We start from the raw sequence: 56,676 nt of genomic DNA, 5'->3' as shown, positions 1-56,676 counted from the left end.
GACTTCCACTTCCAGTTCGTGGATGCCGGGGCCGATATCATCGGACAGCCCGGCCGAACTGGAATCGTCATCGTCCATGTGTGGCATCAGGTCGTCGGTTTCCTCGACGTGCTCGATGCCCTCCAGGCCGAGCAGCAGATCGCTGATGGCGCGGGCGTCGTCTTCGGTTCCGGTGATGCGCAGTCGCAGCAGGCTCATGTCAGGGGCACGTGGAAGGGTTCGACTGCAGCCTAGCCAGCGCGAAGCAAAGAACGGGTGAGGGCGCAGTCAGCCGCGCGTGGCCGGGCGCCCCAACAGGCTGTCCGGCAGCGCGGGAATCGGCGTGCGCTCGTCCTGGGCCTGCTCCAGCAACCAGTCGATGAACAGGCGTGCTGCCGGGCTGGGTGGCTGTGCTTCGGCATGCACCACGTAATAGGCATAGCGCGCCTTCAACGCAGGTCCTGGCAGGCGCACCACTTCGTAGCGCTGCAGGTAGGGCTGGGCGATGTGGGTGCGTGCCAGTACCGCCCCCATGCCATATACCGCTGCACGCATCGCATCGGTGCTGTCGGCGAAGGTGTGCATCGGCGGCAAGGGTGAGGGCGGGCGCACGCCGGCATGGCGGAACCAGTCGCGCCAGCCTTGCGGCGACAGGTCGGTCAGCAGCGGCAGGTCGGCGATGCGGGCCGGATCGTCCAGCGATTCGACCCCGGCCAGCGCAGGCGAGGCGACCGGGAACAGGTAGTCGTCCATCAGGTGCTGCGCATGCAGGCCCGGCCACTGTCCCAGACCGTAGCGGATGCCGACCTCCGGCCCATTGTCGTCGTAGCGATCGAGCCCGCTGCCGGTGTGCAGCTCGATGCGGATGTGCGGATGTGCCTGGGTGAAGCGCGGCAGCCGCGGCAGCAGCCAGCAGTAGGAGAGCGAGCGCAGCGTGGTGATCCGCAGCGGCACGCTGTCTGCATCCGGATGCAGGTGATGGGCCACGGCCGCGACATCGCTGAAGGCCGCGCTGGCGGCATCGGCCAGCTGCCGGCCTTCGGCGGTCAGGCGCACGCCGCGGGCATGGCGCAGGAACAGGCGCGTTTCCAGCACTTCTTCCAGGCGCCGCACGTGGTGGCTGACGGCGCTGGCGGTCAGGTGCAGTTCCTGCGCGGCCTGGGCAAGGTTCTGGTGGCGGGCGGCGACCGCGAACACGGCCAGCGCGGGGAGCAGGGAGGGGCGTAGCTGCATGTCGAGCCTCAAGCCAGATTTGTGGCTGGCAGCGATACTACGCGCTTGTACGGCGGGCGTCCCCGCACGATCCTGTGTGCCTTGACGAGGATTCGACGATGGACGGAGGCAGGGCATGAATGCGGTCCCACAGGCGGCCGAGCGCGACTGGCGCACACCGCTGGAACTGACCCTGCTGGGCGCCATCTGGGGCTGCTCGTTCCTGTTCATGCGGGTGGCGGTGCCGTCGTTCGGCCCGTTCGCGCTGGTTGAACTCCGTTTGGTACTGGGCGCGCTGGTGCTGCTGCCGTTCCTGTGGCGCGCGCGCGCGCAGTTCCTGCCGCGGCGATGGCTGTGGCTGGCACCGATCGGCCTGATCAACTCGGCGCTGCCGTTCGTGCTGTTTGCCTATGCGGCGGAGCAGGCACCGGCGGCGATCGGCGCGATCTGCAATGCGATGACCGTGCTGTTCGCCGCGCTGATCGCCTTCCTGTTTTTCGGCGAGAAGATCGGCATGCGCCGCGCCGGCGCTTTGCTGGTCGGCTTCGCTGGCGTGGTGGTGCTGGCTACGGCCAAGGTTTCCGGCTTGAGCATCGGTACTGCCGTGATCGCGGGTGCAGCGGCGTCGCTGCTGTACGGGCTGGGCGTGAACCTGGTGAAGCGCCATATGACCGGCCTGCCCTCGGCAGCGGCGGCGGCGGCCACGCTGTCGTGCGCCTCGCTGTGGATGCTGCCGATGGCGGTGACGCACTGGCCGCAGGCGGCGATTCCGCTGAAGGCGTGGGGCGCGGCGATCGCACTGGGCGTGGCCTGCACCGGCCTGGCGTTCCTGATGTTCTACCGGCTGATCGGCCGTATCGGCCCATCGCGCGCCTCGACGGTGACCTACTTGATTCCGCTGTTCGGCGCGGCGTTTGCGTGGTTGTTCCTGGGCGAGGCGGTGACGGTGCAGATGTTGATTGCCGGTGCGTTGATCCTGGGTAGCGTGGCGGTGAGCCAGAAGGGCTGAGGGTGCCGAAGCGCTGGTAGTGCCGGGCGCTGCCCGGCAGGTCTTTTCCGCGCCTGCGGAGAGGTGTCACTTTCTTTGCTCGTGCAAAGAAAGTAACCAAAGAAACACGCCGCCAGGTCGCGAGCCGGTGCTGCGCACCGGTACCCTGCGCTCCTCGGCACGTCGAGGGACGGCGCGGGAACTCGCTGCGCTCAAACACCCGCGCCTCTTCGCCCTCGCCGGACCTGCTGTGCTCGGCTCGCTCAAGGCGGATCCAGGATCAAGGGCAGAAGCGGTCGCTTCGCTCGCCGGGCTCGGCCCGGCACTACCAAACATCGTCGTGCAGCTGTGGCTCTTGATCTTGGATCCGCCTTGAGCGGGCCGAGCATCGCAGGGGAATCAGGGGCGAAGAGGTGCCGATGTCTGAGCGCAGCGAGTTCGGCACCGTCCCCTGATTCGCCGAGAAGCGCAGGGGACCGACGTGCGAAGCACGGCGGTTCGCGACCTGGCGGCGCGTTTCTTTTGGTTACTTTTCTTTTCGCGCGAAAAGAAAAGTGACGCCCATGAACGATGAAACGCCTTGAGCACGCGCCACGCGCAGAAGCCGCGACGGCGTTACTTCACCGGCACCGGAATATTGCAGAGATCGATATGCCCCGCCGGGCGCTTGTAGAAATCATCCACGCGATTGCGCCGCGCCTCCACCGTATCGGCGAAGGTCTTCGAATCGGTACGCAGCACCTGGATCGGCGTGCGCTCGGCCGCCGGCACGTCACTGGCGCGGCGGATGGACACGATCGGCGTGCGCAGCTTCGCATCGGCGTAGAAGCCCATCGGCGCCGGCCCCCGCGGGATCGCACTGAGCAGCTCCATGCCCTTCAGCACGCGGCCGACCAGGGTGATGTTGCGGTCCAGCTGGCGCGGTGACTGCCCGGTCACCACGTACAGTTCGGCACCGATGCTGCTGTCTTCCTCGTTGTTGCGGCCCGCCCCCAGCATGCCGTAGCAGTGCGCCAGCCAGGCCTTGCCGGCCTGCGGGTCCTGGCCGACCGGGAAGCCGTCGACGAACCCGGTCTGTGCCGCCCAGCCATCACGATCGGGCAGCACGCTCACCTTCAGGACGGTGCTGGCGCGTTCGAACTCGGCCGGCAGCTTGCGTGCGGCGCTGCCGAACGGCCTGGCCTTGGCCGCGTCATCGGCGTCAGCGTCGCCGAACTGCACCACGAAATTGTCCTGCGAGCGGTAGATGCTGGTGCCGTCCCAGAAATGCTCGTGGGCGAAGGTCTGGATGTTGGCCACATGGCGCGGGGCGAACTGCGGTGCCAGCTCGATGATCACCCGCCCGGCCGGCAGGTCCATGTACAGCAGGTTGGCCGGGTCCGGCGTACGCCAGTCACTGGCCGCCGACGCATCGAGGATCTGTTGCGGGCTGCGGTAGGGCGTGGCCGCGTTGGCCAACGAGGGCAGCAGGCAGGCCAGGGCGAGGGCGGTCAGGGCAAGGCAACGGCGGTGCGGCATGGGAACCCCGGAACATGAACAAGGGTTCGATTCTGCGCGAGCGCAGCGGTCTCGCCAACTGGCAGAGTGACTAACGACACATTCGCTATACCGAACTTCGCACTACTGTGCACTTCAACGTAGTGGAGGGCCGGCCATGTCCGAGGACGATGTCCACCTGAAGAAGTTCCAGAAGGAGCTCAGCGCCGGAACGGTGTCGCTGGCCCTGCTGGCGGTGCTGGCCCGGGCCGGCGAGCCGCTGTACGGCTACCTGATCGCCAAGGAGCTGGAGCGGGTGGGCGAGGGCGTGCTGAGCGGCAAGCAGAGCGCGCTGTACCCGGTGCTGCGCAACCTGGAAGGGGCCGGGCTGCTGGAAAGCCATGTGGAGCCGTCCAGCAGCGGGCCACCGCGGCGCTACTACCGCATCAATGATCGTGGCCTTCAGGTGCTGGCGCAGTGGCGCCAGGCCTGGCAGGCCACCCGCGATTCCGTCGATTCCGTGTTGGAGGGGGTATCACAATGAACGACCCGAGCCTGGCAGGCCGCGCCCTGCCCACGACCATCCCACAGTACCTGGCGCAGCTGCGCGCGGCGCTGGAAGGTGCCGATCCGGCGATGGTGCAGGACGCGCTGTACGACGCCGAGGAATACCTGCGCTCGGAGCTGGCGGCGCAGCCCGGCCGCAGCGAGGCCGAGGTGATCGCCGACGTTGCCGGCAGCTATGGCGCGCCCGATGAAGTGGCCGAGATCTACCGCGAGACCGAGGTGACGGTGAACCGCGCGCTGCGTACGCCGCGTGCGGATACCGGGCCGGTGCTGCGTGCGGCCGCCGAAGCCAGCGGCGTCGAGCCGGCCGCGCCGCCGCCGGCACCGGTGCAGCGCTCGCTGCTGGCGCGCTTCTTCGGCGTGGTGACCGATCCGCATACCTACGGTGCGCTGTTCTACATGCTGCTGTCGCTGGCCACCGGCATCTTCTTCTTCACCTGGGTGGTGACCGGCCTGTCACTGTCGATGGGCCTGCTGATCCTGATCATCGGCATTCCGTTGACGGTGCTGTTCTTCGGCTCGGTGCGCGGGCTGGCGCTGCTGGAAGGGCGGCTGGTGGAAGCGCTGCTGGGCGAGCGCATGCCGCGCCGTCCGCGTTACACCGACCGCAGCCGCACCTGGCTGCAGCGCATCGGCGACATGTTCACCGATGGCCGCACCTGGCTGACCCTGCTGTACTTCGTGCTGATGCTGCCGTTGGGCATCATCTACTTCACCATCGCGGTGACGCTGCTGTCGCTGTCGCTGAGCCTGATCTGGGCGCCGGTCGCGGCGATCTTCAGTGGCGATATCCCGGGCGTGTACATCAACGACGTGAATGTACTGCCGATGGCGGCCTCGCCGCTGGTGGCAACCGCGGTGGCGGCGGTGGGCGCGCTGCTGCTGGTGCTGACGATGCACCTGGCGCGCGGCATCGGCAGGCTGCACGGGCTGATCGCCAAGAACCTGCTGGTGCGGCTGTAAGCAGGAGCCGGTGCTCTGATAGGTGCCAACCTTGGTTGGCACAATCCTTCAGATACCGGGATTCGTGGAAGAGCGCCAACCAAGGTTGGCTTCTACCAGGGCGTACCGACCAAGGTCGGCCCCCACCGAGGGCGGTTTACCCGGCCTTGCGCCGCAGCGGAGTGACGTTGCTCTTCTTCTTCGTGGCCTTGGCGGCCGGGGCTTCGGCGTGCGCGGCGAAGAAGTCGCGCACCTTCGGGTACACCACTTCGCGCCAGCGACGGCCGCTGAAGATGCCGTAGTGGCCGGCGCCTTCGACGATGAAATGCTCGCGGCGGTCAGCAGCAATGCCGGTGCACAGGGCCTGCGCCGCTTCGGTCTGGCCGAGCCCGGCGATGTCGTCCAGCTCGCCTTCGATGCTCAGCAGCGCGGTATCGCAGATTGCCGACGGATCGACCTTCTCGCCATTGACCACCCACTCGCCACGCGGCAGCAGGAAGTCCTGGAACACCACGCGGATGGTGTCCAGGTAGTACTTGGCCGGCATGTCCAGCACCGCGTTGTATTCGTCGTAGAAGCGGCGATGCGCGGCGGCGTCTTCCAGGTCGCCCTTGACCAGGTCGGTGTAGAAATCCCAGTGCGAACTGAAGTGGCGGCTGGGGTTCATCGACAGGAAGCCGGCATGCTGCAGGAAGCCGGGATACACGCGGCGACCGGCGCCGGGATAGCTCGGTGGCACGGTGTGGATGACGTTGTTCTCGAACCACGACAGCGGGTTCTGCGTGGCCAGGTTGTTCACTGCGGTCGGGCTGCAGCGCGCATCGATCGGGCCACCCATCATCACCAGCGTGCGCGGCGTCGGTTCGCCACGGCTGGCCATCAGCGAAACCGCAGCCAGCACCGGTACGGTCGGCTGGCACACGCTGACCACGTGCAGGCGTTCGACGCCCAGATGGCGGATGAATTCCTGGATGTAGGCGATGTAGTCGTCCAGGCCGAACTCGCCTTCGCTGGCCGGCACCATACGCGCGTCCACCCAGTCGGTCACGTACACACGGTGGTCGCGCAGCAGCGTGCGCACGGTATCGCGCAGCAGGGTGGCGTGGTGGCCGGACAGCGGCGCCACCACCAGCACGAACGGCTGGTTGAGCATGGTGTGCAGCTGGTCGGCTTCATTGCTGTGGCGCTTGAAGCGCAGCAGCTTGCAGAACGGCTTGCTCACCTCTTCGTGCACGACAATCGGCACGCGCTCGCCGTCGACATCGATTTCGTTGATGCCCCACTCGGGCTTCTCGTAATCCTTGCCGATGCGATGGAACAACTCGTTGACCGCGGCCAGGCGATCGGCACCCGGCATCTGCGACCACCAGTGGCCCGGGTTGGCGAAGAACTTGGCGTTGGCCTGGGCCTGGTGCACCCAAGGGGCGAGCAGGTTGCGGGTCAGTTCGTGCAGTTGGTAGAGCATGACGACCGAATATGTATGGTCATATGTTGCCGTGCAGCATATCCCATCCGGGTGTCCCGCAGGTTAAGTTGGCTGAAAATAATGAATCCGGATTCACATCCGTTCCAGCGCGGCCGCATCACCTGCCAGGGCGGGGCCCAGCCAGCAGTGCGACCCTACCGGCTGCAGGCCCTGCCGGGCCAGCGTCCGGCGATACCAGCGCGCCGGGCGCGCCTGGAAGCCCTCATGGTCGCCGTCGAACTCGTCTTCGGCGGCGAAGGTCTCCAGGAAGGCCACACCGCCGGTCAGCTCGGCCACGCCGGCCAGGCCCGCGCGCAGCTCGCGATCAGTCACGTAGTGCATCACGTCCGAGCACACCAGCAGGTCGACCGGGGCGCAGGGCCGCAGCCAGGCGAAGTCGCCGAAGCCGGCCAGGTGCAGGTTGCGGGTGCGGCCGTAGCGGCGCACAGCGTACTCGCTGCTGTCGAAGCCGAGGTATTCGACCTTTGGACGCAGTTTCAGCAGTGGTGCGCGCCAGGCGCCTTCACCGCAGCCGATGTCCAGCACGCTGCGGATCGGCCGCTCCAGGTAGTACTCGGCGCTGGCCACGGCCAACGCGACCTTGCGCGCCAAGCGGGCGCTGCCGCCGATGTCGGCACGGCGGTACCAGCGTTGGAAGTAGGCGGCGTCGTAGGTCTTGTCCATGGGGCGGTGCGCGATCGGGGAAAACGGTGCCTATCGTACGGTGTTGCGGCGCGCCATGCGTCGATGTGTCGCGGCGTGCGTGCCTGCGGTGGCTTTGCCACGGCATGCGAGAATGGCCGCCAACCTACGCCAGCCGCCGGAGCGAGCGCATGCAGAGCTACTACTGGGTGAAGACCTTCCACATCGTGTTCGTGGTGGCGTGGATGGCCACGGTGTTCTACCTGCCGCGCATCCTGGTCAACCTGGCCGAGACCGCAGGCCAGCCGGCCGTGACCGAGCGCCTGCAGCTGATGGGGCTGCGCCTGTACCGTTTCGGCCATTCGATGTTCGGCCTGGCCTTCCTGCTCGGCCTGGTGCTGTGGCTGGGCTACAGGGTCATTCCGGATTTCCCGACCATGGTCGCGCCGGGCGGTGCCGGCTGGCTGCATGCCAAGCTGGGCCTGGTGGTGCTGCTGCTGGTGTACTTTGGCTGGGTAGGTCGCCTGCTCAAGGGCGTGGCCAAGGGCAGGGCGCTGCCGTCCTCGCGCGCGCTGCGCTGGATCAACGAGATCCCGCTGCTCGCGTTCATCCCGATCGTGTGGCTTGTGCTGGCCAAGCCGTTCTGAGGGCCAGTCGAGCAAGCTCGGCGCTACGGAACCGCGGTAGATCCACGCCATTGGTGCACATGCCCGGTAGATCCACGCCATGCGTGGATGCGGTGAGGGTACAAACAAAAAGAGCCGGGCATCTGCCCGGCTCTTTCGTTTCTGCAATTACCCGGATGTTGCCGGCCAGCGGCCGGCACGACCTCAGGCGGCTTCGTAGGTGCCGTAGCTGCGCAGGCGCGTGTAGCGCTGTTCCAGCAGCTGCTCGGTGGACAGCGCGTCCAGCGCGTCCAGTTCGTTCAGCAGCACGGCCTTCAGGCGCTTGGCCATCTGGGTCGGGTTGCGGTGGGCGCCACCGGTCGGCTCGCGCACGACCTTGTCGACCAGGCCCAGGCTCTTCAGGCGCGGCGCGGTCAGGCCCAGCTGCTCGGCGGCATCCTTGGCCTTGCCCGCGTCCTTCCACAGGATCGAGGCGCAGCCTTCCGGGGTAATGGTCGAATACACCGCGTATTCCAGCATCACGGTGCGGTCGCCCACGCCCAGCGCCAGTGCGCCGCCGGAGCCGCCTTCACCGATCACGGTGCAGATGATCGGCACCTTCAGTTCGGCCATCTCGATCAGGTTGCGTGCGATCGCTTCGGACTGGCCGCGCGATTCGGCGTCGATGCCTGGCCAAGCGCCGGCCGTGTCGATCAGGGTCAGCACCGGCAGGCCGAAGCGCTCGGCCATCTTCATCAGGCGCAGCGCCTTGCGGTAGCCCTCCGGCTTGGGCATGCCGAAGTTGCGCTTGATCTTTTCCTTGGTGTCACGGCCCTTCTGGTGGCCGATCACCATCACCGCGCGGCCGTTGATGCGGGCCAGGCCGCCCATGATGGCCTTGTCGTCGGCGAAGGCGCGGTCGCCGGCCAGCTCCTGGAACTCATCGCAGATGATGCGGATGTAGTCGGCGGTGTAGGGGCGCGACGGGTGACGGGCCAGCTGCAGTACCTGCCATGAGGTCAGGTTGCGGAAGATCTGTGCGGTGCGCACGCGCAGCTTGTCCTGCAGCGCGTGTACTTCCGCCTCGACATTGACCGCCGGCCCGGCGCTGGCGTTGCGCAGCTCCTGGATCTTGGCTTCCAGGTCGGCGATGGGTTGCTCGAAGTCGAGGTAGTTCGGATTCATCGGAAGCCGTCGAGTAAAGAAGGGGGAAAGTGTAGCCGAACACAGGTGGATTCCCCGTACGCCCCTGTCTGGAGCGTACGGGGCGCGGGCTCAGCCCTTGCTGGCCGGGCGCACTGCCGCCGACATACCGGTGGCCTGGCCCAGCGCCGACTGGAACGCATTGCGCTGCTCGTGGTCGGCCGGGCGCAGGTCGCGGCCGGCGGCCGCGCTGGCCTGCACGAAGTCCACGCTGACCTTGAAGCTCTCCTTCTTCAGGCGCGTCTGTTCGGACGGATCGACCGCGGCCAGGTAGCGCGCGTGCCACTGCCGCGCGGCGGCGGCATGCGCCTCGAACTGCGGGTGCAGCGCCGGCAGCACGGTCGGGGTGAACGGTGCCGGGTCCTCCGGAGTGCGGTAGCCGGCCGGGTTGGCGGCCAGGTAGCTGCCCGGTTCCTCGTTCTCCTTTTCCAGGTAGGCGATGAAATCAACAGCGCTGAACAGCTTGTTGCGGCGCTCGATGCCGGCCTGCTGCTGGGTGGTGATCACGCTGTCCGGGAAGTTCTCGTGGGCGCCGTAGCGCCAGTCCTTTTCGATGAACAGGCCGTGGACCTTGGTGAACGGACCTTCGATGGCGACCCCGTCAAGGTCGATCTCGTTGTTGGCCTCTCCGTACTGCTGCCCGGCATCGGCGTAGACCTGGCTGACCACCACGTACTCGGACAGGGTCGGGTTGATCAGCCCGCCCTGGCCGTCGGCGTAGACCACCAGCTGCACGTCGCCCAGCGCCTGGGTATGCAGGCGGTGTTCGCCCGGCGCCAGCGACACCGACACCGAGGCGTGCGGCCCGATGGCATGGGGCTTGCCGTCCAGGGTCAGTTGCAGCGGGCTGTCGGTGGGGTTGTCGATCTCGAAGCTCACGCTGGACAGCGAGCAGCCAGCCAGCGCGAGGCCGGCCACAAGGGAAAGCAGCAGGGATTTCATCAGCGGTATCGTCCTTGAAGTGGTACGGGGAAAAGGTGAGCCCAGCGTCAGCTGGCCCATGGCGGGCTGTAGCGCACCTTCAGCGTCCGCACGGCCGGGTCGGCGCGCAGCGCCTCCATCAGCTTCGAATCGATGCGTACCGCGCTCTGCCCGGACACATCGAGCATACCGGCCACGCCGCCCTGCGGGCCCTTCAGCAGCAGGTCCAGGCGCAGTGGCGTTCGCCCTGGGCGGTGGCGGTCGAGCAGGGCATCGATGCGTTCCCAGACAGGGCGCTGCTGGCGCAGGTCCAGGCGCAGCGACAGCCGCGTGGCGTAGTTGGCGCAGACTTCATCGAAGTCCCAGCACTGGCGGATGCGCAGTGCGAAGCCGCCATTGAACTCGTCCTCGCGCAGCCCGCCCTTGACCACCAGGATGCGGTCCTTGGTCATCAGGTGGCCGAACTCGGCCATCGCGTCGGAGAACGCGCTGCACTCGACGCGGCCACGACCGTCTTCGAGCTGGATGAAGATCTGGCTTTCGCCCTTGCGGCGCACGCCGACCACCTGGCCGGCCAGCACGGTCTGCACTTCCGGGCGCCAGCGTTTCTCGCCACCACCACCACCGCCACTGTTGGCGCTCCAGATCTTCTCCACCGCGCCCAGATCGTTGCCGACCAGGTCGCGCACATCGTCGCGCCACGGATCGAACGGATGGCCGCTGAGGTAGAAGCCGAGCGTGTCACGCTCGCCGTTCAGGCGCTGCAGCAGCGGCCATTCTTCGGCCTCGGGCAGGTCCAGCTGGATCGACACCGTACTTGGGTCGGGCCCGCCGAACAGCGAGTTCTGACCGGAAGCACGCTCGCGCGCCATCTGGTCGGTGGCCTTGATCACTTCCGGCAGCTGCAGCATCAGCGAGGCGCGGTTGCGGCCGAGCTCATCGAGCGCGCCGCAGTTGATCATCGCCTCCAGCGTGCGCCGGTTGAGCTTGGCCGAGCCGACGCGGGTGCAGAAGTCGAGCAGGTCCTTGAACTCGCCGCCCTTCAGGCGCTCGTCCACCACCGCTTCGCAGGCACCCTGGCCCACGCCCTTGATCGCGCCCAGGCCGTACTGGATGGTGTCCGGGGTGACCGCTTCGAACATGAAGGCCGACTGGTTCACCTTCGGCGGCAGCACGGTCAGGCCGAGGTTGCGCACTTCGTCGAGGAAGCCGACCACCTTGTCGGTGTTGTCCAGATCGGACGACAGCGTGGCCGCCATGAACTCGGCCGGATAATGGCGCTTCAGCCACGCGGTCTGGTAGCTCACCAGCGCATAGGCGGCGGCGTGCGATTTGTTGAAACCGTAGCCGGCGAACTTCTCCATCAGGTCGAAGATCGCATCGGCCTTGGCTTCGTCGACGCCGTCCTTGGCCGCACCTTCGCGGAAGATCTCGCGGTGCTTGGCCATTTCCGCCGGCACCTTCTTGCCCATCGCGCGGCGCAGCAGGTCGGCGCCGCCCAGCGAGTAGCCGCCGACGATCTGCGCCATCTGCATCACCTGCTCCTGGTACACCATGATGCCGTAGGTGTCCTTCAGGATCGCTTCGGTGCGCGGATCGGGATAGATGATTTCTTCCTGGCCGTGCTTACGCGCGTTGAAAGAGGGAATCAGGTCCATCGGGCCGGGGCGGTACAGCGACACCAGCGCGATCAGGTCTTCGAAACGGTCGGGGCGCGCGTCTTTCAGCAGGCGGCGCATGCCCGAGGATTCGAACTGGAACACCGCGCCGGTGTTGCCGTTGGCGAAGATGTCCTTGTAGGTGGGCGTGTCGTCCAGCGGAATCGCGGCGATGTCCACCGGCGGGATGCCGGCGCGCTCATGGCGCTTGTTGATCGCCTTCACCGCCCAGTCGATGATGGTCAGCGTGCGCAGGCCGAGGAAGTCGAACTTCACCAGGCCCACTTCTTCCACGTCGTTCTTGTCGAACTGGGTGACCGGGTTCTTGCCCAGGCCGTTCTCATCGTGTTCGGCGTACAGCGGGCAGAACTCGCTCAGCGGCTCGGGGCCGATCACCACGCCACCGGCATGCTTGCCGGCGTTGCGGGTCAGGTCTTCCAGCTGCAGTGCCAGATCGATCAGGTCGCGGACATCGTCCTCGGTCTCGTAGCGCTGGATCAGTTCCGGCGATGCCATTTCCGAGCTGGGGCCTTCCTTGCCCTTGCCCAGTGCATCCTTCAGGTGGATACCCAGGATGTTGGGAATCAGCTTGGAAACACCGTCGACCAGGCCGTACGGGAAACCGAGCACGCGGCCGGAGTCGCGCACCACCGCCTTGGCGGCCATGGTGCCGTAGGTGATGATCTGGCTGACGCGCTCGCGCCCGTACTTGCGCGCGACGTAGTCGATCACCTCGTCGCGGCGGTCCATGCAGAAGTCGATGTCGAAGTCGGGCATCGACACGCGTTCCGGGTTGAGGAAGCGCTCGAACAGCAGGTTGTACGGCAGCGGGTCCAGATCGGTGATCTTCAGCGCCCACGCCACCAGCGAACCGGCACCGGAACCACGGCCGGGGCCGATCGGAATGCCCTGGTTCTTGCCCCACTGGATGAAGTCGGCCACGATCAGGAAGTAGCCGGGGAAACCCATCTTGATGATGGTGTTGAGCTCGAACTCCAGGCGCTCGAAATATTCTTCGCGGGTCTTGCCCGGCGCCAGCGGATTCTTCTCCAGGCGCTCTTCCAGGCCGTCGCGCGACATTTTCTGGATCCAGGTGTCCAGGGTCTCGTCGTCCGGTACCGGGTAGTTGGGCAGGAAGTAGGTGCCCAGCCGCATCTCGATGTTGCAGCGCTCGGCCAGTGCCAGCGTGTTGTCGATCGCATCGGGAATGTCGGCGAACAGCGCGCACATTTCCTCGGCCGACTTCAGGTACTGCTGGTCGCTGTATTCGCGCGGCCGCTTGGGGTCGTCCAGCACGCGGCCAGTGGAGATGCACACGCGCGCTTCGTGTGCGCTGAAATCCGACGGCGACAGGAAGCGCACGTCATTGCTGGCCACCACCGGCAGGCCGCGCTGGCCGGCGGCCATCAGCGCGAACTGGTTGAAGGTTTCCTCGCCCTCGCGGCCGGTACGGGTCAGTTCCAGGTGCAGGCCATCGCCGAACACGCGCTGCCAGTCGGCCAGCTGCTGCTCGGCCAGTTCATGCTTGCCGTCCAGCGCCAGGCGCCCGGCCAGGCTCTGCCGCCCGGCCAGCGCGAACAGGTTGGCGTTGCCGGCCTTCAGCCAGTCCGGGTGGATGGCCACCCCGCCTTCCGGGCGATGGCCCTCCATCCAGGCGCGGGTCAGCAGCCGCGACAGGCTCAGGTAGCCCTCACGGTCGCGGCACAGCAGGGTCATCCGCCACGGATCCTGGCCTTCCTCGGCAATCAGCACGTCGGCGCCGGCGATCGGCTTGATGCCCACGCCTTCGGCCGCCTTGTAGAACTTGACGAGGGCGAACAGGTTGTTGAGGTCGGTCACCGCCAGCGCGGGCAGGCCCAGTTCCACCGAGCGCGACAGCAGGTTGGCCTGCTTGGCCTTTTTCGGGTCGGCCTGGTCGGGTTTGGCCGGCACACGGATGGTCGAGTCCGCCAGCGAGAACTCGGTGTGGACGTGGAGATGTACGAAGCGGGAGTTGGACATGCCGGACCAGGTTGGAGCGCGCAGGCCCCGGATGCCGACGGAGGTTCGTCGCCGGGGTCGGGAAGCGCTGGAGTGCCTGGTCAGGGTACCGAGGGCAGGGGGTGGCGACAAGGACTTGACGGGGGGGATATCGCGCATTCCGCCGGGCATGGCCCGGCGGGTGCGTTCAGGCAATCGCGGCGCTGGCCAGCGATGCGGATTCCAGGCACTCCCGCACCGGCGCGAAGCTGCGGCGGTGTTCGGCGCACGGCCCGTGGGCCCGCAGCGCGGCCAGATGGGCCGGGGTGCCATAGCCCTTGTGCTGCTCGAAGCCATACTCAGGGTGGCGCACGTGCACCTCCTGCATGTAGCGGTCGCGCGAGACCTTGGCCAGGATGGAGGCGGCCATGATGGCCCGGTCGATGCCATCGCCGCCGACCAGGGCCTGTGCCGGCAGGACCAGCCCCTTGGGCACCACGTTGCCGTCGATGCGCGCGAAGCCCGCCACGTGGGCCACAGCGGCCACCACATCGCGCATGCCCTGCAGGGTGGCCTGGTAGATGTTGAGGCGGTCGATGGCCTCCACCTCCACCAGTACCACATGCCAGGCCAATGCCCGTTCGACGATGCGGTCATACAGCTGCTGGCGGCGCGCGGCGGTCAGCTGCTTGGAATCATCCAGGCCGTTGATGCGCGGCCTGGACGGGTCGAACACCACGGCGGCCACGGCCACCGGGCCGGCCAGCGGGCCGCGCCCGGCTTCGTCGACACCGGCGATCAGGCGTTCCGGCTCGACCACCGCGCTGGCATCGAACAGCGCCAGGCTGGCTGCAGCGGCGTGGCGGCGGCTCATGCCTGGGCCTGGTTGCGCACCAGCAGCTCGCCCACGGCGTCGGCGGCACGTGCCGATGCGTTGCGGCGCAGGCGCTCGTGCAGGCGCGCGTAGGTGTCCTGCAGGTCGCTCACCCGCTGCGGGTGGTCGAACCACTGCTGGATGGCCGCCGCCAGCTTGTCCGGTGTGCAGTCATGCTGCATCAGCTCCGGGGCCAGGTCCTGGCCGGCCAGGATGTTGGGCAGGGCGAAGCGGTCCACCTTGATCAGGCCCAGCGCCTTGACCAGGCGGTAGGTCAGCTCGTTGACGCGGTAACCGACCACCATCGGCCGCTTCACCAGCATGGCCTCCAGCGTGGCGGTACCGGAGGCCAGCACCACCACGTCGGCGGCGATCATCGCATCGCGCGCCTGGCCGTCGAGCACGTGCGAATAGGCCACCGGCAGCGCCGAGCGTGACAGCTGCTCTTCAATCAGCCGCTTGCACGCCGCGTTGGCGGCAGGCACCACCACATGCAGCCCGGGAATGCGTTCGGAGACCTGCCAGGCGGCTTCGAAGAACGGCTCGCCCAGGCGCGAGATCTCACCCAGGCGGCTGCCCGGCAGCACCGCCAGCACCTTGGCCGAGGTCGGCAGGCCCAGCGTGGCGCGTGCGGCCTCGCGGTCGCCCTGCAGGGGAATGTCGTCGGCCATTGGATGCCCGACAAAGCGCGCGTCGATGCCGTGCTTGGCATAGATCGGCGGTTCCATCGGGAACAGGCACAGCACCAGGTCGGCGCTGCTGCCGATCTTCTCGGCGCGCTTCTCGCGCCAGGCCCAGACCGACGGGCTGACGTAGTGCACGGTGCATACGCCCCGCTGCTTCAACCAGCGCTCGATGCCCAGGTTGAAGTCGGGCGCATCGATGCCGATGAACACGTCCGGCTGCCATTCCAGCGCACGCTGGCGGAAGGCCGAGCGCAGCTTCAGCAGGCGCGGCAGATGGCGCAGCACCTCGGTCAGGCCCATCACCGCCAGCTCGCTGGCATCGTGCCAGGTCTGGCAGCCGGCGCTGCGCATGGCATCACCGCCGATGCCGGCGAATTCGGCATTCGGGAAGCGCGCCTTGAGCTCGCGTACCAGTCCCGCACCGAGCAGATCGCCGGAGGCTTCACCGGCCACCAGCGCGATCCGCAACGGGCGCTCGCTGAGCACCCGCTGCGCAGGGACACTGCCGGCCATCGAGGCCAGCGGGATCACGGCGGCGCCGGCGGGCGCCTGGCCGGCGGTGCTGTTCATCGCAGCAAGGGCCGCTCGGCGTGCTCGATGAAGTCCAGCATGGCCTTCACGTCATCGCTGTCACGCGCCTGCTCGGTCAGCTGCACCTTGGCCTCGGCCAGCGGCAGCCCGGCCACATACAGCGTGCGGTAGGCGCGCTTGATTGCCGAAATGCGCTCGGCATCGAAGCCGCGGCGCTTCAGGCCTTCGCTGTTGATGCCTCGCGGGCGGCCGAGCGAGTCGGTGCCGACCATGGTGAACGGCGGCACGTCGCCATTGGTCAGCGCACCCATGCCGAGGAAGGCATGCGCGCCGATGCGGCAGAACTGGTGGGCGCCGGCAAAGCCACTGATGATCACGTAGTCGCCCACGGTCACGTGGCCGGCCAGCGTGGTGTTGTTGGAGAACACGCAGAAGTTGCCCACATGGCAGTCGTGCGCCACGTGCGTGTACGCCAGCATCCAGTTGTCGTTGCCGATGGTGGTGATGCCGCCGCCGCCGCCGGTGCCACGGTTGAGGGTGACGAACTCGCGGAACACGTTGCGGTCGCCGATCACCAGTTCGGTACGCTCGCCGCCGAACTTCTTGTCCTGCGGCTCGCCACCGATGGCCGCGTGGCCGACGAAGCGGTTGTCGCGGCCGATCCGGGTCGGACCGTGGATGCTGCAATGGGGGCCGACCACCGTGCCGGCGCCGATTTCAACATCGGCGCCGATCAGGGTGAAGGCGCCCACCTGTACGTCGTCGGCCAGCCGGGCGGCCGGATCGATGACGGCGGTGGGATGGATCCGTGGTGCGTTGTCAGTCATTGCTGCCTCCCGTGGATCAGCCCTTGGCGCCGGCGCACATGACCTCGGCCGAGGCGACCACTTCGCCGTTGACCTTGGCTTCGCCGTAGTACCAGCCCATGTTGCGGATCAGGCGCTTCATCTGCACATCCAGCATCAGCACGTCACCGGGGACGACCTGCTTGTTGAAGCGGGCGTTTTCCACCTTGACCATGTAGAACAGCTTGGACTGCGAGTCGCGGCCAAGCGTGAGCTGGGTCATCACGCCACCGGCCTGCGCCAGCGCTTCGATGATCAGCACGCCGGGCATGATCGGGCGGCCCGGGAAGTGGCCCTGGAAGAACGGCTCGTTGATGCTGACGTTCTTCTGCGCCAGGATGCGCTTGGCCTCGATGTCGAGCTCGAGCACCCGGTCCACCAGCAGGAACGGGTAGCGGTGCGGAAGCAGTTCCTGGATCTGGCTGACGTCGATCGGAAGCTGCAGCGTGTCGTTCATTCTTTCTCCTTGCCAGCAGCCAGGACGCGGCGAGCCAATGCGTCCAGCTGCTTGAAGCGCGCGGCGTTCTTGCGCCACGTGCGGTTGTCGGTCAACGGGGTGCCGGACGAGTACTCGCCCGGCTCATGGATGGAGTTGCGGACCACCGACTTGCCGGTGATCACGACCTTGTCGCAGATCTCAAGGTGGCCGACCACGCCGACGTGGCCGCCGAGCAGGCAGTAGCGGCCGATCTTGGCGCTGCCGGCGATGCCGGTGCAGCCTGCGATGGCCGAGTGCGCGCCGATCTGCACGTTGTGGGCGATCTGCACCAGGTTGTCCAGGCGCACATCCTCGTCCAGCACGGTGTCTTCCAGGGCGCCACGGTCGACGCAGGTATTGGCGCCGATCTCGCAGTCGTCGCCGATGCGCACACCGCCCAGCTGCGGAACCTTGATCCACTTGCCGGCATCCATGGCCAGGCCGAAGCCATCGGCGCCCAGCACCGCACCAGGGTGCACGCGCACGCGCTTGCCAAGCGTGACCCGGGTGACCAGGGTGACCCGGGCGATCAGTTCACAGCCGGTGTCCAGGCGGCAGTCTTCGCCGATCACGCTGCCGGCGCCGATGATGCAGTTGTCGCCCACCACGCTGCGCGCGCCGATGGACACGAACGGACCGATGTGGGCGCTGGCGGCGACCTGGGCGCTGGAATCGATGACGGCGCTGGGGTGGATGCCCGGCGGGCGTGCCGGTGCGATGTCGAACAGCGCGGCGATCTTGGCGAAGGTGGTGTAGGGATCCTTGGCCACCAGCGCGGTGCCCGGGGCGGCGTCGGCGTCGTCGGCGCGCAACACCACCAGCGAGGCCTGGCTGTCGGCCAGCTGGGCGCGGTAGCGCGGGTTGGCGAGGAAGGTCAGCTGGCCAGGTCCGGCATGGGCGAGGGTGGCCACGCCATGGATGGCGGTGGCGGGGTCGCCATGGACCTGCAGGCCGAACTGCTCGGCGAGTTGCTGGGCGGTGTAGGTGGGAGTATTCACGGCGGGAGTTTAACGTGTGACGCCATTGCGGTCATGCGGGGTCAAAAGCGGCGCCTGCCTGATGCCCCGGGGTGATGGCGCAGGGGGCTGCCCAGGACACGCCGTAAACCCATCCCTGGGGGCTTGATGGCGCCATCCATGGCGCCAACGGTCCTGGTCAGCCCCCTGCGCCATCACCAGATGATTTCACGCGAGCGCGGGAAGTAACGGCGGCGCCGAGCAAGTAAAACGAAAACGCCGGGCAATGCCCGGCGCTTCGCACCCCGTCTGGTGGAGAGCCCCCCTTCTGTTAAGGGGGGCGCGCCAACGGCGCGGGGGATAGGAGGAATGCGCGTGCAGTTCTGATGAACCGCAGGGCGGTTCGTCAGAACTGCCCGCCAAACGTAAACTGCAGTCGTTCGATCTTGTCATCGTCTTCCTTCTTCAGCGGGAAGGCGTAGCTGATCGAGATCGGACCGACCGGGGCGCGCCACAGCAGGGCCACACCGGTGGACACGCGCAGCTCGTTGGCCTTGAAGTTCTCGGTGCCGTTGTAGACGTTGCCGAAGTCGACGAAGGCCGACACGCGCGCCGACGGGCTGTCGAACAGGCGCGGGAAGTAGGCTTCGACCGAGCCGACGGTCTTCAGCGAACCACCCAGCGGCTGGCCTTCCGGATAGCCCTGGGTAACTTCGCGCGGGCCCAGGGTGTTGTCCTCGAAGCCGCGCACCGAGTTGGTACCACCGGCGTAGAAGTTCTCGAAGAACGGCAGGCCGCTGGCGGTAACGGTTCGGGTGGTGCCATCCGGCTCGGTCAGGGTGCGGCTGTAGTCCTTGCCATAGGCGTCACCGTAGCCCACTTCAGCACGGGTGTTGATCACCAGCGAGGGCATGATCGGCCAGTACTTGCTGATCTGGTAGTTCAGCTTGTAGTACTCGATGGTCGAACCCGGCAGCGTGGTTTCCAGGCCGACGCGCTGGTAGGTACCGCGGGTCGGCATGAAGTAATCGTTGCGCGAGTCGCGCGCCCAGCCCAGCTCGGTGCGCCACGCGTGGAAGGTACGGCGGCCGACCGCGTTGATGTAGTCGATGATCGACTGCGGGGTCGAGCCCTGGTAAGTGGTGATCTGGTTGCTGTCGATGCCGAACATCAGCGAGACGGTATCGGTCTCGGTCAGCGGCACGCCGAACACCACCTGCGCCGAACCATTAGTGCTGTTGTACTGGGCGGTGTTGAAGTCGGAGTAGTCCAGTTCGCGCCAGGACAGGTTGTAGCCCAGCGACACGCCGTCATCGGTGAAGTACGGGTTGGTGTAGCTGAAGCCGTAGCGCTGCAGGTAGCTGCTGCGCGAGGCTTCAACCGACACGCGGTTGCCGCCGCCGAGGAAGTTGTTCTGCGACAGCTGCACCGAGGTGGTCATGCCGTAGGACTGCGAGTAGCCCAGGCCGAACACGAAGCTGCCGGAGGTGGTTTCCTTGACGTTGTAGACTACGTCGACCTGGTCGTTGCTGCCGCTGACGGCCGGGGTCTCGACCTCGACCGACTCGAAGTAACCCAGGCGCTGCAGGCGGATCTTGGAACGGTCGATCGCGGCCTGCGAGTACCAGCTGTTCTCGAACTGGCGCATTTCGCGACGCATCACTTCGTCGGAGGTGCGGGTGTTGCCACGGAACAGGATGCGGCGCACCGACACGCGCGGGCCGGGCACGACCTGCATGTTGATGGCCACCGTCTGCTCGGCACGGTTGGTGGTCGGGATCGGGTTCACCTTGGCGAACGCGTAGCCGATGTTGGACAGCGAGTTGGTGATGGTGTCCGAGCTGAATTCCAGCAGGGCACGCGAGAACGTGTCGCCGGACTTCTGGATCACCATGCGCTCGACGTCCTCCTGCGGGAGGATGGTGTCGCCGCTGACCTTGATCTCGGAGATCTTGTACTGCGCACCCTCGGTCACGCCGGCGGTGAGGAACATGTCGCGCTTGTCGGGGCTGATCGAGACCTGGGTCGAATCGATGCTGAAGTCGACATAGCCGCGGTCCAGGTACCAGGAGTTGAGCTTTTCCAGGTCGCCGGACAGCTTTTCCTTGGAGTACTGGTCATCGCGGCGGTACCACGAGGCCCAGTTGTGCTCCTTCGATTCCCAGGTCTCCAGGATGTCCTTGCTCTCGTACTTTTCGGTACCGACCAGGTTGACATGGCGGATCTTGGCCGCCTTGCCTTCCTTGATGGCGATGGCGATGTCCACGCGGTTGCGGTCCAGCGGGCTCACCGTCGGGGTGATCTCAACGTTGTACTTGCCGCGGTCGTTGTACTGGCGGCGCAGTTCCTGGGTCACGCGGTCCAGGCTCAGGCGGTCGAAGGTGCCGCCTTCGGTCAGGCCGATGTCGGACAGGCCCTTGAGCAGCTGGTCGGACTTGATGTCCTTGTTGCCGGTCACGGTCAGCTTGTTGATCGCCGGGCGTTCCTTGACGGTCACCACCAGGATGGTGCCCTGGCGGTCCAGCTGCACGTCTTCGAAGAAGCCGGTCTTGTACAGGGCGCGGATGGTCTCGCCGACCTTGCTGTCGGTGACCGTCTCGCCACGTTCCACCGGCAGGTAGGTGAACACCGTGCCCGAGCTGATGCGCTGCAGGCCATCGACGCGGATGTCGCTGACAGTGAAGGGCTCGGCTGCCTGGGCCAGGGCGGGAGCGCCGGTGACGGCGGCGAGGGCGAGGGCCAGCAGGCGGCGATTGGGGAGTCGCGTCATGTCACGTCCGGTAGGAAGGTCGATTTCATTGGTGCGGGATGCCGACGCTGTAGACGGCAACAACGTGGAAAAGTTCATCGCGGGACCAGGCCGAGGATGTCGTTGTAGAACGCCAACCCCATCAGCCCGGCCAGCAACGCCAGGCCGATGTATTGGCCGGCGGCGATGGCACGCTCGCTCAGCGGGCTGCCCTTGACCAACTCGATAAGGTAATACAGCAGGTGGCCGCCGTCCAAGATCGGGATCGGCAGCAGGTTGATGATGCACAGGCTGAGCGACAGCAGGGCCAGGAACTGCAGGAACCAGTCCAGGCCGCGCTTGGCCGATACATTGGCCACCCGGGCGATGGTGACCGGCCCGGAAACGTTCTGCAGCGAGGCTTTGCCGGTGACGATGCGGCCCATCATGCCCAGCGAGTCGGCCGCCAGGCGGCCGGTTTCGCGCACGGCCACGGTCACCGCGTCCAGCGGGCCATAGCGCAGCAGGGTGTCGTAGGCCGGGCTGTAGGAGGTGGGGAAGCCGACGCCGATCTGCCAGACCGGGTTGCCCTTGCCGTCCTTGCCCTGGCGCGGGGTGACCTCCAGCGCCAGCCGCTCACCGCCGCGCAGGACTTCGATCATGCCCGGGCCGCCGGCGCGGCCGAGGGCCTGGATCTCGCCGATCACCTGGTCGACGCTGTCGATGCGCTGGCCGTCGATCGCCACGATCAGGTCGCCGGGCTGCAGCAGCCCGCTCACCACCGAATCGGGCGTGAGTGAATCGACCAGGGCCGGCTGCAGCCACGATTGCCAGTACAGGCCGGCCAGGATCGGCACCCGTCTTTCATCGAAGCCCGTCGGCAGCTGCGACAGCGGCAGCGTGCGCACGCGCACCTGGTCGGCGGCATCGAGCACTTCCAGCTTCACATCGCGGCGGTCCATCGCTGCAGCGGTCAGCGCCATGCTGGCCTCGCCCAGGGTGACCACCTGGCGGTCGTCCACGCGCAGCACGCGATCGCCACTGACCAGGCCGGCCGTGGCGGCAATGCCGCTGGTGCGGCCGATGGTGGGGGAGTAATCCTGTTTGCCGATCACGAACATCGCCCACAGCAGCAGGATGCACAGCAGCAGGTTGGCGAGCGGTCCGGCGGCGACGATGGCGATGCGCTGCCACACGGTCTTGTGGTTGAAGGCCTGGCCGCGTTCATGCGGGTGGACCTCGACCTCGCGCTCGTCGAGGAATTTCACATAGCCGCCGAGCGGGATGGCGGCGATGGCGAACTCGGTGCCATGGCGGTCGCGGCGCGACCACAGCGGCCGCCCGAAGCCGACCGAGAAGCGCAGCACCTTGACGCCGCACAGGCGGCCGACCCAGTAATGCCCGAACTCGTGGAACGTGACCAGCAGCCCGAGGCTGACAATCATCCACCAGACCGATCCGATGAAATCAGTCATGCAGGCTCACAGTGGCGGACAGGGGCGGCGTCGTCATGCTGGGCGAGGCGGTCGTTCAGGCGGCGGCGATGGCGTTCAGGGTCAGCTGGCGTGCCCGCTGGTCGGCGGACAACAGGACCTCCAGTGTATCGGCTGGTTCGGTCGGCAGTGTTGAAAGAGCGTTAGCAACCAGCTCCGGGATGGTCAGGAAACCGATCCGGCCCTGAAGAAACGCTGAAACCGCCTCTTCGTTGGCAGCGTTCAGCACCGCCGGGGCGGTGCCGCCGGCCTGCATCGCCTGCCAGGCCAGCGCCAGGCAGGGGAAGGCGTCAGTGTCGGGGGCTTCGAAATCGAGCCGGCCCTGCGCCAGCAGGTCCAGCCCGGCCACGCCCGATTCAATGCGTCGCGGCCAGCCCAGGCCGACGGCCAGGGTGGTGCGCATGTCCGGCAGGCCCATCTGCGCCAGGGTGGAGCCGTCGACGAACTCGACCAGCGAATGCACCAGGCTCTGCGGATGCACCAGTACCTCGATGCGCTCGCCAGGCACCGCGAACAGGTGATGGGCCTCGATCACTTCCAGGCCCTTGTTCATCAACGTCGCCGAATCGACCGAGATCTTCGGCCCCATCGACCACTTCGGGTGGGCCACGGCCTGTGCCGGGGTGACCTGGGCCAGCTCGGCACGCGTGCGGCCACGGAACGGGCCGCCGGAGGCGGTCAGCAGGATCCGGCGCACGCCGGCGCCGTCGAGGCTGGCGTCGCGCGAGCGCAGGCACTGGAAGATCGCGCTGTGCTCGCTGTCGATCGGGATGATCTCGGCGCCGGCACGCTCGGCGGTGCGGGTCAGCAGTTCACCGGCCAGGACCAGCGATTCCTTGTTGGCCAGCAGGACGCGCTTGCCGGCGGCCGCGGCGGCCAGGGTCGAGGACAGGCCGGCGGCACCGACGATGGCGGCCACCACGGTGTCACAGGCCTCACTGGCTGCCAGCTGGTCCAGCGCGGCGGAGCCGGCATGGGCCTGGGTGGCCAGGCCGGCCTCGCGCAGGCCGTCGCGCAGCTCGGCATACAGCGATTCATCGGCGATCACCGCATGGGCCGGCGCGTGCTGCCGGCACAGGGCCAGCAACGCCTGCACCTGGCGGCCCGCTGCCAGCACGGTGGCCTGGTAGCGCTGCGGGTGGCGGGTGATCACGTCCAGCGTGGAGGCACCGATCGAGCCGGTGGCGCCGAACACGGCGACCCGGCGCAGGTCTGCAGCTGCATTCATGGTCAGAACCCGAAGATTTCCTTGCCCAGCGCGAACACGGGCACGGCCGCCAGCACGCCGTCGACCCGGTCCAGCACGCCGCCATGGCCCGGAATCAGGTGGCCCGAGTCCTTGGCGCCGGCGTGACGCTTGATCAGGCTTTCGAACAGATCGCCCAGCACCGAGGCAAACACCGCCACCACCGAGGTGATCAGCAGGCCCGGCAGGTGGGCGCCGTCGATGCCGGCCAGCCAGCCCAGTCCAAGGGCGACGGCGACGCCGGCGATCAGCCCACCGAACAGGCCTTCCCAGGTCTTGTTGGGGCTGATGCGCGGGGCCAGCTTGTGCTTGCCGAACTGTCGGCCGGCGAAATAGGCGCCCGAATCGGCGGCCCAGACCAGTGCCAGTGCCGCCAGCAGCCACAGGTGGCCTTGCTGGCCCGGCGGATCGCCGCCAGCATGGATCAACACCAGCGCCGCCCAGGCCGGGACGATGGCCAGGGTGCCGGCCAGCATCTTCACGATCCGCGCGGGGGCCGTCGGCTGTGCGCCGAAGTTGAAGAAGCGCAGCCAGACCAGGGCCGCCAGCCACCAGGCAACGCCGGCCAGCGTGGTGATCTGGAACAGCACCAGCGTGCTGCCATCGGCCCAGACCAGCAGCACCATCAGCAGCAGGTTCAGCACCAGCAGCACGGTACGCGCCAGGGTGTCTTCAATGCCGGACAGCTTCAGCCATTCCCACAGGCCGATCAGCAGCACGGCGGCGGCGGCTGCGGCCAGCCACTGCGTCGGCAGCAGCAGGATCGCGGCGATGGCCAGCGGCGCCATGATCAGCGCGGCGAGGACTCGGGTCTTGGTCATGGGCTGGAGGTCTCGGTGGCCAGGGCGGCGATCTGGGCGCTGGTCAGGCCGAATCGACGCTCGCGGCCGGCATAGGCATCAAGCGCCTGCTGCAGCTGGTCGGCATCGAAATCGGGCCACAGCGCCTCGGTGAACCACAGCTCGGTATAGGCCAGTTGCCACAGCAGGAAGTTGCTGATGCGGGTGTCGCCGCCGGTGCGGATGAACAGGTCTGGCGGCGGCAGGTCGGCCAGAGCGACCTGGCGGCCCAGCAGCGACTCGTCGATCTGCTCGGGCAGCAGGCGGCCGGCGGCAACTTCGGCGGCCAGGGCGCGCGCGGCTCGGGCGATATCCTGGCGGCCGCCGTAGCTGGCGGCGATCGACAGGGTGAGCGCGGTGTTGTCGGCGGTGCGTTGCTCGGCCAGCTGCATGCGGCTGACCAGCCCGGCGCCGAAGCGCTCGCGTTCGCCGATGAAGCGCACGCGCACGCCGCGCCGATGCAGCTCGTCCACTTCGCGGTCGAGCGCACCGAGGAACAGCTTCATCAACGCATCGACTTCCTCCTGCGGCCGGCCCCAGTTCTCGCTGGAGAAGGCGAACAGGGTCAGCGCCGGGATGCCCAGTTCAAGGCAGCGCTCGATGGTGCGGTTGACGGCACGCGCGCCGGCACGGTGGCCGATCACGCGCGGGCGGCGACGCTGCTGCGCCCAGCGACCGTTGCCATCCATGATGATGGCAACGTGGCGGGGCAGGGCAGCCGGCAACGGGGGCGGGACTGAAGGCATCGACTTCAGACCGACAGCAGTTCTTTTTCCTTGTCGGCAACGACCTTGTCGACGTCCTTGATGTTGGCGTCGGTCAACTTCTGGATGTCGTCTTCGCCGCGCTTCTTCTCGTCTTCGCTGATCGCCTTGTCCTTGACCAGCTTGGCGATTTCCTTGTTCGCGTCCTGACGGATGTTGCGGATCGCGATCTTGGCGCCTTCGCCTTCCTTCTGCACCTGCTTGGCCAGCTCCTTGCGGCGCTCTTCGGTCGGCGGCGGCATGTTGATGCGGATCGCCGTACCCAGAGTGTTCGGGGTGAACTCGGCGTTGTAGAGGCCCTTTTCGATCTCCTTGATCATGCCCTTGTCGAACGGGGTGACCAGCAGCGAGTGGGCGTCGGCGTTGGAGATCGAGGCAACCTGGTTCAGCGGGGTGCTGGCATTGCCGTAGGCATTGACCGTCACGCGGTCCAGCAGGGCCGGCGTGGCACGCCCGGTCCGGATGGAGGTGAGGGTGTGCTTCAGAGCGTCGATGCTCTTGGCCATGCGCGTCTGCGCGTTGTTCTTGATGTCGTTGAGCATCGCCCGGTCCTGGATGTATCTGGAATCGGGCGATTATAGGCGAATACGGGACGCTGCCGGGCCTGGATCGACCCGGCTGTCGCCGCCCGCTCAGGCTCAGGCCGGATCGCGGCCCTGAACCAGGGTGCCGATGTTCTCGCCGCTGAGGATCTTCAGCAGTTCGCCCGGCTGGCCCATGTCGAACACGCGCATCGGCAGATCGCTGTCGCGCGCCAGCGCGAAGGCGGCGGTATCCATCACTTCCAGGCCGCGGCGGATCACTTCGTCGTAGCTGAGGGTGTCAAAGCGGACCGCATCGCTGTGCTTGTTCGGGTCCTTGTCGTACACGCCATCGACCTTGGTGGCCTTCAGCAGCAGGTCGGCACCGATCTCGATCGCACGCAGGGCGGCGCCGGAGTCGGTGGTGAAGAACGGGCTGCCGACGCCGGCGGCGAAGATCACCAGGCGGCCCTTTTCCAGGTGACGGATGGCGCGGCGGCGGATGTAGTCCTCGCACACGTCGTTGATCTTGATCGCGCTCATCACACGGGCCTTGGCGCCGAGCTTCTCCAGCGCGTCCTGCATGGCCAGGGCGTTGATGACGGTGGCCAGCATGCCCATCTGGTCGCCGGTAACCCGGTCCATGCCGCCGGCGGCCAGGCCGGCACCGCGGAAGATGTTGCCGCCGCCGATCACCAGTGCCACTTCGGCACCGGCCTGCTGGGCTTCGATGACCTCGCGGGCCAGGCGGTTGATGATCTTCGGGTCGATGCCGTAGTCCTCATCTCCCATCAGCGCCTCCCCGGACAGTTTCAGAAGGATGCGGCGATAGGCGAGCTTGGACATGGGGACCTCGGGTGCGTGGAAATCGCGGGCGATTCTACGCGCATGCGGCGTCGGGCCATAGTGTTTTGTGCACTGCGGCGCGAAATCCGGCGGTTCACCCCGGTGATGCGGGGCTTCCCGTTCAGCCCAGTTCGGCGCCGGCCGTCGCCGACAGCTCGTCGTGGCCCAGTGCACCGGGGGAGCGTGCGATCACCCGGTTGCGGCCCAGGTTCTTGGAGCGGTACAGCACATCGTCAGCGGCGCGCAGCAGGTCCTGCACATCGGCGAAGCGCTCGTAACCGCCCTGGGTGGCCACGCCGGCGGAGAAGGTGACGAACAGCGGGCCACCTTCCAGCTCGGCCATCGGCGTGGCGACGATGTTGGCCAGGACCCGGCGGATCACGTCCAGGGCCACGGTTTCGCTGGTATTGGGCAGCAGCGCGACGAACTCCTCGCCGCCGAAACGGGCCACGGTGTCGCTGTTGCGCAGCTGGCCCTGCAGCTTCCCGGCGAACGCGCGCAGCACTTCGTCGCCGGTCAGGTGACCGTGGGCATCGTTGATCTTCTTGAAATCGTCCAGGTCGATGAAGGCCACCGACAGCGGCCAGCCCTGGCGCCCGGCGCGCAGGAATTCCTGTTCCAGGACCGCCTCCAGCTGGCGGCGGTTGAGCACCCCGGTCAGGGCATCGCGATGGGCCTGGTCGGCCAGGCGCTTGGCGCGGGCCTCGAACTCGTCGGCGCGGCGGCGCGCCTGGTCGGCATCCTGCAGTTCACGCAGGTTGCGCAGGGTGGCCAGCTCCTGGGCGTGGTCGATCAGCTCGCGCACCCGCATCGGCGAGCTCAGGCCGGCCTCGAACAGGCTGGCGATGTCCGGCAGGGCGTCGCTGATGCGCACCAGCACCTGGTCGAAACGCGCGCTGTCCAGTTCCAGACGATCGTGCACCTGCTGCAGGGCGCGCTCGCGCGCGGCATCGGCATCGTCATCGAGCCAGATGTCGGCCACGGCGCCAGACAGCTGCACGCAGGCCTGGAACGCCGATCCGGCGGCATCCTGGTCTTCGCTGTGGCTGATGCTCTCCACCAGATAGCGCGGCAGGCCCCACTGCTCGGCCACCCAGGCGCCCACGTCGGCATGGCTGCAGCCCAGCGCGTCACGCTCACGGGAGACCAGGTCGATGTTGTCGCGCGCATCCCGCAGCAGGGGCAGATAGCGCTCTGATTCGGCCTGGGCCAGGCACAGCACGCCCAGGTCCTGCAGCAATCCGGCCAGCATCAGCTCCTCCAGCCGGCGCAGCCCTCGCGCCTGGCCCAGCTGGCTGGCCGCCAGTGCACTGAGGATGCTGCGCTTCCACGCGCGCTGGCGCAGGTCGTGGTCGGCACCGCTGCCGCCGGTCAGCCCCTGGGTGACGGTGAAGCCGAGGGCGAGGCTGATCGTGGCATTCAGGCCGAGCATGGTCAGCGCCTGGCCGAGGTTCTCGATCCGGCGGCGGCTGGCGTACAGCGGTGAATTGGCGATGCGCAGCATGCGAGCGCTCAGCGCCATGTCGATGGCGATGATGTCGGCGGCGGTGGCGATGTCCGCTTCCGGGTCCTGCGCCAGTTCGATGATGCGCAGGGCAATACCGGGCGGCGAAGGCAGGTTGCGGCAGAGCGCCAGGGCAGCTGTCAGCTCGGGAGGCATGTCGGGTCGTTCAATTCCATTAGGACAAGAATACCTAGGAATGCATCACAGTCCGCGATTTTCGTTCCTGTTAGGTGACTGTCGATTCCCTGCGCCGAGTATCGGCTTGATTGGTGCGTAACGCAAAGGTGCGGGTGTCGGTGTGCGCACCAACGGTGCGCACCCACCGGTGGGGTGCAGTCACAGGCACAAAAAAAGAGCCGCGGTTTCCCGCGGCTCCTTCTGGTTGCTTCACAGCCGGAGGGCTGGAATCAGACCTGCATCGCCTTGGCAACTTCGGCGGCGTAGTCTTCCACCACCTTCTCGATGCCTTCGCCGACGACCAGCAGCTTGAAGCCGGCCACGTCGGCGCCAGCGGCCTTGACCACCTGCTCGACGGTGGTGTCGCCCAGCACGTAGGTCTGGCCGTACAGGGTCACGTCGCTGACGATCTTGTTGATCTTGCCGCTGATGATCTTTTCCAGGATGTCGGCCGGCTTGGCCTTGTCCTTCTCGGACATCTTGGCCAGCTCGATTTCCTTTTCCTTCTCGACGAAGTCGGCCGGAACGTCCGCAGCCTTGTTGTGCGGCGGCTTCAGCGCGGCCACATGCATGGCCAGGCCACGGGCCAGCTCGACGTCGCCGCCGACCAGGTCGACCAGCACGCCAACCTTGCCGTTGGTGTGCACGTAGGCGCCGACGGTGTTGTTGCCGTCAACCTTCACCAGGCGACGGATCTGGATGTTCTCACCCAGGGTCTGCACGGCGGTGGCACGGGCTTCTTCAACGGTGCGGCCATCGGCCAGCTTGGCGGCCTTCACGGCTTCGACGTCGTTGGCGTCCGTGGCCAGGGCAGCAGCGGCGACAGCGTTGACGAAGGACTTGAAGTTGTCATCGTTGGCGACGAAGTCGGTTTCCGAGTTGACTTCGACCAGCACGGCCTTGCCGCCGTCCTGGGCCAGACCCAGACGGCCTTCGGCGGCCACGCGGTCAGCCTTCTTGTCGGCCTTGGCGGCGCCGGACTTGCGCATGGCTTCAGCAGCAGCGTTGATGTCGCCGTTGGCTTCAGTGAGCGCCTTCTTGCATTCCATCATGCCGGCGCCGGTGCGCTCGCGCAGTTCCTTGACCAGGGAAGCAGTGATTTCCACGGGATTACCTCACGAAAGAAAGGGGTTGGGCCGGCATGGTGGCCGGCCCGTGTGACACAGTCCTGTCACGCGCCAAGGGCGGCATGCAGGGAGGGTGGACGCCGGGCGTCCACCCCGGGGCCTGGATCAGGCCTGGGCGTCGTCGCCCTTCTTGGCAGCCTTCTTGGCCGGCGCGCGGCGGGCCGGCTTGTCTTCGCCTTCAGCGGCGGCTTCAGCGAACTCTTCTTCGCGCACCGAAGCGGCGTGCGGTGCAGCAGCCTTGCCTTCCAGCACGGCGTCGGCAGCGGCGCGGGCGTACAGCTGCACAGCGCGGATGGCGTCGTCGTTGCCCGGGATGGCGTAATCAACCAGTTCCGGGTTGTAGTTGGTGTCGACCACGGCGATGACCGGGATGCCCAGCTTCTTGGCTTCCTTGATCGCGATGTCTTCGTGGCCGATGTCGATCACGAAGATGGCGTCCGGCAGACGGTTCATGTCCTTGATGCCGCCCAGCGAGGCTTCCAGCTTGTCGCGCTCGCGACGCAGGCCCAGCACTTCGTGCTTGACCAGCTTCTCGAAGGTGCCGTCGGTTTCGCCGGCTTCCAGTTCCTTCAGGCGGGCAACCGACTGCTTGACGGTACGGAAGTTGGTCAGGGTGCCGCCCAGCCAACGCTGGTTCATGAACGGCATGCCGCAACGCTCGGCTTCTTCACGAATGGTTTCGCGGGCGCTGCGCTTGGTGCCCAGGAACAGGACGGTGCCGCGCTTCTGGGCCACCGACGAGATGAAGTTCATCGCGTCGTTGAACAGCGGGACGGTCTTTTCCAGGTTGATGATGTGGATCTTGCCGCGGGCGCCGAAGATGTACGGAGCCATCTTGGGGTTCCAGTAGCGGGTCTGGTGGCCGAAGTGGACGCCGGCTTCCAGCATCTGACGCATGGTGACCTGGGGCATTGCAATACTCCTGATGGGGAACCTGCGCTTCCGCCCGCGGTAATAGGTATGCGGGACGCGTGGAAACGCGATGGGTTCCGGGGTTGGGCTTCCCTGTTGCCTCCGTGGCCGAACTCCTTGCGGAGCACCCCGGCACGGATGGGGGCAGCAGGTGTGGATTCACCGGTGACGTCCGGTGTGGACGGGGTCCCGCGCACGCTGGCGGCAGGAATCCGGTCGATTATAGCCCGCTTGGCGCGCCCGCTGCAATTGTGGGGTCCGGCGCGGTCAGCTCGACCTGGCGGCCGTCCTGCAGATGGGCCTGGAAACGCCCGCCATGGTAGCCGTTCGGCCGGGGCGGCAGCGCCCAGCGGCGTTCGTGCCCGGCCAGCAGATAGCCGGCCAGCCCCGGTAGCAGCAGGGTGCGCTGGCCGTCTTCGGCAACGAACACCAGGTCATGCAGGCGGGCGTGCAGCGGCCCGGCGTTGTTCAATCGCAGATGAGGCTGCGACGCGTCGGCGTCGAGCCGGGCCTGTACGCGGGGTTGCGCCTGCGGTGCGGCCTGGCCGCGGAACAGCGGGAGTGAGTAGCGGGGCAGGCCGGCCCGGCTGGGCTCCAGCACGATGCGATAGGCCTGTTCACCGGCCACGGGCTCGGGTCGGCCGGGCAGCAGCCAGACGCGCTGGCGGATGCCCGGGGCGAGATCGAGCTGGATCGGGCTGGCCAGGATCTGCCCGGTCGGCCGCAGCCGTTCGGCATCCACCTGTTGTTCCCAGGCCAGCACCCGCACCTGGCCCTGCCAGTGGCCGGGCCCGGGGTTGTACAGCCACAGCTCGGTGCGGCCGCCTTCGACGGGCAGCTGCAGGGTGGTGGGGGACAGGTCCAGTGCAGCGGCGGGCATGGCCAGCAGCGACGCCAGCAGGATCAGCGCCACACGCATCAGTAGATGACGGTCACGGCAGGCACCGGGTCTTCGTTGGCGGGCGGTGGTGCCAGATCGCGGACCTGGGCGGGCAACTGCGGCGCGTCACTGCGTTGCTGCGGAACCGGGCAGCGGCGGCTGCCGGCCTCGCCGCTGCAGGCGTCCACCACAGTGAGCCGGATCTGCAGCGGCGTGGTGCCCGGTTCAGCCCATGCGGGTGTGCTGGCGAACAGTATCGCCCCGATCAGAAATACGCGAACCACCCGCCAACCACCCTGCGTCAGGACTCGCTGCGCGGTATCGGCCGGATCGGCCGGAACTGTAGAGTCGAGCTTGCTCGACTGCGCCAGGCCAGCATCCACGCATGGGTGGATCTGCCGGAACCCCGTAGTAGGTGCCGACCGTCCGAAACCTGCCCGGTAGGTGCCGACCGTTGGTCGGCACGCCCATCAATAGGTAATCGTCACCTGCACCAGGTCGTTGTAGATGCCTGCCGGTGGCTGGCCGCTGACCGGCGGCACCCGGCCATAGATGGTCAGCTGCTGCGCGCTGCCGGTCCCGGTACCGCTGGCGGTATCGACGGTCAGCGTGTTGCCCCAGCGCTGGGTGCGGGTGGAATCGCGGTACAGCTCGTAGGTGAGGTAGTAGGTGCTGCCGCCGATGGTGGTGGCCATGCGCCGTGTGCTGGTGGCCGCGGGATTGTTCTGCCCGTTGTTGAGGCTGACCTGGTAGGCGGTGTTCTTCAGGCAGGTCAGGGTCAGCGTCGCGGTCTGGTCGATGTTGGCAGGAATGCCGCCGGTGACAGTGCCGAAGTTCATGTTGGTGGTGACGTAGCTGCCGCACTGCGGCAGCACATTGGCGGTGGCGGTGAAGCTGAAGGCCGCGCTGGCACTGTTGGTGCCGGTGGCACCGCCGTTGCAGGTGGCCGGCACGGTGGCGGTGCCGAGCAGTACTTCGTTCCAGGCCCAGGTCAGCACCACGTTCGCCCCGCTGAAGGTGCTGCTGTAGGCACCGGAAGCCAGCACCTGGTTGGCCGGGATCTGCGCGAACAGCTGGGTGGCCTGCGCGCCACTGCCGCCGGTCAGCAACGGCACGTTGTAGGTCATGGTCAGTTCCTGTGCCGGCGGCGTGCCGCGCGGGGCCAGCCCGGTCACCTGGCTGAAGTTGGAGGTGTTGTAGAGCTGGAAGTTCATGCTGTCGCTGGCGCTGGTCTTCATCGTCCGCCAGGTGGAGCTGCTGCCGCCGCCGCTGCCGGCACCGATGCCCACGCAGACCCGCACGCCGGTGGTGGCCAGCAGGCTCAGCGCGGCGGTGGTGCAGGTCACCGTGATGTTGAGCGTGCCGGTGGTCGCGCCAGGTGCATTGCTGTTGACGTTGCCGAACGGCAGCGTCGGGTCGGCGATGGCGGTGCACACGGCGGTGGCGCGCGCTGGCGCCGCCGCCAGCAGGCCAGCGATCAGCAGCAGGCCCAGCAGCACCCTCATGGCGCCACCTCCGGGATGCACGCCAGCGGTGCTGGCTTCGGCCGCGCGCCGGACGCCACCACCTTGGGCAGGTCCGGTACCTTCACCCGGCATTGCCCGCCGCTGGTGGTGATGTACAGCACGCTGCCGGCGGCCACGTCCTCCAGGTACAGCAGGCCGTCATAGCCCACCAGCGCCTGCCGCCCGTCGGGCAGCTGCACTTCGCTGCCCACCTCCAGCGGCTGCCCGTCCATGCTGTGCAGGGTCAGGCTCAGCGAGGGCCGCGAGCGCAGTTCGAAGGTCACCCGCGTGCCCGCGCGCTGGCGTGGGGTCACCCAGTCTTCGATGCGGTCGGCGCGCATGTCCTCAGGCAGGTCCAGGGTGTCAATCGAGACCCGGTTGCGCTGCCAGGACAGCAGTGGGCTGACCAGCAGCAGGCCGCGATCATCGGTCACGCCGATCAGCCGGTTCTCCAGCCGCACCGGCACGCCGCCCACGCCGTTGGTGCTGATCACCGCGAACGCGTCGGAGACCTCGCGGGTTGCGAAGGCATGCCCGCCCATCCACACCAGGCTGCCGCTGGCGCTGGCGTAGGCATAGTTCAGGCCGCCCTGGCGCGAGGCGCCAAGCGAATAGCGGCCGACATCGTTGAGGATGCCGACTTCGGCCAGGCCGCCGTTGCCATCCTCGCCGTGGCGTACCTGTGCGCGCCAGCCGACGCCGCCGGCGCTGCCATCGCCGGGCACCGGCTGGGTGACATCGGCCACCCAGCTCTGGCTGTCGCCGTTGCGTTGGCTGGACAGGCTGGCCTGGCGGTTGTTGCCCAGGCTGGCGGTGACGGACAGATAGAGGCTGCGGTCATCGCTGTTGTCCAGGTTCTGGTTCAGCGACAGGTAGGCCGACCAGCGCTGGCTCCAGCTGCGCGACCAGAACAGGCTGGCGTAACGGTTGTCCTCGCCGTCGGGGTAGCGCAGGCGCAGGTAGCTGGCGCTGAGCGTGCCCAGCCGCAGCAGGTCGACGCCGACCGTGGCCTGGTCGCTGATGTCTGGTGGCAGGTTGCCCTGCAGTGCGCCCAGGTCGCGATAGTCGCCGTGGCTGCGCACGCTGCGCAGGTTGAAATTGAAGCGGCGGTTGTTCCAGCTGTAGCCCAGTGCCCATTGCCCGCCCTGCAGGCCGTGGTAGTCGCTGCGCGCGTAGGCGGCATTGAACACCCCCGCGCCGCCGAGCAGCCACCAGCCGCCGAGGCCGGCCTGGGCCAGGCCACCGCCGCCTTCGGCATGCGCTTCGCCGGTAAAGGTATCGCTGACGCCGCCGCGCCAGCTGGCACTGGCCACGGTGCGATAGTCGTAGGCAAAGGAGCGTTGCCCGAAATCCTCGCGCAGGCGGCCGACGCCGACCGACCAGTCCGACAGGCCCTTGGCCAGCAGCTGCTGGGTGCCGTAGAAGCTGAAATCCAGGGTCTGCATGCGGCCGAACGCGTCGGTCACCACCACCTGTGCGGTGCCGGTACCGCTGATGCCGGGCTGGGCGCCCAGCTGGAACGGGCCGACCGGCACCTGGCCGCTGTACTGGCGCAGGCCATCGACGTACAGCTCGACGGTGGACGGCACCACCGCCTGGCCGAGGAAGCTGGGCGTCGGTGTCAGCACGCGATAGGGCTGCAGGCCGTAGTTGCGGCCGATCTGCAGGCCGCCCAGGCGCACCGGTCGGGTCCAGTCGACAAAGCCGCTGTAGAAGTCGCCGACGTCCAGGGTCAGCGCCTGGTCAGGGAAATCCAGGCTCCAGCGGGTGTCCAGGCGCACGCTCTCGCCGCGCCAGCGACGATCGCCGGGCTGCTGGTAGCGGCGGCTGACCGCGGTGTTCTCGAAGGTACCGTTGCCGATGCCGAACAGGCGCAGTTCCGAGCTCAGGCTGAGATTGCCGAGCGTATCCACGCGGCTGCCATACACGTCGTAGTTGAGCAGCAGGCCCGGTGAGGCCGTGCCGGCCAGTGCACGGGTCTGTGGGCGGCTGAGCACGGTGGTCGGCAGGGTCAGCTGGTCCAGCGGCACGTCCAGTGCCAGCGTCTGCATGTGCGCGTCGTAACGCACCACCGCGCCGCTGATCTGGTCCAGGTAGACCGGGGCATCACCGCTGGCATTGAAGCCGAGCTGGCGCAGCACCTCGGGGCTTGCCTGCAGGCGGCCACGGTTCTCGGTGAACGGCAGCAGGCCGCGCGGCGTGCTGTTGAGCGAAACATCCAGGTACAGCGTCTGGCTGGCGGTCAGCGGCGTTGGTGGTGGCAGGATTGCATCGGCTGACACGCCCGATACGTCTGCGGCGCCGGCGGCCGCGATACCGGGCACATCGGCGGCCTCGGTCGCCGCGGGAGCCAGGGCAGCCAACAGCGCGCCCATCAACGCCTCAGCGAGCCGGTGGTGGCGACAGTGGCGTCTGTTCCGACTCGCCATTGAGCTTGGCCGTGATCTGGTCGTTGTCGCGGTCGATCGCGATACGCTCGATCGGCCAGCGCATCACCTGTCCGGGCAGCACATAGCCCAGCAGCCCCGGATGCACGATGCGTGGGCGCTGCGTGCTGCCCAGCGCGAGATCGGCGATCTGCGCATAGCTGTTGCCGGTGTTGGCCACTTCCACCCCGTTGCGGCCGTCCTCCAGCCGCACCAGGCGCGCGGCCAGCTGTGGCGCGAGCTTGCCGCCGGAGGGCTGCACGAATACCGGGATCGAATAGCGCAGCACGAACTGCATGCCGTTGGCGCGGGTCGCCAGGTCGGGCACTTCGTCGACGATCAGCCGGTAGTAGCGCTGGACCTCCGGCGGCTGGTTGACCGGACGCATCACCCGCACCAGCTGTTGCTGGCCGGCGGCCAGTTCCTGCATCGGCGGGGTGGCCAGCAGCTCATCGGTGGGCAGCAGCTGTTCCTGCCCATCCTGCTGTACCCAGCGGAACACGCGCACCTGCAGCCTGACCGGCGAGGTGCCGCTGTTGGTCAGCCACAGTTCGCCTGCGCGCTGGCGGGCTTCGAGCTGCAGGCTGGTGGGGGCGACCTGCAGGCTGGTGGCGCCGGCGGCGGTGGCGAGCAGCAGGCTCAGGGCGAGCAGCGCCACGCCGGTGGCGCGCCACGGGCGGGGTCCGGCCATGCGGGCGTGCTCCATCAATAGGTGATCGTGGCGGTGACCGTATCCAGGTAGTTGCCGGTGGCCGGGTTGTTGGTGCTCAGGTTCAGGATCTGGCCGTAGACGATGTAGGGCACCGCCAGGCCGGTGCCGATGCCGGCCTGGGTGTTGGTGCCGGTGGTGGCGCCCCAGACCAGGGTGTGCGCCGCGTCCTGGTAGAGCTGGTAGCCGACATAGTTGTTGGCGGTCACAGCCGCATTGGTGTTCTTCATGCGGCGGGTGGTGACGTCGTTGGCCGTGCTGGCGTTGGCGCCCGCGTTCAGCGAGATCGTGTATGGGGTCAGCGCCGAGCACTGCGCGGTCACCGTGCCCTGGCCCAGGGTGGGGGTGGCGGTGGTCGATGCGGCGGTGCCGAAGTCAACGTTGGTGGCCGCTGCGGCGGTGATGGTGCAGGCCTTGGTGACCACCAGGGTGACGTTGAAGGTGGTGGTGTCGGCCGCCAGCGCCGGACCGCTCAGCAGGAGCGCCCCCAGGGCCCAGGCAAGCGGGGAACGAAGCGGGGATCGCATGGACAACCTCCCTGACCCGAAGGTCCGTTGAACAAGGCGAAGGCGGCATGTTCGGTGCCGCTTTGACGACGGTCGCCGCCAGCTTGTGCGGCTAAGTGTCTGTAATCCGTGATAAATAGTGATCCGAAAGGGCGAATCCCATCACGCTTTCACTTTCCTTGCCGGAACCGTGCACGGCCCGCAACGCCAGTTGGGTGGCGTTCGTTCAGATTGCGGCCGGATCGGCGATAATGGGCGCCATGAGCGTGAATCTGAAAACCCCGCAGGAAATCGAGATGATGCGCGTCGCCGGCCGCCTGGCCAGCGAAGTGCTCGACATCGTCACCCCCCACGTCAAGCCCGGTGTCACCACCGAGGAACTGGACCGCATCTGCCACGACCACATCGTGAACGTGCAGGGCGCCATTCCGGCCAACGTCGGCTACCGCGGCTTCCCCAAGACCGTGTGCACTTCGGTCAACAACGTCATCTGCCACGGCATTCCCAGCGAAGGGAAGGTGCTCAAGGATGGCGACATCATCAACATCGACGTGACCGTCATCAAGGATGGCTGGCACGGCGATACCAGCCGCATGTATTTCGTCGGTACGCCGTCGGTGATGGCCCGCCGCCTGGTGGAAGCCACCTATGAAGCGATGTGGCGCGGCATCCGTGCGGTGCGCCCGGGTGCGACCCTGGGCGACATCGGCCATGCCATCCAGAGCTATGCCGAAGGCGAACGTTTCAGCGTGGTGCGCGAGTACTGCGGCCACGGTATCGGCAAGGTCTACCACGACGAGCCGCAGGTGGTGCATTACGGCCGCCCGGGCCAGGGCCTGGTGCTGCAGCCGGGCATGACCTTCACCATCGAACCGATGATCAACGAGGGCACCCGCTACAACAAGGTGCTGCCGGATGGCTGGACCGTGGTGACCAAGGACCGCAAGCTGTCGGCGCAGTGGGAGCACATGATCGCGGTCACCGAGACCGGCGTGGACGTGCTGACCCTGTCGCCGGGCGAATCGCAGGTCGCCTGACCATGCTGCCGGCGGGTTCACTGCTGGACGCGCCGGCCGATTCGCTTGACGATTCCGAATGGGCGTCTGCCGCACGGCAGGCGCTGCAACAGGCCGATGCGCGCCTGTACCGCCGCTTCGACCAGGGCGACAACATCGAGCGCCTGCTGGCGCTGCGCGCGCGTGCGGCCGACCATCTGATCCGCCTGGCCTGGCAGCGCTGCCTGCCGGCCGACAGTGGACTGTCGCTGTTCGCGGTGGGCGGCTATGGCCGCGGCGAGCTGTTCCCGCGGTCGGACATCGACCTGCTGGTGTTCGGTGACGCGCAGGCACAGCTCGCTCATGAGCCCGCATTGGCACGCCTGTTCGCGCTGCTGTGGGACTGCGGGCTGGCGGTCAGCCATGCCGTGCGCTCGGCCGCGCAGTGCCGCCAGGCCGCTGCCGACCAGACCGTGCTGACCGCGCTGATCGAGGCGCGTCCGATCCTGGCCGACGATGCGGCGCGCCGCGCGTTGCGCGAAGCGATCGACGATCGCGAACTGTGGCCGGCGCGGACCTTCTTCCTGGCCAAGCTGGAAGAACTGCGCAACCGCCACCAGCGTTTCGGTGATACCGCCGACAACCTGGAGCCGGACCTGAAGGACGGCCCGGGTGGCCTGCGTGACCTCAACACGCTGGGCTGGATGGCGCTGCGTGCGTTCGGCGTGCGCGATCTGGAGGCGCTGGTCGGGCTCGGCCACCTGGGCGCCGACGAAGCGGCTGCATTGAAGCGCGAGCGCGCGGTGCTGGCGCGGCTGCGCTTCGGCCTGCACCTGGTGGCGCGCCGCCCGGAAGAGCGCCTGCGCTTTGATTACCAGAAGACCCTGGCCGCACGCCTGGGCTTCGAAGACGACGCCGAGAATCTGGGTGTCGAAAAAATGATGCAGGGCTTCTACCGCGCTGCATCGGTGGTGCGCCGGATCAGCGACCGCCTGCTGCAGCGCTTCGAGGAGCAGTTCGATGGCGAGGCGCAGCCGGAACCGCTGACCGTGGGTTTTTCGCTGCGCCGTGGTTACCTGGCCGCGAACGAGGCCGACTGGCCACGCGCGGATATCGGCCAGGTGTTCGCGCTGTTCGCCAGCTGGGCCAACAACCCGCAGGTGCGTGGCCTGCATTCGCTGACCGCGCGCGCGCTGGCCGAATCGCTGCCGCTGCTGCCGGCCTACGACCAGGCCGACACCGATGCGCGCGAGCAGTTCATGACCCTGCTGCGTGGTCAGCGCCCGGTCGATACGCTTTCGCGCATGGCGCGGCTGGGCGTGCTTGGCCAGTGGATCCCGGCGTTCGCCCAGGTCAGCGGGCGCATGCAGTTCGACCTGTTCCATGTCTACACCGTGGATCAGCACACGCTGATGGTCCTGCGCAACATCGGTCAGTTCGCCAGCAGCCGCGCCGACGAGCGCTTCTCCATCGCCCATGAAGTCTGGCCGCGCCTGCGCAAGCCGGAGCTGCTGCTGCTGGCCGGGCTGTTCCATGACATCGCCAAGGGCCGCGGCGGCGATCACTCCGAGCTGGGCGCGGTGGACGCGCGTGCGTTCTGCCAGGCGCATGCGTTGAGCGTGACCGACACCGAACTGGTGGCCTGGCTGGTCGAGCAGCATCTGCGCATGTCGGTGACCGCGCAGAAGCAGGACATCGCCGATCCAGAGGTGATCCATCGTTTCGCCACCCTGGTCGGCAGCCGCGACCGCCTGGACTACCTGTACCTGCTGACCTGCGCCGACATCGCCGGCACCAGCCCCAAGCTGTGGAACGCCTGGAAGGACCGGCTGCTGGCCGATCTGTACTTCGCGACACGGCGCGCATTGCGCGAGGGACTGGAGCATCCGGTGCCGGCCGCCGAGCGCGTGGCCGAGGCGCGCGACAGCGTGCGCGCGCTGGTGCGCGAACAGGGCTACGACGACGCCACCATCGACCGCCAGTTCGCGGTGATGCCTGACGAAGGCTTCATCCGCCTGCGCCCGGAACAGCTGGCCTGGCAGGCTGCCGCACTGGTGCCGGTGAAGCAGGGCCAGGCCCTGGTGAAGGTGCGCCGGATCAGCGTCGACGACCCGGCGCTGGAAGTGTTCGTGCATTCGCCGGACCGCGACGGCCTGTTCGCCGCCATCGTGATGACCCTGGACCGCAAGGGCTACGGCATCCACCGCGCGCGCGTGCTCGATGGTCCGGCTGAGACCATTTTCGATACGTTTGAAGTGAGCCCGGCCGATACGTTTGCCGATGGCAGCAGCGCCAATCTGGAAGCGGCACTGCGCGAAGCGCTCGGTGGCGATCTGGCCCGCCTGCGGCCGTCACGCCGGGTCGTGCCACGCCAGCTACGCCACTTCCGTTTCGCCCCGCGCATCGAGTTCCGCGATGAACCCGGCGCGACCCGCTTTGCCCTGGTCGCTCCCGACCGTCCCGGCCTGCTGGCCGACGTGGCGTTCGTGCTGCGCAACCAGGGCCTGCGCGTGCACGACGCGCGCATTGCCACATTCGGCGAACGCGCCGAAGACACCTTCGTGATCAGTGACGAACACGACCTCCCCCTGACTGAACCTGCCCGGCAGCAGCTGCATGACGCGATGCTGGCCTGTCTGGACCCTGATCGAAACGCCGGAGACCCCGCCTGATGGCCACCAAGCCTGTGAAGAAGACTGCTGCCACCACCAAGAGTGCAGCGGCCAAGAAATCTGCCGCCATGCCGGCCGCGAAGAAGGCCGCGGCGCCGAAGAAAGCCGCAGCGGTGAAGGCCCCGGCGAAGAAGGTGGCTGCGCCGAAGAAGGCCCCGGTCAAGAGCGCCGAAGCCGCACGCGCCGAAACCATCGCCCGCAAGTCGCTGCGCAAGCCGCCGGTGCCGGGCGTGGAAGAGCTGAAGTTCGGCATCGAGAGCGCCTTCGAGCGCCGCGCGACGCTGACCCTGCACGAGCTGGAAGGCTCCACCCGTCCGCTGGTCAACCGGGTGATCGATGGCCTGGAAACCGGTGAATTCCGTGTGGCCGAGCCGGACGGCCACGGCGGCTGGAAGGTCAACGAGTGGCTGAAGAAGGCGGTGCTGCTGTACTTCCGTGTCAATGACATGGCGGTGGTCGACGCCCGCCCGGCGCCGTTCTGGGACAAGGTCGAATCGCGCTTTGCCGGCTATGACGAAGCGAAGTTCCGCCGCGCCGGCGTCCGCGTGGTGCCGGGGGCGATCGCCCGCCGTGGCACGTACTTCGGCAAGGACGTGGTGCTGATGCCGAGCTTCACCAACATCGGCGCCTACGTCGGCGAAGGCACCATGGTCGATACCTGGGCCACCGTCGGCTCCTGCGCGCAGATCGGCCAGCATTGCCACCTGTCCGGCGGTGCCGGTATCGGCGGCGTGCTGGAGCCGCTGCAGGCCAGCCCGACGATCATCGAAGACCACTGCTTCATCGGCGCGCGTTCGGAAGTGGTGGAAGGCGTGGTGGTCGGCCACCACAGCGTGATCGGCATGGGCGTGTTCCTCAGCCAGAGCACCCGCATCTACAACCGCGCCACCGGCGAAATCACCTACGGCTACATCCCGCCGTACAGCGTGGTGGTGTCCGGCTCGCTGCCGAGCAAGGACGGTACCCACTCGCTGTACTGCGCGGTGATCGTCAAGCAGGTTGATGCCAAGACCCGCAGCAAGACCAGCGTCAACGACCTGCTGCGCGGCCTGGCCGACTGAAGGTGACCGCGCCGCAGGACCTGGCGCAGTCTGCGATCTACCGGCACCCGTCCGACAGCCTGTTCGGGCGGGTGCTGCCGCGCCTGCTGCACGCGGTGCAATGGACCTGGCTGCGCCGCGCGCTGTCGCGGCGCTGGCCGATGCCGGCGCTGCTCAGCGACGTGCGCGACGTGGTCTACGTGAGCTGGTGGGTCGATGTGCGCCATGCACCGCCGCCACCGCCGAGCCATCACTACGTGGTGCATGAAGGGCGCACGCCGTACACCATCCTCAGCTACCGCCACGGTCATTTCGGGCCCGCACTGGCCGGCCCGCTGCGCGCATTGATGCCGTCGCCGCGGCAGAGCAACTGGCGCTGGTACCTGCGCCGTGACGATGATCCTGAAGGCACACCGGTCGTGCTGTTTGATCGCAACGTGATGGACCAGCTGACCTGCGTCGCTGGCGCGCGCGCGTTCAGCGATGCCATGCAGCCCCACCTTTCCGCCCGCTTCGCGCATGTGCTCGACGCCGATGGCGCGGGCCACACATTGATCGAGAGCGGGCAGGGCAGCGCGCCGGCGTTGCATCTGCGCTGGCAGGCTGCCGCAGGGTGGAGCGTGGCCGGGTGGTCGGCCGCCTTCGGTGGCGATGCTGCCCTGCTGCGTTTCCTGACCTGCCAGGACGAGGCCATCGCCCGCACCTGCGACCACCGCTGGGCCAGTACCCGCATTGCCCTGCCGGTGGCCGTCGACACCTTGCAGCCGCTGTGCCTTTCGGGCGAACTGCAGTGCCCGCGCCTGCAGGCGATGGGTGTGGCGCTTGAATCGGGCCTGGCCTTCCGTTTGCCGAGGGTGCCGTTCCGGGTCGTGTCCGAGCGCCTGTTGTGAGATTCTGGCCCTCTGTTTTCCAGCATCACAGATGGCCATGAGCACCACTGTCTACGGTTTGAAGAACTGCGATACCTGCAAGAAGGCGACCAAGTGGCTGGACCGCTTCGGTGTGCCGTATACCTTCGTCGATTACCGCGATAACAAACCGAGTCCGGAGACGCTGCTGGAATGGGCCGCGCAGCTGGGCGGGCTGGCGGCGATGGTCAACAAGTCCTCCACCACCTGGCGGCAACTGCCGGACAACCGCAAGGCGGCCGAGTCCGATGCCGAATGGAAGTTGCTGCTGCGCGAGTACCCGCAGTTGATAAAGCGCCCGCTGGTGGTCACCGCCGATGGCACGGTCAGCCAGGGCTTCAGTGACAACGGCTTCAAGGCACGCTTCGGCGCGGGCAGCGCATGAGTGCCGTTCTCGACCTGACCTGCGAGCTGATCGCGCGGCCCTCGGTGACGCCCGATGATGCCGGCTGCCAGGCGCTGCTGGCCGCACGCCTGAAGCAGGCCGGGTTCCACTGCGATCACCTGCGCCTGGGCGAGGTCGACAACCTGTGGGCGACCCACGGCAGCGGGGCGCCGGTACTGGTCCTGCTCGGCCACACCGACGTGGTGCCCACCGGACCGCGCGAGGCCTGGACCAGCGACCCGTTCACGCCGACGATCCGTGACGGCGTGCTGTATGGCCGCGGTACGGCCGACATGAAGGGCAGTGTGGCCGCGTTCGTGGTTGCGGCCGAACAGTTCGTCGCCGCGCACCCCGATCATCCCGGCACACTGGCGGTGCTGCTGACCAGTGACGAAGAGGGCGATGCCATCGACGGGGTGCGTCATGTCGCACGGCTGTTCGCCGAACGTGGCCAGCGCATCGACTGGTGCATCACCGGCGAGCCGTCGTCGACCGCGACGCTGGGCGACCTGTTGCGGGTCGGCCGCCGTGGCAGCCTGTCGGCCAAGTTGCGCGTGCAGGGCGTACAGGGCCATGTGGCCTACCCGGAAAAGGCACGCAACCCGATCCACCAGGCGGCGCCGGCACTGGCCGAGCTGAGCGCACGGCGCTGGGACGGCGGCTATGAGAGCTTCCCGCCGACCAGCCTGCAGATCTCCAACATCCACGCCGGCACCGGCGCCAACAACGTGATTCCCGGCGAACTCGAAGTGGATTTCAACATCCGCTACAACCCGCACTGGGATGCGCCGAAGCTGGAAGCGGAGATCACCGCGCTGCTGGACCGGCATGACCTGCAGTACACGCTGAAGTGGCATCGCAGCGGCGAGCCGTTCTACACCCCGGAAGGCACGCTGCGGGCGGCCGCGCGTGCGGTGCTGGCCGAGCACATCGGCCGTGCACCGGAAGAAAGCACCGGCGGCGGCACGTCCGATGCGCGCTTCATCGCGCCGTTGGGTGCGCAGTGCATCGAAGTGGGCCCGGTCAACGCCAGCATCCACCAGGTGGACGAGAACGTGCGCGTGGACGAGCTGGAAGCGCTACCGGGCCTGTATCAGCGACTGGTGGAACGGCTGCTGGTGTGAGGTCGGCAGGCCTTCCTGTAGAGCCGAGCCATGCTCGGCTGATGTTCCCCGATAGAAGCAGCCGAGCATGGCTCGGCTCTACTATTCCGAGAAAAGGAAGAACGGCGGCTTGATCGCCTTTTCCCAGTAACTCGGCGCCGCCATGTAGAAGTGCTGCGCCTCGGCCCTGGCAAACCAGCCGGCCGCCGCAGCGGTATCCTTCTCCACACCCGGCGCACTCCGGCCCAGCAGCAGCCCGGCGAAGTACTGCCCAAACACGTTGCCCTGCTCGCCGGCACGCTGGTACAGCAGCAGGGCTGCCGCCGGATCGCGCGGCAGGCCCACGCCGCTTTCCAGCAATGCCCCCAGATCCACCTGCGCCTCGGCGTCGCCGCGATCCGCACGCCGTTGGAGGCGGGCGACCAGCGGGTGCACCGCATCGCCTTGCGGCGTCACGGCATCCGGCAATCGCGAGGAGCGGCTCGGATAGCGCTGGTAGATCATCGCGCGCAGGTCCCAACGCAGAGCCTGCTGCGCGTCGCCCTGCTGGCGATAGGCAGCAGCCAGTTCCTGGAACGCGTAGGGATTGCCGTGATTCGCCGCGGCCCGATAGGCGCGCTCGCCGCGTCGCCACGAGGCACGCAGCACAGGTGCAGGATCGATGTGCGGACTGTCGGCATGCCGCAGCGCGCCGGAGGTCCAGATCCGGCCCAGTGCTTGTTCTGCCTTGGTGTTGTGGAAGGTCCAGGGCGTGACCGCTGCGGCGCGCTCGTAGTAGGCGACCGCACGCGGATCGTTGAAGCGTTCGAAGGTCTGTGCGGTTTCCCAGGCCCCCTCGAAACTGCCGTCGTTGCCGCGGCGTTCCAGCGCCTGCAGCTGGGCCGCAGGCAGGCGCGAAGGCGCGGGCAGGGTCTGGCAGGCGGCCAGGCCCAGGCAGAGCAGGGCGGCCAGTACGGCGGTGCGTCCAGTGCGGTGTTGCATTTCCATTACACAGTGCAGGGGGGGACCATTATGCGCTTCACCTGTGGTTGCCGACGCAACTGTTGCGCCGCGCGAAGAACCGGGGTAGGGTCAGTGCCATGTCGATCCGCCTGGCCACCGCCGTCAACAACAACCGCAATAATCTGCGCGCGAATAATCGTGCGCGGCCGATGCGGGACTGCGCCCTGGGTAGATAGACAGCAACACACGCCCGGACACCAGAAAACCCGCATCGGCCGATGCGGGTTTTTTTGTGCCCGGGCGCAGTCTTCCCGGGCCTGGATGGCCGGTCGAACACCCTCCCTTCATGAAATCCCCCAACAGGAGCTCTGCCATGTGTTCGATCTTCGGAATCTTCGGCCTGCAGGCCGGTGACGATCTTCCCGCCCTGCGCCGCCACGCGCTGGAACTGTCGCAGCGCCAGCGCCACCGGGGTCCGGACTGGAGCGGCGTATACCTCGACGAAGGCGCCTTGCTGGTGCACGAACGGCTGGCCATCGTCGATCCGGCCGGTGGCTCGCAGCCGCTGTTGTCGGCCGATGGCCAGCTGGCGCTGGCGGTGAACGGCGAGATCTACAACCACCAGCAATTGAAGGCCGCGCTGACCACCGCCTACGACTTCCAGACCGGTTCGGACTGCGAAGTGATCAACGCGCTGTACCGCCAGGGCGGGTCGCCGACGCAGTGGCTGGAGCAGCTCAACGGCATCTTCGCCTTTGCGTTGTGGGACCGCGACAGTGGCCGCGTGCTGGTGGCGCGGGATCCGGTCGGCGTGGTGCCGCTGTACTGGGGCCACGATGCGCAGGGGCGCCTGCGGGTTGCCTCGGAAATGAAGGCGCTGGTCGATTCCTGCGCCGATGTCGCGCAGTTCCCGCCGGGTCACTATTTCGACAGCGCCAGCGGCGAACTGGTGCGCTACTACCAGCAGCCGTGGCGTGAGTATGCGGATGTGCAGGGCCGCCAGGCCGACCTCGCCGAACTGCGGCAGGCCTTCGAGCACGCGGTCGAGCGCCAGCTGATGAGCGACGTGCCGTATGGCGTACTGCTGTCCGGCGGCCTGGATTCATCGCTGGTGGCCGCCGTGGCCGCACGCTACGCGCGACGTCGCATCGAGGACGGCGGGCAGACCGAAGCCTGGTGGCCGCGCCTGCACTCGTTCGCGATCGGGCTGAAGGGTTCGCCCGACCTGGCCGCTGCCGCGGTTGCCGCCGAAGCGCTGGGCACCGTGCACCACGGCTTCGAATACACCTTCGAAGAAGGCCTGGACGTGCTGCCGGAAGTGATCCGGCACATCGAAACCTACGACGTCACCACCATCCGCGCATCGACGCCGATGTTCCTGCTGGCGCGGCGGATCAAGGCGATGGGGGTGAAGATGGTGCTCTCCGGCGAGGGCAGCGACGAGATCTTCGGTGGCTACCTGTATTTCCACAAGGCGCCGGATGCGCGCGAATTCCACGACGAGCTGGTGCGCAAGCTCGATGCCCTGCACAACTACGATTGCCTGCGTGCCAACAAGTCGATGATGGCCTGGGGCGTGGAGCCGCGCGTCCCGTTCCTGGACCGTGAATTCCTCGATGTGGCGATGCGTTTCGATGCTGCGCACAAGATGGTCGGCGCGGGGTTCGGTGGCCGTCGCATCGAGAAGGCGGTGCTGCGCGAGGCGTTCGATGGCTATCTGCCGGACAGCATCCTGTGGCGGCAGAAGGAGCAGTTCAGCGATGGCGTCGGCTACGGCTGGATCGACGGGCTGAAGGCGCATGCCGAAGCGCAGGTGAGCGACCGTGTGCTGGCGGCGGCCGACAAGCGCTTCCCGCACAACCCGCCGCAGACCAAGGAGGCGTACTACTACCGCCACCTGTTCGAGCAGTTCTTCCCGAGTCGTGCGGCTGCCGAGACGGTACCGGGCGGCAAGTCGATCGCCTGTTCCTCGCCGGCGGCGATCGCCTGGGATGCCAGCTTCGCGGCGGCGGCCGACCCTTCCGGACGCGCGATCGCCGGCGTGCACGAACAAGCCTTGGCGTAATGCTTCCGCCGGGCCATGCCCGGCGAGCACAAGGAGAACTCAATCCCCTCCGTCCCCTTTCTGCGACGTATCATCGGCGCCCTGCACATTGGGGAATGTTCATGGACGTACCGCGCGGCAGCCAACGGGCGCCGATGAAGTGGGGATGGCGCTACCTGGCGTGGGTCGCGCTGCCCTTGCTGGCCGGTGTACTGCTGGCACGCTACGCTGGCCCTGCTGAACCCGCTGCGGTTGCCCGCGCTGCGGCTGGGGCCGAAGGCGGCTGGGCACAGCATCTGGCCTCACCGCTGGGCCTGTTCCTGCTGCAGCTGCTGGTGCTGCTGCTGGTGGCCAAGGGTGCCGGCGCGCTGCTGAAGCGGCTGGGCCAGCCAGCGGTGATCGGCGAGATGGCGGCCGGCCTGATGATGGGCCCACTGGTGCTGGGCAGCGTGCTGCCGCAGCTGCATGGGGCGCTGTTCCCGGCCAGTTCGCTGGGGCCGCTGGGCATGCTCAGCCAGCTGGGCGTGCTGATGTTCCTGCTGGTGGCCGGTGCCGAGCTGGATCTGGCTGCGCTGCGCGGGCGACGGCGTTTTGCGTTCACGGTCAGCCATGCCGGCATCGCGGTGCCGTTCGTGCTTGGCGTTGCGCTGGCGATCTGGCTGTACCCGCAACATGGCCCGCAGGGAGTGGGCTTCACCGCATTCGCGCTGTTTGTCGGCATCTCGATGAGCATCACCGCGTTCCCGGTGCTGCTGCGCATCCTCGCCGACCGCGGCATCACCCAGACACCGCTGGGCCAGACCGCCATCGCCTGCGCCGCCTTGGGCGACGCCACCGCGTGGTGCCTGCTGGCGCTTATCGTTGCCGCGGCCCAGGCCAGCGGCTGGCTGCCGGCCAGCCTCAACCTGCTGTGCGTGGTTGCGTTCGTGGCGTTGATGCTGGGGCTGGTGAAGCCCTGGTTCGCCCGTCAGCACATCGCGCCGGGCCGCGAAGGGCGCTGGCTGCTGGGCATCCTGCTGCTGTCGCTGGCCAGCGCGCTGGTTACCGAAATGCTCGGCATCCACGCCTTGTTCGGTGCCTTTGCCGCCGGCGTGGCGGTCTCGTCCAACACGCAGCTGCGCGAGCTGCTGATGGCCCGCGTCGAACCGTTCGCGGTGACGCTGCTGCTGCCGCTGTTCTTCGCCATGACCGGCCTGCGCATGCGTGCCGATGCGCTGCAGGCCAGCGATGTCGTGCTGTGCGTGGTGGTGATCGTGGTGGCCACGGCGGGCAAGCTGCTGGGCACCTTCAGTGCGGCGCGCAGTGCCGGCATGCCAACGCGTGAAGCCTGGCGGTTGGGTGCATTGATGAACACCCGCGGCCTGATGGAGCTGATCGTGCTCAATCTGGGCTACGAGCTGGGGCTGCTCGGCGACCGCCTGTTTGCCGTGCTGGTGATCATGGCGCTGGTGACCACGGCGATGACCGGACCGCTGTTGAACCTGATCGAGCGGCGTAGAAGCTGACCCGGTAGCGCCGCGTGGGCATGTGAGCGCCGCCGTCAGCGCGCTGGCACCAGCGTCATGGTGTGCTGCGCCTTGCCGGGCAGGAATGGGGTCGGGCGGCCATGCACCCAGTCTTCGTGGCCGGCGCCCCAGTACGGCGACAACGGGTGCCCGCTCTGGCCGCCGGGCATGTGCACGATGCCGTCGGCCTCGTGGCCGGGCGATACCACCATGCGCTGGGAGGCGCCGAAGTTCGGCGTCTGCACGCGCGGCATGTCGCGGTCGCCGGGCAGGCGGTCGGCCGGCATGCACAGCCAGCGCTTGGCGAACCCGGGCAGCGCGCGTGCGATCGGGTGGCAGATCGCCGCGGTATTGCGCTCGCCCCAGGTGCGCTGGGCCAGCGGTCCCTGCTGTGACAGCTCAGCTTCGGTACGCCGGGCGGCATCGAGCAGCAGCGCGTCCCAGCTGTCGTATGCCGGTGGCAGCAGGTTGGCCGGGCGCTGTTGCAGCATCGGCCAGGCCACGCCCTCCAGCTGCGCCAGGCGCGGCTCCAGGAAGTCGTCGCCGAGCTGCGCATGGGCAGGTGCCAGCAGCGCGCGCGACAGCGTATCCATCACGTTCGAACGGAATTCGCGCACCACCCGGTAACTCACCGAACTGGCCGAGGCGCGGCCGCCCCATTGGTGGCTGGCCGCCTTCAACCGCTTCAGTGCCGGATCGTCGCTGCGCTCGATGACGTCGTGCAGCAGCGCCCACCAGCGCTGCAGGAACACCGCACGGTCATCGAGCTGGATCGCCAGCAGATCGTGTTCGTCGAAACGCTCCTGCATCGCCAGCAGATCGCGGATCTGGCGCGCACGTGCGCCGAGGTCGTATCCACCATCACCGGCGATGGCCAGCGCCTCACCGTCGAGCACGCGACCGTTGGCCGTCCACAGGCGATGGCCTGGCGGGTCGATCAAGGCCGGTGCGGCGTCGCTGCGCAGCGGCCATGGCGCGCACTGTTGGTTGCTGGCGGCGGTGAAGCCGGCGGGTGCGCAGCCGGGTCCGCGATCCGCACGCGCACCGATCAGGCGCCAGGCGATGCGGCCGCTGCGGTCGGCGATCACCAGGTTCTGCGCGGGGATACCGGCGTGGTCGGCGAAGTGCAGGGCGCCATCGAGATCACCGGCGCGGGCCAGATCGCTGAAATCCAGTCGTACTGCGCCGGGCAGATGAGCCACCCAGCGCAGGGCATCGCCACTGCCATCGGCGTGGGTGTGCAGGAGCGGTCCCCAGGCTGTCTCGCGCACCGGAAACACCACGTCGGCCTGGCCCGCCACGGCGATGCGCTCCTGATGCACGGTAACGGCGGCGTTGGCCGGTTCCGTACGGTAATCAGCGGTGTCGATGTAACTGTTGGTGAAGCCCCAGGCGATGTGGCCGTTGCTGCCGACGATCACCGCCGGCAGGCCGGGCAGCGAGAAGCCGCTGACATCGACCTGGCCGCCGGCGGCCTGCGGGTCGGGATAGCGCAGCCGCACCCGGAACCACAGGCCCGGTGCGCGCAGGCCCAGATGCATGTCGTCGGCGACGATCGCACGGCCGTCGGCGGTGAGCGCACCGGCCACGGCAAAGTTGTTGCTGCCAACGGCGTCGGCCTCGTCCTGCGCGGCGCCCGGTGTTGCCTTCAGGCTGCGCAGATCGAGCTGGCTGGCGTCGGGCAGGGCGGCGTTGCCGGTCGGTTGCCCGAACAGCGGTGCATCCCATTCGGTGCCATCGTGGGCAAGCAGGGCGTACAGCGGTGGCGGCACCACCGCACGGATGCGCTGCATCGCCAGCTCGGTACGGTTGTCCGGGTCCTGCAGGTCGGCATACATGGCCAGCCCGGCCAGCACGCTGTCGCTGGCCTGCCACGGTTGCGGTGCCTGCCGCAGCAGCAGGTAGGCCCAGGGGCGCACGGAGAGATCGGCCAGGCCCTCATTGACCCCACCGACATAGGCGCTCACGGCTTCGATGTTGCCGCCCAGCGCAGCCTGCATGTTCGCCTCGGTGCGTGCGCGCAGCCGATGCACGCGCATGCGCTTGTCGGCCTCGATGGCCTTTGGCCCGAACAGGGCCGACAGCTCACCGGCGGCACTGCGCCGCATCAGGTCCATCTCGAAGTAGCGTTCCTGCGCATGCACGCGGCCCAGTGCACGCATGGCATCGGCCTGGCTGCCGGCGGTGATGGTGACCACGCCCAGCGCATCGCGCTCGACGGTGACCGGCCCGGCCAGGCCGGGCAGGGGGCGCTCGCCGTCCAGGTCGGCCAGGCTGCCGCGCAGCAGCAGCCACAGGACCAGGACGGTGGCCAGCACGATGGCGATCAGCACGCCCAGCATCCAACGCCATGTACGTCGCATCGCACGTCCTTTCCGAACTCGTGGGTCGATTGTAGCCGCAGGCGCAACTGCGACTGATTCCGATTAGATCACCGTATTCTGAAATGCGGCACCCTATGTCACATCGATTCACAGGAGCCCCCCCATGAAAGGCAACCCGGACGTCATCGCCTGCCTGAAGGAACTGCTGCGCGGCGAACTCGCTGCCCGCGACCAGTACTTCATCCATTCCCGCCGCTACGAGGACCAGGGCCTGTTCGCGCTGTACGAACGCCTGAACCACGAGATGGAAGAGGAAACCCAGCACGCCGACGCGCTGCTGCGCCGGATCCTGTTCCTGGGTGGCGACCCGGACATGCGCCCGCATGCCACCGAGCCGGGCAGGACCGTGGAGGAGATGCTGCAGAAGGATCTGGATACTGAATACGCCGTTCGGAACAATCTTGCCGCCGGCATGAAGCTGTGCGAAGAGAACGGTGACTATGTGAGCCGCGACATCCTGCTGGCGCAGCTGAAGGACACCGAGGAAGACCACGCCTGGTGGCTGGAGCAGCAACTGGGCCTGATCAAGCGCATCGGCCTGGAGCTGTACCAGCTGAGCAAGATCGACGGCAACGGCGCTCCGGCGCACTGAGCCGGCACCGCGCTCGGTAGAGCCGACCGCTGGTCGGCTGCTTTCCGGTAGAGCAGCCGACTGGCAGTCGGCTCTACCAGGAGCACAACGTTCTGTCGCCCGCCAGCACCGGAGCACCGCCAGCCAGCCTTCGCCAGCCAGCCGCTCCGCCGCCCGCCAGCCGACAACGAAAAAGCCGGGGAATGCCCCGGCTTTCTCGTGTCTGACGTCCCTGGATTCCGGTAGTGCCGGCCAGCGGCCGGCACTACCGCTTACTCCACCGACAGGCCTTCCACCTTCTGCCAGCCGCGCGGCAGCAGGTGGCCGCGCGTGGCGCGGGCGCCGAGGTAGGCGTCGAGCTCGTTGAACTTCAGCCCCATGGTGCGCTGGCCACTGCGCACCTGCAGGGTCTGGCCCGGGCTGATCGCCACGATGGCGACCACGCGTTCGGTGGCGAGCTTGGCCTTGGGGATCTCGATGATCTTGTTGCCCTTGCCCTTGTCCAGTTCCGGCAGGTCGTTGGCGGCAATCGCCAGCAGGTTGCCCGAACTGGTCACCGCGACGATGCGGTCGGTGGCCACGTTCGCCACCACCGACGGGGTCAGCACCGACGAGCCGGACGACAGGTTCAGCATCGCCTTGCCAGCCTTGTTGCGGCCGATCAGGTTCTCGAAGCGGGTGACGAAGCCGTAGCCGTGGGTAGAGGCCAGCACGAAGCGGGTGTCCGGTTCGGCGCTGGCCAGGGTCACGAAGCTGGTGCCCGGGGCCGGCGAGAAGCGGCCGGTCAGTGGCTCGCCGTTGCCGCGCGCCGAGGGCAGGGTGTGCACCGGCGTCGAATAGGCGCGGCCTTCGCTGTCGAGGAACGCGACCTGCTGGGTGCTGCGTGCGCGCACCGCGCCCTGCAGCGCGTCGCCATCGCGGTAGGACAGCGCGGACGCATCGACGTCGTGGCCCTTGGCGGCGCGGATCCAGCCCTTCTCCGACAGCACCACGGTCATCGGCTCGCTCGGCACCAGCTCGGTCTCGTCGATGGCCTGCGCGGCCTGGCGCTGCACCAGCGGCGAGCGGCGGGCGTCGCCGAACTTCTTGGCATCGGCGGTCAGTTCGTCGCGGATCAGCTTCTTCAGCTTGGCCTTGCTGTCGAGGATGCCGAGGATCTTCTCGCGTTCCTTGGCCAGCTCGTCCTGCTCGCCACGGATCTTCATCTCTTCCAGGCGGGCCAGCTGCTTCAGCTTGGTTTCCAGAATGTACTCGGCCTGTTCCTCGGACAGTTCGAAGCGCGCGATCAGCGCCGCCTTCGGTTCGTCCTCGGTACGGATGATGTGGATCACCTCGTCCAGGTTGAGGAAGGCGACCAGCAGGCCTTCCAGCAGGTGCAGGCGGCGCTCGACCTTCTGCAGGCGGTGCTGCAGGCGGCGGGTGACGGTGTTGCTGCGGAAGGTCAGCCATTCGCTGAGCAGCATCTTCAGGTTCTTCACCTGCGGACGGCCGTCCAGCCCGATCACGTTGAGGTTGACGCGGTAGCTGCGCTCCATGTCCGTGGTGGCGAACAGGTGGCCCATCAGCTGCTCGGCGTCGACGCGGTTCGAGCGCGGCACCAGCACCACACGCACCGGGTTGGCGTGGTCGGACTCATCGCGGATGTCTTCCAGCCACGGCAGCTTCTTGGCGCGCATCTGCGCGGCGATCTGCTCGATCACCTTCGACGGCGACACCTGGAACGGCAGCGCCGTCACCACGATGTTGTTGGCTTCCTTGGTGAAGGTCGCACGCGCACGCACGCTGCCGTTGCCGGTCTCGTACATGTTCCGCAGATCGTTGGCGGCGGTGATGATTTCTGCGCTGGACGGGTAGTCCGGCCCCTGCACGTGCTCGCACAGGTCGCGCACAGTGGCTTCGGGGTTGTCCAGCAGGTGCAGCAGCGCGCTGACGATCTCGTTGAGATTGTGTGGTGGCACGTCGGTGGCCATGCCCACGGCGATGCCGGTGGTGCCGTTGAGCAGCAGGTGCGGCAGGCGCGCCGGCATCCAGGTCGGTTCCTGCAGGGTGCCGTCGAAGTTCGGCGCCCAGTCGGTGGTGCCCTGGCCCAGTTCGCCCAGCAGCACTTCGGCGATCGGGGTCAGCTTGGATTCGGTGTAACGCATCGCCGCGAACGACTTCGGGTCGTCGCTGGAGCCGAAGTTGCCCTGGCCCTCGATCAGCGGGTAGCGGTACGAGAATGGCTGTGCCATCAGCACCAGCGCTTCGTAGCACGCGCTGTCGCCGTGCGGGTGATACTTACCGATGACGTCACCGACGGTGCGCGCGGACTTCTTCGGCTTGGACGCGGCATTCAGGCCCAGCTCGCTCATCGAGTAGATGATGCGGCGCTGCACCGGCTTCAGGCCGTCGCCGAGGAACGGCAGGGCACGGTCCAGGACCACGTACATCGAGTAGTCCAGGTAGGCGCGTTCGGCGTACTCGCGCAACGGCAGTTGTTCGAATCCGTGGAACACGGGGCGGGCAAGTTCGGTCATGCGGCGTTGTTACCTATGTCGGGAGGCGGCGACGGCGGTCGCCGCTCGCAATCCTGTGATTATCCGGATGCGGCCGGGGATGCCAAGCCACGCGCCGGGTCCAGCCCGGTTTCCAGCCCGTGCCCGGCCCGCGCCAGGTAGCGCCCGGGCGGCAGCCCGAAGTGGCGGCGGAACACGGTAACGAAGGCGCTGGCGCTGCTGAAGCCCAGCGCGTGGGCGATGTCGGCCACACTGCGGCCATCGGTCAGCTGGCGCAGGGCCTCGGCCAGGCGCGCCTGCTGCCGCCACTGGGCGAAGCTGAGCGTGGTCTCGTCGCGGAAGTGGCGGGTCAGGCTGCGCGGCGACAGCCCGGCCCAGTGCGCCCATTCGGCCAGGCTGCGCTCGTCGGAGGGGTCGGCCAGCAGCTGCGAGGCGATCTTCAGCAGGCGCCGGTCGTGCGGCATCGGCAGGTGCATGCGCTGGCGCGGCGCGGTGCGGATCTCGTCCAGCAGCACCTCGATGATGTGCTGGCGCTCGGGCGTGGTGTCGTAGCCCAGCGGCCAGTCGCAGATGCGGTCGGCCAAGGCCTGGGCCAGCTTGGACAGGCCCAGCACGCAGGGGTCGGAGGGCAGGGTGGCGCAGGCCGGCGCCGCCAGCGCCATGCCCCAGCCGCGCAGCGGGCCGTCCAGAGTGACCGTGTGTGGTTCCAGCGGCGGCATCCAGCCGGCCGAGCCCGGCGCCAGCGACCAGGTCCCGTGCGAGGTCCGGGTCGTCAGCAGGCCGCGTTCGACACAGATCAACTGGGCGCGCTGGTGGTGGTGCCAGTCCACCTCGCGCACCAGCCCCTGCGGGCTGTCAAAGCGGAAACCGACCACCGGTGGGCCATCGTTGCGCTCGAACCAGTCCAGCGCGTCGTCCCGCAGCAGCCGCTTGGGAGGGGGAATTTCTGCCTTGTTCATCATGTCCGCTGGCGGAAAAGTGTCATCCATTGGCTGAATTGTACTACCGGGCCACCTGAGCAGATCATTAAGGTAGGCGCCTTCACCGATCCAGCCCACTGCTGCAACACAGCATTCGATGCCAGATCGAATATTTCCATTGAGAAATATTTTTTTTGGAAGAGAATGCTCCCCCATGATCTGTCCTGCAACCACTCCCCCCAGCTTCGGCCTGCTGCTGCGCCAGGTGCGCGACGGCCTGGTCCGGCAACTCGACACATCCATGGCTGAAGAAGATCTCGGTATCGGCTTCACCCACTACATCGGGCTGAAGGTGCTTTCGCACATGGCCCCGTGCACCGCCAACGAGCTGGCCCAGGCCATCGACCAGGTGCCCAGCGCGGTGACCCGCCTGCTGGACAAGCTGGAAGCGCTGGGCTGTGTCCGCCGCGAACCGCACGCCCAGGACCGTCGTGCGCTGCAGATCGTGCTGACCGATGAAGGCCGTGCGCTGTGGGCGCGGCTGAAGCTGCGCGGCGACGCGGTGATGGATTACGCGCTGCGTGATCTTTCCGCCGACGAGCGCACGCTGCTGCTGTCCCTCCTCACCCGAATCCGCGATTCCCTGACGACCCCATGAACCCGATCCCGCATTCTCCTCTCCGCCGGTCCGGGCGCGCGCTGCTGGTGTCAGCGCTGGCCCTGGCCCTGGCCGCCTGCGCCAGCAGCCGTGGCCTCACCCCGCAGGGCCACGTGCTCGACGTGGACAGCCTGCACAGCGAACGCACCCTGGCCGATACCGACCTGAGCGCCACCGGCTTCCCGGCGCAGGACTGGTGGAAGGCGCTGGGTGATGCCCAGCTGGACGCGCTGGTCGCCGAAGGCCTGGCCGGTCATCCGAGCCTGGACGCCGCCGATGCGCGCCTGCGCCAGGCCCAGGCCCAGGTCGGTACCGCGCGCGCCGACGAGCTGCCGAGCCTGTCGGTGTCCGGTGGCTATACCGGCCTGCGCCTGCCCGAGTCGATGGTCGGCAGCGAGATGGGCGGCCGCTACGGCGGCAGCAGCCAGGTCGCCTTCGATTTCAGCTATGGCGTGGACCTGTGGGGCGGCAAGCGCGCCGCCTGGGAAGCGGCGGTGGATGGCGCGCACGCGGCCACGGTCGAAGCGCAGGCGGCCCGCCTGAACCTGTCCACCGGCATCACCCAGGCCTATACCGACCTGGCCTACGCCTGGCAGCTCAATGATGTGGCCGAAGAAGAGCTGACCCGTTCGCAGAAGTCGCTGGAACTGACCCGCCAGCGCCGCCGCGCCGGCATCGACAGCGACCTGCAGGTGCGCCAGGCCGAAGCCCGCGTGCCGGCCGCGCAGCAGCAGGTGCAGGCCGCGCAGCAGCGCATCGACGCGGCCCGCACCGCACTGGCGGCACTGGTCGGCAAGGGCCCGGACCGTGGCCTGTCGATCCAGCGCCCGCAGCCGTTGAACCCGATGGCGCTGCAGCTGCCGGGCGTGCTGCCCAGCGAACTGCTCGGCCGTCGCCCCGACATCGTCGCTGCGCGCTGGCGCGTGGAAGCGGCTGACAAGCAGATCAAGGTGGCCAAGACCAAGTTCTACCCGAGCTTCAACCTGACCGCGCTGGCCGGCGTGGTCGCGCCGAACGTGGGCGACCTGCTGAAGAGCAGTTCCACCTTCGCCTACATCGGCCCGGCACTGAGCCTGCCGATCTTCGAGGGCGGCAAGCTGCGCGCCAACCTGGCCAACACCGATGCGCAGTACGACCTGGCCGTGGCCAACTACAACCAGGCCGTGCTCGACGCGCTGCGCGATGTGGCCGACCAGGTCAATGCGGTGCGTTCGCTGGCGCAGCAGGCGCACTCGCAGCAGCAGGCCGTGGACACCGCACGCTCGGCCTTCGACCTTGCCCAGCAGCGCTACCGCGCCGGCATCGGCAGCTACCTGGACGTGCTGACCGCGCAGTCCACGCTGTTGCAGTCGCAGCAGCAGCTGGCCGGCCTGCAGTCGCAGCAGGTGCAGTCCTCGGTGCGCCTGAGCAAGGCGCTGGGCGGTGGTTTCCAGCCCGCTGACGCCGACCGCGCACCGATCGCCTCCCATTCCGATTCCTCGCATTCCTGAAGACCCCTGCCATGAGCCAGACCCAAGACACCGCGGCCCCGGCCGCCCCCAACCGCCGTGGCAACCTGCTGCGCGGCCTGTTCGTGATCGTCGTGCTGCTGCTGGCCGCACTGGCGCTGTGGTACTTCATGTTCGGCCGTTGGTTCGAAGAAACCGACGATGCCTACGTGCAGGGCAACCAGGTCCAGATCACCCCGCTGGTGGCCGGTACCGTGGTCGCCATCAACGCCGATGACGGCATGCGCGTGGAGCGCGGCCAGCTGCTGGTGCAGCTGGACCCGTCCGACACCTCGGTGGCGCTGCAGCAGGCCGAAGCCAACCTGGCCAAGACGGTGCGCCAGACCCGCGGTCTGTACCGCAGCGTGGAAGGCGCGCAGGCCGACCTGAACGCCCG

General features: G+C 67.7%; 49 protein-coding genes (2 of these 49 running past the window's edge). 16 read left to right on the top strand and 33 right to left on the bottom strand.

All coding sequences use genetic code 11. From position 1 onward, the window contains the following. A protein-coding gene (locus LZ605_RS09415) for a hypothetical protein (RefSeq protein WP_107230313.1) crosses the window boundary here: on the bottom strand, nt 1-198 show its 5' portion. 96 nt of this gene lie to the left of the window's left edge; 198 of the gene's 294 nt are visible here — the first part of the coding sequence; the start codon lies at nt 196-198; the stop codon falls past the left edge of the window. A gap of 69 nt (nt 199-267) precedes the next feature. Next, nucleotides 268-1,212 (bottom strand): LysR substrate-binding domain-containing protein, encoded by a 945-nt coding sequence (locus LZ605_RS09410; RefSeq protein WP_249844599.1) that lies wholly within the window; start codon nt 1,210-1,212, stop codon nt 268-270. Nucleotides 1,213-1,327: 115 nt separating this feature from the next. Here LZ605_RS09410 and LZ605_RS09405 point away from each other — a divergent pair, with 115 nt between their 5' ends. Continuing rightward, the gene (locus LZ605_RS09405) at nt 1,328-2,200 is read left to right on the top strand and encodes a DMT family transporter (protein WP_249844598.1); all 873 of its coding nucleotides are present in this window, start codon (nt 1,328-1,330) and stop codon (nt 2,198-2,200) included. Nucleotides 2,201-2,794: 594 nt separating this feature from the next. Here the strand turns inward: LZ605_RS09405 and LZ605_RS09400 are convergent. Beyond that, the gene (locus LZ605_RS09400; protein WP_249844597.1) at nt 2,795-3,697 is read right to left on the bottom strand and encodes a peptidylprolyl isomerase; all 903 of its coding nucleotides are present in this window, start codon (nt 3,695-3,697) and stop codon (nt 2,795-2,797) included. A gap of 136 nt (nt 3,698-3,833) precedes the next feature. On the opposite strand from LZ605_RS09400, the gene LZ605_RS09395 reads away from it, so the two are divergent. Further along, complete coding sequence (locus LZ605_RS09395; RefSeq protein WP_249844596.1) at nt 3,834-4,199, top strand: PadR family transcriptional regulator; 366 nt, start codon at nt 3,834-3,836, stop codon at nt 4,197-4,199. After that, nucleotides 4,196-5,185, top strand: coding sequence for a sensor domain-containing protein (locus tag LZ605_RS09390; protein WP_249844595.1), 990 nt, complete (start codon nt 4,196-4,198; stop codon nt 5,183-5,185). The genes LZ605_RS09395 and LZ605_RS09390 overlap by 4 nt, the downstream gene beginning before the upstream one ends. A 136-nt stretch (nt 5,186-5,321) precedes the next feature. On the opposite strand, the gene LZ605_RS09385 is transcribed toward LZ605_RS09390, so the two are convergent. Together LZ605_RS09385 and LZ605_RS09380 are read right to left on the bottom strand one after the other, a co-directional pair. Continuing rightward, on the bottom strand, nt 5,322-6,629 hold the full coding sequence (locus tag LZ605_RS09385) for a polyhydroxyalkanoate depolymerase (RefSeq protein ID WP_249844594.1): 1,308 nt from the start codon (nt 6,627-6,629) through the stop codon (nt 5,322-5,324). A gap of 93 nt (nt 6,630-6,722) precedes the next feature. Then, a complete protein-coding gene (locus LZ605_RS09380; protein ID WP_249844593.1) occupies nt 6,723-7,313 on the bottom strand; it encodes a class I SAM-dependent DNA methyltransferase in 591 nt (196 codons plus the stop codon). 149 nt (nt 7,314-7,462) lie between these two features. On the opposite strand from LZ605_RS09380, the gene LZ605_RS09375 reads away from it, so the two are divergent. After that, complete coding sequence (locus LZ605_RS09375) at nt 7,463-7,918, top strand: CopD family protein (RefSeq protein WP_107230321.1); 456 nt, start codon at nt 7,463-7,465, stop codon at nt 7,916-7,918. A 183-nt stretch (nt 7,919-8,101) separates the two neighbouring features. Here LZ605_RS09375 and LZ605_RS09370 read toward each other — a convergent pair whose 3' ends face one another. The 24 genes from LZ605_RS09370 to LZ605_RS09255 form a co-directional block, all read right to left on the bottom strand. Then, on the bottom strand, nt 8,102-9,061 hold the full coding sequence (locus LZ605_RS09370) for an acetyl-CoA carboxylase carboxyltransferase subunit alpha (protein WP_249844592.1): 960 nt from the start codon (nt 9,059-9,061) through the stop codon (nt 8,102-8,104). A 90-nt stretch (nt 9,062-9,151) separates the two neighbouring features. Beyond that, a complete protein-coding gene (locus tag LZ605_RS09365) occupies nt 9,152-10,021 on the bottom strand; it encodes a hypothetical protein (RefSeq protein ID WP_249844591.1) in 870 nt (289 codons plus the stop codon). A 47-nt stretch (nt 10,022-10,068) separates the two neighbouring features. Next, nucleotides 10,069-13,659, bottom strand: coding sequence for a DNA polymerase III subunit alpha (dnaE, locus tag LZ605_RS09360; protein WP_107230324.1), 3,591 nt, complete (start codon nt 13,657-13,659; stop codon nt 10,069-10,071). 166 nt (nt 13,660-13,825) lie between these two features. After that, nucleotides 13,826-14,491: a ribonuclease HII gene (locus LZ605_RS09355; RefSeq protein ID WP_249844590.1), complete on the bottom strand. Its 666-nt coding sequence runs from the start codon at nt 14,489-14,491 to the stop codon at nt 13,826-13,828. Next, the gene (lpxB, locus tag LZ605_RS09350; RefSeq protein ID WP_249844890.1) at nt 14,488-15,690 is read right to left on the bottom strand and encodes a lipid-A-disaccharide synthase; all 1,203 of its coding nucleotides are present in this window, start codon (nt 15,688-15,690) and stop codon (nt 14,488-14,490) included. Before lpxB ends, LZ605_RS09355 begins: the two co-directional genes overlap by 4 nt. Nucleotides 15,691-15,743: 53 nt before the next feature. Next, the gene (gene lpxA, locus LZ605_RS09345; RefSeq protein WP_057497707.1) at nt 15,744-16,535 is read right to left on the bottom strand and encodes an acyl-ACP--UDP-N-acetylglucosamine O-acyltransferase; all 792 of its coding nucleotides are present in this window, start codon (nt 16,533-16,535) and stop codon (nt 15,744-15,746) included. 16 nt (nt 16,536-16,551) lie between these two features. Then, nucleotides 16,552-17,010, bottom strand: coding sequence for a 3-hydroxyacyl-ACP dehydratase FabZ (gene fabZ, locus LZ605_RS09340; protein WP_057497706.1), 459 nt, complete (start codon nt 17,008-17,010; stop codon nt 16,552-16,554). Beyond that, the gene (gene lpxD / locus LZ605_RS09335; RefSeq protein ID WP_249844589.1) at nt 17,007-18,029 is read right to left on the bottom strand and encodes a UDP-3-O-(3-hydroxymyristoyl)glucosamine N-acyltransferase; all 1,023 of its coding nucleotides are present in this window, start codon (nt 18,027-18,029) and stop codon (nt 17,007-17,009) included. The genes fabZ and lpxD overlap by 4 nt, the downstream gene beginning before the upstream one ends. A gap of 364 nt (nt 18,030-18,393) precedes the next feature. Next, complete coding sequence (gene bamA / locus LZ605_RS09330; RefSeq protein WP_249844588.1) at nt 18,394-20,757, bottom strand: outer membrane protein assembly factor BamA; 2,364 nt, start codon at nt 20,755-20,757, stop codon at nt 18,394-18,396. A gap of 74 nt (nt 20,758-20,831) precedes the next feature. Continuing rightward, nucleotides 20,832-22,190, bottom strand: a complete 1,359-nt coding sequence (gene rseP / locus LZ605_RS09325) for an RIP metalloprotease RseP (RefSeq protein WP_249844587.1) — start codon at nt 22,188-22,190, stop codon at nt 20,832-20,834. Between the two features lie 55 nt (nt 22,191-22,245). Next, a complete protein-coding gene (locus LZ605_RS09320; RefSeq protein ID WP_249844586.1) occupies nt 22,246-23,436 on the bottom strand; it encodes a 1-deoxy-D-xylulose-5-phosphate reductoisomerase in 1,191 nt (396 codons plus the stop codon). A gap of 2 nt (nt 23,437-23,438) precedes the next feature. Beyond that, nucleotides 23,439-24,275 carry a phosphatidate cytidylyltransferase gene (locus LZ605_RS09315; protein WP_107230330.1) on the bottom strand — a complete coding sequence of 279 codons (837 nt, stop codon included), beginning with the start codon at nt 24,273-24,275 and terminating at the stop codon, nt 23,439-23,441. Then, nucleotides 24,272-25,039 carry a polyprenyl diphosphate synthase gene (gene uppS / locus LZ605_RS09310; RefSeq protein WP_249844585.1) on the bottom strand — a complete coding sequence of 256 codons (768 nt, stop codon included), beginning with the start codon at nt 25,037-25,039 and terminating at the stop codon, nt 24,272-24,274. Before uppS ends, LZ605_RS09315 begins: the two co-directional genes overlap by 4 nt. A gap of 5 nt (nt 25,040-25,044) precedes the next feature. Then, the gene (gene frr / locus LZ605_RS09305; protein WP_049427358.1) at nt 25,045-25,599 is read right to left on the bottom strand and encodes a ribosome recycling factor; all 555 of its coding nucleotides are present in this window, start codon (nt 25,597-25,599) and stop codon (nt 25,045-25,047) included. A 96-nt stretch (nt 25,600-25,695) separates the two neighbouring features. Continuing rightward, nucleotides 25,696-26,424, bottom strand: a complete 729-nt coding sequence (gene pyrH, locus LZ605_RS09300; protein WP_057497698.1) for a UMP kinase — start codon at nt 26,422-26,424, stop codon at nt 25,696-25,698. A gap of 121 nt (nt 26,425-26,545) precedes the next feature. After that, complete coding sequence (locus LZ605_RS09295; protein ID WP_249844584.1) at nt 26,546-28,084, bottom strand: sensor domain-containing diguanylate cyclase; 1,539 nt, start codon at nt 28,082-28,084, stop codon at nt 26,546-26,548. A gap of 251 nt (nt 28,085-28,335) precedes the next feature. Further along, on the bottom strand, nt 28,336-29,211 hold the full coding sequence (gene tsf / locus LZ605_RS09290) for a translation elongation factor Ts (RefSeq protein WP_107230333.1): 876 nt from the start codon (nt 29,209-29,211) through the stop codon (nt 28,336-28,338). Nucleotides 29,212-29,337: 126 nt separating this feature from the next. Continuing rightward, nucleotides 29,338-30,144, bottom strand: a complete 807-nt coding sequence (gene rpsB, locus LZ605_RS09285) for a 30S ribosomal protein S2 (RefSeq protein WP_057497695.1) — start codon at nt 30,142-30,144, stop codon at nt 29,338-29,340. 220 nt (nt 30,145-30,364) lie between these two features. Continuing rightward, nucleotides 30,365-31,063 carry a fimbrial biogenesis chaperone gene (locus tag LZ605_RS09280; protein WP_249844583.1) on the bottom strand — a complete coding sequence of 233 codons (699 nt, stop codon included), beginning with the start codon at nt 31,061-31,063 and terminating at the stop codon, nt 30,365-30,367. Next, nucleotides 31,063-31,407, bottom strand: a complete 345-nt coding sequence (locus LZ605_RS09275) for a hypothetical protein (RefSeq protein WP_249844582.1) — start codon at nt 31,405-31,407, stop codon at nt 31,063-31,065. Before LZ605_RS09275 ends, LZ605_RS09280 begins: the two co-directional genes overlap by 1 nt. Before the next feature lie 87 nt (nt 31,408-31,494). Then, nucleotides 31,495-32,529: a Csu type fimbrial protein gene (locus tag LZ605_RS09270; protein WP_249844581.1), complete on the bottom strand. Its 1,035-nt coding sequence runs from the start codon at nt 32,527-32,529 to the stop codon at nt 31,495-31,497. Next, complete coding sequence (locus LZ605_RS09265; RefSeq protein ID WP_249844580.1) at nt 32,526-34,904, bottom strand: fimbria/pilus outer membrane usher protein; 2,379 nt, start codon at nt 34,902-34,904, stop codon at nt 32,526-32,528. The genes LZ605_RS09270 and LZ605_RS09265 overlap by 4 nt, the downstream gene beginning before the upstream one ends. Before the next feature lie 7 nt (nt 34,905-34,911). Further along, entirely contained in the window at nt 34,912-35,661 is a 750-nt protein-coding gene (locus tag LZ605_RS09260) for a fimbrial biogenesis chaperone (protein WP_249844579.1), read from the bottom strand. Further along, complete coding sequence (locus tag LZ605_RS09255; RefSeq protein ID WP_249844578.1) at nt 35,661-36,191, bottom strand: Csu type fimbrial protein; 531 nt, start codon at nt 36,189-36,191, stop codon at nt 35,661-35,663. The genes LZ605_RS09260 and LZ605_RS09255 overlap by 1 nt, the downstream gene beginning before the upstream one ends. 230 nt (nt 36,192-36,421) lie before the next feature. Here LZ605_RS09255 and map point away from each other — a divergent pair, with 230 nt between their 5' ends. The 6 genes from map to dapE are packed head-to-tail and all read left to right on the top strand — an operon-like array spanning nt 36,422 to nt 43,294. Further along, nucleotides 36,422-37,207 carry a type I methionyl aminopeptidase gene (gene map, locus LZ605_RS09250; protein ID WP_146160116.1) on the top strand — a complete coding sequence of 262 codons (786 nt, stop codon included), beginning with the start codon at nt 36,422-36,424 and terminating at the stop codon, nt 37,205-37,207. 2 nt (nt 37,208-37,209) lie between these two features. Continuing rightward, entirely contained in the window at nt 37,210-39,837 is a 2,628-nt protein-coding gene (locus LZ605_RS09245; RefSeq protein WP_249844577.1) for a [protein-PII] uridylyltransferase, read from the top strand. Continuing rightward, nucleotides 39,837-40,898, top strand: coding sequence for a 2,3,4,5-tetrahydropyridine-2,6-dicarboxylate N-succinyltransferase (gene dapD / locus LZ605_RS09240; RefSeq protein WP_249844576.1), 1,062 nt, complete (start codon nt 39,837-39,839; stop codon nt 40,896-40,898). The genes LZ605_RS09245 and dapD overlap by 1 nt, the downstream gene beginning before the upstream one ends. A 2-nt stretch (nt 40,899-40,900) precedes the next feature. After that, the gene (locus LZ605_RS09235; protein WP_249844575.1) at nt 40,901-41,767 is read left to right on the top strand and encodes a hypothetical protein; all 867 of its coding nucleotides are present in this window, start codon (nt 40,901-40,903) and stop codon (nt 41,765-41,767) included. Between the two features lie 31 nt (nt 41,768-41,798). Then, on the top strand, nt 41,799-42,170 hold the full coding sequence (locus LZ605_RS09230; RefSeq protein WP_249844574.1) for an arsenate reductase: 372 nt from the start codon (nt 41,799-41,801) through the stop codon (nt 42,168-42,170). Beyond that, nucleotides 42,167-43,294 carry a succinyl-diaminopimelate desuccinylase gene (gene dapE, locus LZ605_RS09225; RefSeq protein WP_249844573.1) on the top strand — a complete coding sequence of 376 codons (1,128 nt, stop codon included), beginning with the start codon at nt 42,167-42,169 and terminating at the stop codon, nt 43,292-43,294. The genes LZ605_RS09230 and dapE overlap by 4 nt, the downstream gene beginning before the upstream one ends. Nucleotides 43,295-43,375: 81 nt before the next feature. On the opposite strand, the gene LZ605_RS09220 is transcribed toward dapE, so the two are convergent. Then, entirely contained in the window at nt 43,376-44,254 is an 879-nt protein-coding gene (locus LZ605_RS09220; protein WP_249844889.1) for a tetratricopeptide repeat protein, read from the bottom strand. A gap of 334 nt (nt 44,255-44,588) precedes the next feature. Here LZ605_RS09220 and asnB point away from each other — a divergent pair, with 334 nt between their 5' ends. Beyond that, entirely contained in the window at nt 44,589-46,280 is a 1,692-nt protein-coding gene (gene asnB / locus LZ605_RS09215; RefSeq protein ID WP_249844572.1) for an asparagine synthase B, read from the top strand. Between the two features lie 95 nt (nt 46,281-46,375). After that, a complete protein-coding gene (locus LZ605_RS09210) occupies nt 46,376-47,764 on the top strand; it encodes a cation:proton antiporter (RefSeq protein ID WP_249844571.1) in 1,389 nt (462 codons plus the stop codon). Between the two features lie 35 nt (nt 47,765-47,799). Here LZ605_RS09210 and LZ605_RS09205 read toward each other — a convergent pair whose 3' ends face one another. Further along, nucleotides 47,800-50,127 (bottom strand): penicillin acylase family protein, encoded by a 2,328-nt coding sequence (locus LZ605_RS09205; RefSeq protein WP_249844570.1) that lies wholly within the window; start codon nt 50,125-50,127, stop codon nt 47,800-47,802. Nucleotides 50,128-50,251: 124 nt separating this feature from the next. Between LZ605_RS09205 and bfr the strand changes: the two genes are divergently transcribed. Next, on the top strand, nt 50,252-50,740 hold the full coding sequence (gene bfr, locus LZ605_RS09200; RefSeq protein WP_107230348.1) for a bacterioferritin: 489 nt from the start codon (nt 50,252-50,254) through the stop codon (nt 50,738-50,740). 251 nt (nt 50,741-50,991) lie between these two features. Here the strand turns inward: bfr and parC are convergent, their stop codons facing one another. Beyond that, the gene (gene parC, locus LZ605_RS09195) at nt 50,992-53,235 is read right to left on the bottom strand and encodes a DNA topoisomerase IV subunit A (protein WP_249844569.1); all 2,244 of its coding nucleotides are present in this window, start codon (nt 53,233-53,235) and stop codon (nt 50,992-50,994) included. Between the two features lie 59 nt (nt 53,236-53,294). Continuing rightward, nucleotides 53,295-54,176, bottom strand: a complete 882-nt coding sequence (locus LZ605_RS09190) for a helix-turn-helix domain-containing protein (RefSeq protein WP_181358661.1) — start codon at nt 54,174-54,176, stop codon at nt 53,295-53,297. Between the two features lie 172 nt (nt 54,177-54,348). Between LZ605_RS09190 and emrR the strand changes: the two genes are divergently transcribed. The 3 genes in view from emrR to emrA are tightly spaced (at most 11 nt apart) and all read left to right on the top strand, a layout consistent with a single transcriptional unit that may run on beyond the window. After that, the gene (gene emrR / locus LZ605_RS09185; RefSeq protein WP_249844568.1) at nt 54,349-54,792 is read left to right on the top strand and encodes a multidrug efflux system transcriptional regulator EmrR; all 444 of its coding nucleotides are present in this window, start codon (nt 54,349-54,351) and stop codon (nt 54,790-54,792) included. Further along, nucleotides 54,789-56,282, top strand: a complete 1,494-nt coding sequence (emrC, locus tag LZ605_RS09180) for a multidrug efflux transporter outer membrane subunit EmrC (protein ID WP_249844567.1) — start codon at nt 54,789-54,791, stop codon at nt 56,280-56,282. The genes emrR and emrC overlap by 4 nt, the downstream gene beginning before the upstream one ends. Before the next feature lie 11 nt (nt 56,283-56,293). After that, nucleotides 56,294-56,676, top strand: partial view of a multidrug efflux MFS transporter periplasmic adaptor subunit EmrA gene (gene emrA / locus LZ605_RS09175; RefSeq protein ID WP_249844566.1) — the beginning only. Its footprint extends 799 nt past the window's final position; 383 of the gene's 1,182 nt are visible here — the first part of the coding sequence; it begins with the start codon at nt 56,294-56,296; its stop codon lies off the right edge, out of view.

Origin of the sequence: Stenotrophomonas maltophilia, from assembly GCF_023518235.1 — a bacterium.
In the GTDB taxonomy this organism is placed as follows: domain Bacteria; phylum Pseudomonadota; class Gammaproteobacteria; order Xanthomonadales; family Xanthomonadaceae; genus Stenotrophomonas.
This window is presented reverse-complemented; position numbering and strand designations above follow the sequence as displayed.

Bases quoted from the DNA above. Each gene is read 5' to 3' on its own strand.
- parC (WP_249844569.1), bottom strand. From the start codon at position 53,235: ATGACCGAACTTGCCCGCCCCGTGTTCCACGGATTCGAACAACTGCCG.
- LZ605_RS09295 (WP_249844584.1), bottom strand. From the start codon at position 28,084: ATGCCTCCCGAGCTGACAGCTGCCCTGGCGCTCTGCCGCAACCTGCCT.
- LZ605_RS09395 (WP_249844596.1), top strand. From the start codon at position 3,834: ATGTCCGAGGACGATGTCCACCTGAAGAAGTTCCAGAAGGAGCTCAGC.
- dapE (WP_249844573.1), top strand. From the start codon at position 42,167: ATGAGTGCCGTTCTCGACCTGACCTGCGAGCTGATCGCGCGGCCCTCG.
- LZ605_RS09370 (WP_249844592.1), bottom strand. From the start codon at position 9,061: ATGAATCCGAACTACCTCGACTTCGAGCAACCCATCGCCGACCTGGAA.
- emrC (WP_249844567.1), top strand. From the start codon at position 54,789: ATGAACCCGATCCCGCATTCTCCTCTCCGCCGGTCCGGGCGCGCGCTG.
- LZ605_RS09390 (WP_249844595.1), top strand. From the start codon at position 4,196: ATGAACGACCCGAGCCTGGCAGGCCGCGCCCTGCCCACGACCATCCCA.
- LZ605_RS09270 (WP_249844581.1), bottom strand. From the start codon at position 32,529: ATGAGGGTGCTGCTGGGCCTGCTGCTGATCGCTGGCCTGCTGGCGGCG.
- LZ605_RS09380 (WP_249844593.1), bottom strand. From the start codon at position 7,313: ATGGACAAGACCTACGACGCCGCCTACTTCCAACGCTGGTACCGCCGT.
- LZ605_RS09385 (WP_249844594.1), bottom strand. From the start codon at position 6,629: ATGCTCTACCAACTGCACGAACTGACCCGCAACCTGCTCGCCCCTTGG.
- LZ605_RS09220 (WP_249844889.1), bottom strand. From the start codon at position 44,254: ATGCAACACCGCACTGGACGCACCGCCGTACTGGCCGCCCTGCTCTGC.
- bamA (WP_249844588.1), bottom strand. From the start codon at position 20,757: ATGACGCGACTCCCCAATCGCCGCCTGCTGGCCCTCGCCCTCGCCGCC.
- frr (WP_049427358.1), bottom strand. From the start codon at position 25,599: ATGCTCAACGACATCAAGAACAACGCGCAGACGCGCATGGCCAAGAGC.
- rseP (WP_249844587.1), bottom strand. From the start codon at position 22,190: ATGACTGATTTCATCGGATCGGTCTGGTGGATGATTGTCAGCCTCGGG.
- emrR (WP_249844568.1), top strand. From the start codon at position 54,349: ATGATCTGTCCTGCAACCACTCCCCCCAGCTTCGGCCTGCTGCTGCGC.
- LZ605_RS09400 (WP_249844597.1), bottom strand. From the start codon at position 3,697: ATGCCGCACCGCCGTTGCCTTGCCCTGACCGCCCTCGCCCTGGCCTGC.
- LZ605_RS09320 (WP_249844586.1), bottom strand. From the start codon at position 23,436: ATGAATGCAGCTGCAGACCTGCGCCGGGTCGCCGTGTTCGGCGCCACC.
- LZ605_RS09280 (WP_249844583.1), bottom strand. From the start codon at position 31,063: ATGCGTGTGGCGCTGATCCTGCTGGCGTCGCTGCTGGCCATGCCCGCC.
- LZ605_RS09265 (WP_249844580.1), bottom strand. From the start codon at position 34,904: ATGGGCGCGCTGTTGGCTGCCCTGGCTCCCGCGGCGACCGAGGCCGCC.
- lpxA (WP_057497707.1), bottom strand. From the start codon at position 16,535: ATGACTGACAACGCACCACGGATCCATCCCACCGCCGTCATCGATCCG.
- LZ605_RS09410 (WP_249844599.1), bottom strand. From the start codon at position 1,212: ATGCAGCTACGCCCCTCCCTGCTCCCCGCGCTGGCCGTGTTCGCGGTC.
- LZ605_RS09260 (WP_249844579.1), bottom strand. From the start codon at position 35,661: ATGGAGCACGCCCGCATGGCCGGACCCCGCCCGTGGCGCGCCACCGGC.
- pyrH (WP_057497698.1), bottom strand. From the start codon at position 26,424: ATGTCCAAGCTCGCCTATCGCCGCATCCTTCTGAAACTGTCCGGGGAG.
- LZ605_RS09230 (WP_249844574.1), top strand. From the start codon at position 41,799: ATGGCCATGAGCACCACTGTCTACGGTTTGAAGAACTGCGATACCTGC.
- rpsB (WP_057497695.1), bottom strand. From the start codon at position 30,144: ATGCCCCAGGTCACCATGCGTCAGATGCTGGAAGCCGGCGTCCACTTC.
- LZ605_RS09355 (WP_249844590.1), bottom strand. From the start codon at position 14,491: ATGAGCCGCCGCCACGCCGCTGCAGCCAGCCTGGCGCTGTTCGATGCC.
- LZ605_RS09190 (WP_181358661.1), bottom strand. From the start codon at position 54,176: ATGATGAACAAGGCAGAAATTCCCCCTCCCAAGCGGCTGCTGCGGGAC.
- LZ605_RS09245 (WP_249844577.1), top strand. From the start codon at position 37,210: ATGCTGCCGGCGGGTTCACTGCTGGACGCGCCGGCCGATTCGCTTGAC.
- dnaE (WP_107230324.1), bottom strand. From the start codon at position 13,659: ATGTCCAACTCCCGCTTCGTACATCTCCACGTCCACACCGAGTTCTCG.
- LZ605_RS09210 (WP_249844571.1), top strand. From the start codon at position 46,376: ATGTTCATGGACGTACCGCGCGGCAGCCAACGGGCGCCGATGAAGTGG.
- LZ605_RS09375 (WP_107230321.1), top strand. From the start codon at position 7,463: ATGCAGAGCTACTACTGGGTGAAGACCTTCCACATCGTGTTCGTGGTG.
- LZ605_RS09365 (WP_249844591.1), bottom strand. From the start codon at position 10,021: ATGAAATCCCTGCTGCTTTCCCTTGTGGCCGGCCTCGCGCTGGCTGGC.
- dapD (WP_249844576.1), top strand. From the start codon at position 39,837: ATGGCCACCAAGCCTGTGAAGAAGACTGCTGCCACCACCAAGAGTGCA.
- LZ605_RS09205 (WP_249844570.1), bottom strand. From the start codon at position 50,127: ATGCGACGTACATGGCGTTGGATGCTGGGCGTGCTGATCGCCATCGTG.
- fabZ (WP_057497706.1), bottom strand. From the start codon at position 17,010: ATGAACGACACGCTGCAGCTTCCGATCGACGTCAGCCAGATCCAGGAA.
- uppS (WP_249844585.1), bottom strand. From the start codon at position 25,039: ATGCCTTCAGTCCCGCCCCCGTTGCCGGCTGCCCTGCCCCGCCACGTT.
- map (WP_146160116.1), top strand. From the start codon at position 36,422: ATGGGCGCCATGAGCGTGAATCTGAAAACCCCGCAGGAAATCGAGATG.
- lpxB (WP_249844890.1), bottom strand. From the start codon at position 15,690: ATGGCCGGCAGTGTCCCTGCGCAGCGGGTGCTCAGCGAGCGCCCGTTG.
- LZ605_RS09315 (WP_107230330.1), bottom strand. From the start codon at position 24,275: ATGACCAAGACCCGAGTCCTCGCCGCGCTGATCATGGCGCCGCTGGCC.
- LZ605_RS09255 (WP_249844578.1), bottom strand. From the start codon at position 36,191: ATGCGATCCCCGCTTCGTTCCCCGCTTGCCTGGGCCCTGGGGGCGCTC.
- bfr (WP_107230348.1), top strand. From the start codon at position 50,252: ATGAAAGGCAACCCGGACGTCATCGCCTGCCTGAAGGAACTGCTGCGC.
- asnB (WP_249844572.1), top strand. From the start codon at position 44,589: ATGTGTTCGATCTTCGGAATCTTCGGCCTGCAGGCCGGTGACGATCTT.
- LZ605_RS09405 (WP_249844598.1), top strand. From the start codon at position 1,328: ATGAATGCGGTCCCACAGGCGGCCGAGCGCGACTGGCGCACACCGCTG.